Below are 46,508 nucleotides of genomic sequence, written 5' to 3' on the forward strand. Positions count from 1 at the left end.
ACGGCTTCCTGTTTTTAACTGTTTCCGAAACCCGGACACAGCTTGCCAATAAAAACAAATCGATTGAGAAAATTCTAGAAATCGTAAACCAGGCTATAATAATTCCGAAAAAGCGTTTGGCCACGAAGCCTTCCAGAAATCAGAAGCAGAAAAGACTGGATACCAAAAAGAAATTATCCGAGAAAAAAGAAAACCGGAAATTTAAGTATTAATAAATACCATTAAAAGAGACTGAACAACGATGTCATTTGATAGTCAGGACCATTAGTCATTATATTTACAGGAAAAACTCCCGGCATCCAGCTTCCTCTTCCGGCCTTTTCACCCATTTTAATTGTTAAATTTTATTCGCCTTTACCTTCAATTCACATATTCGTGTTATTTTTGCTGCAAATTTTAGACTAATGATCAAAAAACTTATCGCATTGAGCGTATTTTCCATTTCAGTGGCTTCTTTTGCCCAGAAAATTTCTATTTCTCCATCTGTAGGGTATGCCTGGAGACTTGCGAAAACATCAGCGAATCTCTCCAGAGATCAGAAAGAATATTTAAAAGGATTAAAAAGCGGGGTAAACTTCGATGTCGCCCTACGCTACGAAGTGAAAACCGGGCTTTTGATCGGATTTAAATATTCCAATTACAGCGCTTCTACAAGCGGCCGTTTCAGTGTAATGGATAATATGGGGAATGTGGTTTCCGCTAATGTCAGCACCAAGGATAACATCAATTTTTATGGTCCGGAAGTTACCTTAACCAACGATGCTCATGATACGAAGCATAAGCTTTTCATGTCTGCCGCTTTAGGTGCCATGACCTATACCTCCAAAACGGAAAACGTGAAAGGCAAAGGAACAACTTTTGGAGCGGAACTGGATTTTGCCTACCAGTATCAGATCAATAAGAATATTTTAATCGGGCCTAAACTGGGACTTTCCGGGGGAACTTTAAGCAAATTCAGCTACAACGGCCAGACGGTAGAGTTAGGAGATGATCAAAAAGAAAGCTTAACGAGACTTTCTTTAAGTGCAGCCGCTACATTCCGTTTTTAAGTTTTATCTTTGCACAAATTTAAAAAAATGAGCAAACCGATAACTGAATTCATAGAAAAGTATTACCTGCACTTCAACGCAGCGGCTCTGGTGGATGCTTCCAAAGGATATGTAGCCCACCTTAAAGATGGGGGTAAAATGATGATCACTTTGGCAGGGGCCATGTCTACTGCAGAGCTGGGGAAAATACTTGCCGAGATGATCCGTCAGGATAAAGTGGATTTCATTTCCTGTACGGGAGCCAATCTTGAAGAAGATCTGATGAACCTTGTAGCGCACTCTCATTACGAAAGAGTTCCTCATTACCGGGATCTTACGGCTCAGGACGAGTGGGACCTTCTGGAAAGAGGGCTGAACCGGGTTACCGATACCTGTATTCCTGAAGAAGAAGCATTCAGAAGATTACAGAAACATATCGTTGAAATCTGGAAAGATGCTGAAGCAAAAGGTGAAAGGTATTTCCCGCATGAATTTATGTACAAAATGATTCTTTCAGGGGTTCTGGAACAGTATTACGAAATCCCGAGAGAAAATTCATGGATGATCGCAGCAGCAGAGAAAAACCTTCCGATTGTTGTACCGGGATGGGAAGATTCCACCATGGGTAACATCTTCGCATCTTACTGTATTAAAGGAGAGCTTAAGGCGACCACGATGAAGTCCGGAATCGAATATATGACTTACCTTGCCGACTGGTACACGAAAAACTCTGCCGGAAAAGGTGTAGGCTTCTTCCAGATCGGAGGAGGGATTGCCGGGGATTTCCCGATCTGTGTAGTACCGATGCTGTATCAGGATATGGAAATGCACGACATTCCTTTCTGGTCGTATTTCTGTCAGATTTCAGATTCTACCACTTCTTACGGATCTTATTCCGGAGCTGTTCCGAATGAGAAAATTACCTGGGGGAAACTGGATATCACGACACCGAAATTTATCGTTGAAAGTGACGCTACCATCTGTGCACCATTGATGTTTTCTTATATCTTAGAAAATTCTTAATCGAAGATCTTATAAAATCTACATAAAAGGCTTATCCGTAAGCCTTTTATTTTTTTAGCCATTGGATACAACCGGTAAAAATAAATTTGATGCGCTGACAGGGATGCGTGCCGTTGCCGCGATTATGGTATTCGCTTACCATAACCGGAAATACTGGCGTACAGACCTACTCTTTGAAATCATGCGTTTCATCAGCGAGTGGCACATTGGCGTTACTGTTTTTTTTGTGCTGAGCGGCTTTTTACTGGCTTACCGGTATGAAGATGCGCCTCTGCAATCCGGAAAATCGTACCTGAAATATATATTGCTCCGTATCGCAAGAATCTTTCCGCTGTACTGGATCCTGCTGACTGCCTTTTTTCTGGATGCAAAATATTCCAACGATGTAGATACGTATTTCCTTCAGTATTCGCTTTTATATTCTTTGTTTGAAAAATATTCCGTTTCGGGGATCGTGCAGGCTTGGTCGCTCACCGTAGAGTTTTTCTTTTACCTGCTGGCACCGCTTTTATTCTTTCTGCTTAAAAAAAACTGGAAATACTGCCTTTTGTTCTTGTCGGGACTTTTCCTTGTGGGATGGGGCTCAGGATACGGTTTACATGAATACAACGGTAATCCTGAGGGTTTCCTGTATCCGTTACAGTTCATGACGGGAAGTACCTTTTTCGGAAGAAGTACCGAGTTCTTTTTCGGAATGCTACTGGCTTATCTCATGAAACAGGAAAAAGGACTCGGGTTTTTAAAAAATCTGAAAAAACCGACACTGATCGGCGGTATCTCAATCTTGCTATTAAATGTTGCCATAACTTTTTTTGCCCGTAATAATTTCGTTCACGGTGTGGAACGATGGGAAGGAAGACTGATCCATGAATTTCTTTTACCGGTAGCGATTGCCCTTTTCTTCTGGGGATTGATGACCGAAAGAACGTGGATCTCTAAAATTCTTTCTTCAAAAACAATTGTTTTATTGGGGAATGCGTCATTCGTTTTTTACCTGATTCACCTCAGCTACTTCAACATGAAGCTGAAATCGTACATTTACCTGCCGGACCGCAACTTTGTACTCTTGTGGACCTGTTCCGTCATCATCTATCTCCTTATCGAAAAGCCTTTGTACAGTAGTTGCAGGAAACTAATTTCAAAAATTAAATAATATTTTAAGCTAAAGAATTGACCAGGACAAAATAGCGATAGGCCAGGATCCCTTTCTGAAATTTTGTCAGGCTATTGGGATCTTTATCACTTAATTTCGGAAGTACGGCTTTGTTGATCTTATTCAAAAAGCTGAAGAATGACTTTTTCATGATAGAATATTTTAATTCCTTAAATCTTATCCAAAAAGTATGCGGTTTTTAAAATGTTTACAATCAATAACTAAAGACTTTTCTTGATTTTTATTTGAAAGTTTAAATAGGATTTTTGTTAAATGCCATGAGGGATAAACACAACGTTTGTCATCCCATCGGGATCTAAACATAATATTAAAGTAACGGGCGGAGGATTTACAGTAAGCTAACCCAATCATCTGCAAAATCTGCCAGATCAGCGTGAGACTTTTAGGCCGGTTTAGATAAAAAATCCAACTCAATTTTTTATATTTGAATACAACAATCAGCAATGAACGAAATATTCAAACAACAGGTCTGGGAAATCACCAGGTTCGTTCCCAAAGGCCGTGTAACAAGTTATGGCGCTATTGCCAAAGCCGTCGGTTTTCCCAATCATTCCCGCCACGTCGGAAAAGCTATGGGCGGCTGTCCGGAGGATGTACCGGCGCACCGGGTCATTTCAGCTTCGGGTACGCTTTCCGTCCCGGAATTCCAGGAAAGACTTGAAGCGGAAGGCATCATAGTGGAAAACGGAAGGATTAAAAATTTTAAAAACCTGTTCTGGAATCCGTTGGAGGAATTATAAGTAACAGATTATTATGGGTATCAATTTGAATGGGAACCTATGCTGGTATTTTTCATTTACTAAAAAAGTAAAGCAGAAAAATAGTCAGGATTATTTGATAGAGTTTACTCTTCATAAAAATGGAAACGGAATCATTGATATGTAAAGATGTTGGTAGTACGTTGACTGAAGAAACTTTCAGCATCCAGCTTCCTTCTTCCACCCAACTGGTTTGCAGTTTGAGTTCATGTTAATATAAGTTTTAATCTATAATAAAAAACCCTGCGGAGCTTTGCTCCGCAGGGTTTTTTATAAATAGTCAATTTATTTTTCCAGTTGCTTATAACTTCTCTGGATGAAGTCCGTCAGCTCTTTTCCTTTCAGTAAATTCTGGGAAAGTTTGGCAAGATCAAGCGCGTGCTTGATGAGACCTGCTTTTTGTTCTGCATCTTCCGTTTTCAGGATCTGCCCGGCAAATTCGCTGTTGGAGTTTACCACCAGGTTGTACATTTCCGGGAAACCGCCCATGCCGAACATTCCGCCGCCACCGGTTGCCTGCATATCTTTCATTCTTCTCATAAATTCAGGCTGGGTAATTGTGAACGGCGCATCGCTGCTGTCCAGGTCTTCAATCTGAACTGTAAATTTACCGTCACCGATAGATTCTTCCACATTTTTCTTCAGCGATTCTTTTTCCGTTTCATTTAATTTGGAAATAACAGGCTCGTCTTTCTTGATCAGGTTGTTGATATGATCGGCATCCACTCTGGCAAAAGAGATTTTGTCTTTTGACGTTTCCAGTTTTTGGATTACGTGAGGGATGATCGGCGAATCCAGCAGAAGCACTTCATAGCCTTTGTCTTTCGCAGCCTGGATGTAAGAATGCTGTTCATCGGCATTGGAAGCATACAGTACAACGAGTTTTCCGTCTTTATCCGTCTGGTTCGGCTTGATTTTTTCTTCCAGTTCATTCCAAAGGAAATATTTTCCGTCGGTTGTCGGATAGAGCGTAAACTTATCTGCTTTTTCAGCGAATTTTTCTTCCGTTACGATTCCGTACTCGATCACCACTTTAATGTCGTTCCACTTTTTCTCGTAATCTTCACGGTTTTCGTTGATCAAGGAAGCCATTTTGTCGGCCACTTTTTTCGTGATATAGGATGAAATTTTCTTCACGGCACCGTCAGCCTGCAGGTAAGAACGGGAGACGTTCAATGGGATATCCGGAGAGTCGATCACCCCGCGAAGCAGCATCAGGAAATCCGGAACAATGCCCTTCACTTCATCCGTTACGAAAACCTGGTTTTGGTACAGCTGGATCTTGTCTTTTTCAATATTTAAATTGTTGCTCAGTTTCGGGAAGAATAAAACCCCGGTTAAATTGAATGGATAATCAACATTTAAATGGATATTGAAAAGAGGCTCTTCAAACTGCATCGGATACAGCTCGTGGTAGAACTTCATATAGTCCTCGTTCGTAAGCTCGCTTGGTGCAATGGTCCAGGCCGGAGTAGGGTTGTTGATGATGTTGTCTACTTCTTCCGTTTCAGCTACGGCATCTTCAGGGGCATCTTCCGGTAAAGGTAACGTATGCGTTTTCGTTCCGAATTTAATCGGCACCGGCATGAACTTGTTGTATTTCAGCAACAGTTCACGGATCTTGCTTTCTTCAAGGAATTCCGTGGAATCTTCTGCGATGTGGAGGATGATTTCTGTTCCTCTTTCAGACTTATCCGCTGTCTCTTCTAAAGTGAATTCCGGGCTGCCGTCGCAGATCCATCTTACTGCTGGCTCGTCTTTGTAGGATTTCGTTACGATTTCCACTTTCTCAGCCACCATGAAGGCGGAGTAGAACCCCAGCCCGAAATGCCCGATGATCCCTGAATCTTTCGCTGTATCTTTATATTTCTCCAAAAACTCTTCAGCTCCTGAGAAAGCAACCTGGTTGATGTATTTTTCAACCTCTTCACCGGTCATTCCGATTCCCTGGTCGATAATCGTCAGCGTCTTGTTTTCTTTATCGATTTTCACTTCAATCTTAGGATTTCCGTACTCAACTTTGGCCTCGCCAATGCTTGTTAAATGCTTTAATTTTAAAGTAGCATCCGTTGCATTGGAAATTAATTCTCTTAAAAAGATTTCGTGGTCGCTGTAAAGAAATTTTTTAATAAGCGGAAAAATATTTTCCACCGATACATTAATATTTCCTTTAGTCATAATAATTTTTGTTTTTTAATTTCCTTTGGTTTCTCAAAAAAAATACCGTTTCCCATAAACTGACATTTTGGCATTGTTTCATATCGGGCCATTAGCTTCTATGGATTTATCAGTGAAATAGCTTACTTTTAATTTTTAAAATTACTTATCATAATGAATTTGAAATATTCAGTTTTTATGCTCCTGCTTATGAGCTGTTTTATGTACGGGCAGAAAAAGCCGCTGGACCATTCGGTCTACGACAGTTGGCAGAATATCGGAACAAGGAAAATTTCCAATAACGGAAAGTGGATTGCCTATTCGGTGGATGTTCAGGAAGGAGATTCCAACCTCTTTTTATATTCGGTAAAAGACAGGAACACTAAAAAGTTTCCGCGAGGAGTTAAACCCGAATTTACCGGTGATTCTAGGTTTGCTATTTTCCAGATCCGGCCGTTTTATAAAGATATCAAAGCCGTAAAAGATAAAAAGCTTAAGCAGAATAAGCTTACGAAAGATACTTTGGCGATTGTCGATTTTGCAGGCGGTAAAACAGAAAAAATTCCGAATGTAAAAGGATTTAAGATTCCTGAGAAAGCAGGTTCTCATATCGCTTATCTGTTGGAAAATATGAATGATAAATCTTCGGATGATTCTGAAAAGGAGGGCGATGATAAAAATGAAGAGGATAAAAATACCAAGCCCTTGCAGCTGGCGGTACGCAACCTGATGGATGGAAAAACAACGGTTTATGATGATGTGATCCGTTACGAATTCAGCAAGAACGGAAAGCGGCTGGTTTTCGTTACCAAAAAGCAGGAGGAGAAAACCGTTAAAAATAAAGAAGAGAAAAAAGATTCTGCCGCAGTAAAAAATGAAGATAAAAAAGTAACGGATAAATCCAAGCCGAAGAAATACCCTTTGGAAACCGTACAGGTCGTTGACCTTGAAACAGGAGCCGTGAGCAAAATCTCGGAAGTGGAAGGCGATTTCTCCCAATTGGCTTTTGATGAAGCAGGCAGTCAGTTGGCATTTGTGGGAACTTCCTCTGCACAGAATGATCTTGTAAAACTCTATCATCTGTATTATTTTAATGTTAAACAAAAAAAGCAGGAAGCTATTACCAATAGTCATTCTCAGATGAAAAAGAACTGGGTGGTTTCCGAAAACCGCTTACCGGTATTCAGCAAAAACGGAAAACAGCTTTACTTTGGAGTGGCCCCGAAACCTGTGGCAAAAGATACGGCGATGATTGCCAACGACCATGCTGTGGTGGATATCTGGAATTACAAAGACGATTATCTGCAGACCGTACAGCTGAAGGAATTGAAAAACGACCTCAAAAAATCTTATGCGGCAGTTTTGCAGACGGAGAAGCCGGATTTCTTCGTGAATATCGATGGCGAAGATCTGGATACTTTACGGTTGGTGAATGAAGGCAACGCAGAATTCGTTTTGGGGAGTACCAGTATAAACAACAGGATCGCCTCGCAGTGGGAAGGTTCAACAAAAAAGACGTATTATATTATTGATACCAAAACAGGAGAAAGAACGGAAATTGTGAGAAATCTGAACGGTTCGGCAGCGACATCTCCTCTTGGAAAGTTCGTTGTGATTTTCGACCGGGAAAAAGGGCAGTGGCTGAGTTACAATGTGAAAACAAAACAGACCACACCATTGACCAACGGTTTATCCGTTTCCTTTGTCGATGAAGAATTCGATATGCCCGACTTTCCGGTGGCGTATGGCATTGCATCCTGGACGGACAATGATGAATCGGTCATCATCCGCGACCGCTACGACCTTTGGGAGTTTTTCCTCAGCGGTTCAAAGAAACCCAGGAATATCACCAATGGCTTCGGACGTAAAAATAAAATTACTTTTGAAACCTACGATTTAGACAAAGACATTAAAAGCCTGAACCGGAAATCGACGATCTATCTGTCGGCGTTCGATAATACAACGAAAGCCAACGGCATTTTCAAAACTTCAATCAGTTCAAATGCTGATCCTGTAAAAATTAAAATGGAAGAGGTCTGGGGATACCGCAGCCTTCAGAAAGCTAAAAATGCCGATGAATATATTCTGGTAAAAGAATCTTATACAGAATCGCCGGATATTTACGCCACCACTGATTTTTCGGTGCAGCAGAAACTAAGCAGTACCAATCCGCAGCAGTCCCTTTATAATTGGGGAACGGGCGAACTGGTTCACTGGACCACGCCGAAAAAAAACGAATCCGAAGGGCTTCTCTATAAACCGGAAAATTTCGATCCCGCTAAAAAATACCCGATGATCGTTTATTTTTATGAAAAACTTTCAGATAACCTGAACCGTTATGTGGCACCGGCTCCGACGCCTTCGAGATTGAACATCTCGTATTTTGTAAGCAACGGCTATCTGGTTTTCACTCCGGATATTTCATATACCGATGGTCAGCCGGGAGAATCTGCGATGGAATACATCAATTCCGGAGTGGAAAAGCTGAAACAAAACCCATGGGTAGACGGGACGAAAATCGGAATCCAGGGGCAAAGCTGGGGCGGTTACCAGGTTGCCTATCTGATTGCTCATACCGATATGTATGCAGCGGCCTGGGCGGGTGCACCGGTGGTCAATATGACTTCCGCTTACGGGGGAATCCGCTGGTCTTCCGGAATGAACCGCCAGTTTCAGTACGAAAAGTCACAAAGCCGGTTAGGAAAAACCTTGTGGGAAGCACCGGATCTGTATATTAAAAATTCACCGTTGTTTGCGATGGACCAGGTGAAAACCCCGGTGGTGATTATGAGCAACGATAAAGATGGTGCTGTGCCTTGGTATCAGGGAATTGAAATGTTCACTGCCTTACGTCGTCTCGGAAAGCCGGCCTGGCTCCTGAATTACAACGGCGACGATCATAATCTCATCAAACGCCAGAACCGGAAAGACATCCAGATCCGTGAACAGCAGTTCTTCGATTATTATCTGAAAGGAGCCAAAGCTCCGGTTTGGATGACGAAAGGTGTTCCGGCTACCCAAAAAGGAAAAGACTGGGGATTTGAATTAACAGACGATAAACCCTAGTCAATAATGTATAAAACAAACCCGGCGGAGCTTTGCTCCGCCGGGTTTCTATTTAGTAAATATCAGAAATTACGACTTTTTATTCGCGATTTCTTCCTTGATTTTATTTTCCAGTTCCTCGGAAAGTTCAGGATTGTCTTTTAAGACATCTTTTACGGCATCACGGCCTTGTCCAAGCTTTGTTTCTTCGTAGCTGAACCAAGAACCGCTTTTCTTCACGATCCCCTGTTCTACCGCCTGATCCAGGATTTCTCCGGTTTTGGATACCCCTTCACCGTACATAATATCGAATTCTGCCTGCTTGAAAGGAGGAGCCACCTTGTTTTTTACGATCTTTACCTTCACACGGCTACCGATTGCCTCGTCACCGTTCTTGATAGGGGCACTCGCTTTTCTGATGTCTACTCTTACCGAAGCATAGAATTTCAAAGCGTTACCACCGGTGGTGGTCTCCGGGTTTCCGAACATCACCCCGATTTTTTCTCTCAGCTGATTGATGAAGATCACCGTACATTTGGTTCTGTTAATCGTAGCGGTAAGTTTTCTTAACGCCTGAGACATCAGTCTCGCGTGAAGACCCATTTTGGAATCTCCCATTTCCCCTTCGATTTCCGCTTTTGGTGTAAGAGCCGCTACGGAGTCGATTACCACGATGTCGATTGCTCCAGAACGAATCAGGTTATCGGCGATTTCCAGTGCCTGTTCCCCGTTGTCCGGCTGCGAAATAATCAGGTTTTCCAGATCGATACCCAGTTTTCCGGCATATCCTCTGTCAAAGGCATGCTCCGCATCAATGAAGGCCGCGATTCCGCCGGCTTTCTGAGCTTCGGCAATCGCATGAAGCGTTAAAGTTGTTTTACCGGAAGATTCAGGCCCGTAGATCTCAATTATTCTTCCTCTCGGATAACCACCTACTCCAAGAGCGATGTCTAATCCTAAAGATCCTGAAGGAATTACTTCGATGTTCGTATCAATGGCACTGTCACCCAATGTCATTACCGTCCCTTTTCCGTATGTTTTATCTAATTTGTCAAGCACCAGCGCGAGTGCTTTTTTCTTGTCGTCTATATTACTCATCTGTTGTTTAAATAATTGATCAAAAATACGAAAATTTAACGTCAAAAACGAATAATATCTACCACGCGGGCCTGTTTTTATAGTTAAAAAAAATATAAAATTCTATGATTTTTTAATACCGTTTCAGATTGATTTTTTCAGGAGCTTTTTCGCGCTTTCCGCTGCAAAATTTTTTTTCAAAAAAGGATTTCCGCTGCAATCCCGGCTAGGGCATTCGCTGGTAAATGATAAGGCATGCATGCGTTGTATACCATTTTAACTACTTCTATTTAATGGCAAATGTTGTAATTCAGCCGGAGTATCAGACATCGGATTTTGATGGATGTCCCTTCAATTAGATTTTTGAAAAAAATCAGATCGAGAAGTTGGTGATTAAAAACCAATGTTGACCATTTGTCACTTCTGCATTTTAATAAATCCTTTTCGTCACTTCGGGTAAATTTTCGAAAAAAATCATACCGAGAAGTTATTGGTCAAAAAACAAATTTGATCTGCCTGATGTGGTTGACTGGATCCATAACAAATTTTCAGTGTCCGGTTTAAATAATAAATTGTATAAACTTGGATTGTAAAATGGAATAATAAAAGGTAAGGGCTTAAACTAATGAAAGTTAGAATGCTGCACAATGGTATGATAATCACCTAATACCTTCATTTGTGATGCATTTCCTTTCCTGATCCTCGCTTCCCGGCTTACCAATCGGTCGTATATTTTATTAAGTGCGCGCTTCACCAGCGGAAATGCTTTTCTGTTGGCAACTTCCGGAATCCGGAGCCTCCTGCAAACCTCATCGTCCAGTAAAAACCAGGTACAGCAGATATGGAGGTAACGCAGGTTTCTTCGCTGGAACTTATATTTCAAGGCCGGGTTTTCCATCGACTCATTAAGCAGCGAATGCGCCAGCAGAACGGAATCATCATCCGCTGGAGGCTGAATGGAAGTCCACAGATAAAAATATTCGGTTGCCTGTTTTTTGTCATTGGGTAAAAGGTTTTCAGGAATTCCCAACAAATAACCGACATATTTCCAGAGGTGGAAGAGTCCTTTTTCTTCTTCCTCAGAGATTGTATTTCCCAGTTTATGCAAGCTGTGCATAAACACCAGGCTGAAACCGATGTACGTCGCCATCATGTCCCAGGAGTTGATGGGCTCACCCCAGTTTTCGGTATCCCAATCCTTATAATATTTTCTGACCGACAGCCTGGCGTAAGAATGGATCAGCCTGGTCTTGATCGCAAATTCGTAGCCTTTCTGATGAATTTTCAGTGCATCATACCGTGTTACATTGATCCAGAAATCCAGTGTTTCGGAAAGCCTTTTAACCGCGCCCTTTTTCAGGGCTTCGGTAGCAATCAGCGGTTTATTGAGGTAAGCGTAATCGTAGCCGCCCATCAGGCAGTAATCCCGTAATGAAATCAGAGAGTCGAGGTTACACCGCATACAAAGTTCTGCTCCACTTTTAATCAGTTGATAATCCAGCCATTCCGGAATGGTCTGGACCTGCAGGAAAAGCTGTCGTACACTTTCAGGGGTGTCGTCTCCCTCGGAGATACCATTACGGATGTAGCCTTCTATTTCCTTTGAAGCTTGGTGAAAGTTCTGGGTGAAATAAATATCTTTTACTACCTGATCCCCGGTTTCATCAACATGATCGTAATACGGGACAAATTTCTCAAAATCCCGAAAGCTGACTTCCGCTCCGGAAAACTCCAGCAGCTGTCTGCCGTTGCCATTTGTCCAGAAATCTTTGAAATGCTCCGAATCTTTAAAACGTGGCTGTAACATTATCCTTTCCATTGAAATAAATGTACAAGTTTTACACCGGAATTCCCAGCTGAGATTTGTCAGGGATAACTAACTGACGGTGAGTGAGTGGGCGATGGTGAATGGTTAATTTACTTCGCAGTGAATAGCGAATTTTTCACTGGAGGCATATGAGATGTATTCCTTTTAATTAAAATAATTTGAATCCGACACAAATTAAGATCTTCGATATAATGACAGTTATGAATATTAACAGGAATAGAGCTTCAGCCTGATGTTAGTGATATTCAAAAAAATTAAATAAAACACCATCAGGATTAAATGAATTTTTCTTAGCATGACAATAGGAAATACAGCGATATTAGGGACTGCTGCAGTACTATTTACCGAAAAAAAATTCCCGTATTCAGCTTATTAATGATGACAAGAATTTACTATTAACTGCAAAGCAAATTGACCATTCATTATTTGATCGTCCAGCTTCTAAATCAGTCCGCATTCGAAAGCTTTCGTTAACAGTTCCTTGCTGTTCCTGCACTTGGTTTTGGCTAAAATATTTTTGCGGTGCGTACGGATGGTATGCTCTGAAAGAATCAGCATCTTAGAGATCTCGGATCCGGAATATCCTTTGGCGATCAGTGCCAAAACCTCAGTTTCCCTTTTGGTAAGATGGATGTCCGAACTGTTTTCTGAAGGGTTTTCGATCTTTATCTGATAAAAATCGTTTCTTGGCCCGATTCCGGTAATCAGTACGGTGTTCGGATTTTTTTGGGTAATATGGTGGATGTTGGTGTGGATATTAACGGACTGGATCAGATTATGGTCTTCGTCTTCCATTGTAAGTACAGCCTGATGATGGAAGAGCTCATAATTCCCTCTGGCTGTTTTCATCCGGAAGCAGTAGCTGGATTTCAGGTAAAGGTGATTCTCTTTCCCCAACTCCATCATTTTCTGGATAACTTTTTCTTCTGCCTTCATGATGAAAGGAATATCGTCCGGATGGGTAAGGTCTATAATCTCCTTTAAATTCTGAGGGTATTCCGTTAATCCGTGAAGTTTCAGCAGGTTGGGATGATGATGTGAAAGTGTACTGTTGGTAAGATTAATCACGTAATAATAGAATTCTCCAATTGCAAACATTTCCCCGATAATACGTTCAATGGGAGGGATGTGGGCGATATGCTTTTTTTCTTTCCGTATACCGGAGTAAGAATTCCAGACTTCAACCAGTGGATGTTTTTTCTCAGAATGATCCATAAAAAATTAACATAACTAAATATAGTTAAATTTTTCTTAAAAAATACCACAAAAGGGGGATTTTTTTATAAAGATAAAATGCTAACATTTGTATACACCAATAACCATGAAAGCTCATTGTAAACAATACCTCATTCTGAGCAGGTTTTTCCCATATCATAAAACACAACTTTATATAAACATATTCATCATATGTTAGACAAAGTTTAGAATTTTCTGTTAGCTGTTTGAAAAGGATAAACTGGGATCCTCTGCATTTTTGTGGAGGATTCTTCGTTATTTAATGCCTGTTGTTTTCCGGCGAATGCTGCTTATTGTACTTTAAATTCTATTTTATTATCTGCATTTTTGCCTTGGATATTGGTGTAAATGAAGTTTCTGTTACATTTGTCTGATCCTAAAAAATCAACCCTGTCATCTGCAAATAATGAATAATTTCCTGTTTTGTTCAGTTTAACTTTTATTTCAAGCTCATAATTACCACTGGCTGAATTATAAGTCACATTGTGCCAGTTTTCTGCCCCATTCCTTTTGCTTCCTTTCACGTAAGTAACGTTGTTGCCGTCAAAAAGCTGAGTAGTGCTTGCAATATACCAGCCATCGGTTGTTCCTGTTTTTTGATAAAGATTGACAGGATCTCCAAAATAATTATTTTCCGAAGGAATTATCAATTGATAAGTAATTTCTTCTCCTTGGCTGTATACCTGCTTTAGCGGGGTTATTGTAATGAGGTTGGGAATGTTTGCGGAAGCTTCTTTACCGTCACAAACTTCCTCTCCGGTATTCGGGCAACTTTGCAGCACTGATAAAATCAGTACTGCAAAGAAGATTTTGAAGTATTTAGTACCCATAATTTTGGAAAAGGGTGTTAATCTTAGATGATTGCGCAGGATAAGCAGACATTAAAGGATTTTTTAAGTCGGCCGCACTATTTACTGATGAGGTAAGCCTGCTGAATACCGGCCCTAGGTTATAGATACTTCCACTCTGTATACTTACCTCGTCAAGCACAGTATTTAAGAAAGCTCCACTACCATTTCTGTGGACAGACTGATCAGCTGTGCCATTATTCCTCCCGGTGTCTAAAATGTCAACAATTAATCCATGAGAGAACCAGCTCCATTCATCAGTTCGGGTTGCGTTCATCGGTCTGTCGATTATATTAAATCCTTCTAATATGCCGTTTACATTACTCATATGCTGTCGCGATGAGCCTGTATTGCTTCTTATAATGCTGCTGTTGTAATAAGAATTACTTACATAGAATTCGGTTACGGTAGCCCAGCCTTCTGCCAATCCTATCCGTGCACCCGCCTGTAAGGACGGAGAAGTACCATCGTAGTACGGATCACCACCATGAAGATGGATATTGCTTATTTCTGATGCAAATAGCTGTGCCCAGTATGAAGCACCTACTTTAGAAGCATGAGAGTAATGTCCCGATTCATGGAAAATAAGCTGATGTATTCTTCGGCTGTCACTTATGGTTTCATTACTTCTTGGATTCAGTCCTGTATAAATTTGGTCCGGTCTTAAATGTTTAGGAACAAGATTAATAGTAAATCCTGACAGGATATTCGTTAAATTATGCCAGAAATTTGCCTGGCCGATATTTGCGAAAGAAGACATCAACGGCAATTGCTGATATTTATAAAGCATCGGAGTAGCCCCTGTCTGTTTATTTCCTTCCCATGCCCATACATTTGCATGGCTGATGGTGTTCGTAATACCGTTTGCATTACAATAGTCAACATACTTTCTAAGGCCATTATTAACGGTTCCTTTAGACCAGAGATGATTTCCGCCATTTGAAAAAGATGTATAGTCTATGTATTTATTCTGGCCGTTATTGTTTTTATTCAGGGTCATCAGGTAATCCGAAACGAAAAATCCTAATACTTCATTCCAGGTCTTTCTGATGGTAGCCGTTTCTCCTCTCCATTTTGCACGGATCTGTACATTTCCTCTGTATTTTTTTGCTGTACCGTTAAAGTTTCCCGCATTATCTGTATATGTATAATGCCACCAAAATATTCTTCCGTATGAAATTTCTGCTTTCATAAGCCCTTCAATATTTCCTGTTCCCGTATTTTTAATCGTAATGCTTCCGGCAGGATAAAATTTGTTGCTTGATTTCTGAGCATTTGTCAGCAGCAGGTATTTTTTTAGCTCATCTTCATTTCCTATTGAGATTCCATCGGCTTCAAGATCGTCTTTCCAGTCAGCAAAATAGAGAGAGACTGTTTCCACATTATATTCTTCTTCAGAAGGCTCATAGAGTGCATCTAGAATTTCATATTTTATTCCATCAGGAAGTTTATAATCTACAGGAATAGTAGTATATACAGGATGATAAAGATCTTCCTCATTTTGAGGATTTACATAATAATCTCCTTCTTCAATTACTTCATAATCTAATGGGTGATCTTGGAGAACGGGAGTTTCTATAGAAGATTCGTCATCCAGATTATTTAATACTTCAAGTTCGCTTTCTGATCCGGGGGTGATCTTGATGTAATAATGGGAAGCTCCTACTTTTTTGCCCGAAAACCCAGAATTAGCCACATTTTTATTATAATAATCAAAAGCCTTCTGCATATTTTCTACAGAATAGGGATTTATCAATTTTTTTCCCAGTACAATCTGAGTGTGGACATCGGGTTTGTTGTTTTCATTTGAGGCTTTTGCAGACAAAAGATTGTTTTGTGACGATAATGATTCATCTTTTTCTTGGAGAATATCATTCTGGCATCCGACAAGGGCCAGTGAAAAAAGAAAAATACTGATTGTTTTTTTCATGGTTGAAACTATATTTAAATTGGTAGTATTCAGGTTATGTATTTTAGTCGGGGCTAATATAGATAATTTTAACTAATAAAAAATTAAATTACGATTAATTATTTCTTCTGTTGAGGAAATAAAAAAAACCTTCCCGGAGGAAGGTTCTATGATGTATTGCTGATGATTGATTATCAATTACAAAGAAGCGGCATGTACCAGCATATCCACTAATTTGTTGGAATAACCCATTTCATTGTCATACCATGAAACAAGTTTTACGAAGTTAGGGGAAAGCATGATCCCTGCGTCTTTATCGAAGATAGAAGTTCTCTTATCTCCAACGAAGTCCTGAGAAACCACGGCATCTTCAGTATATCCTAAGATACCTTTCAGTTCACCTTCGGAAGCTGCTTTAATTACGGCACAGATTTCTTCGTAAGAAGCTGCCTTTTCGATTCTTACCGTTAAATCCACTACGGAAACGTCAACAGTCGGTACTCTGAAAGACATACCCGTTAATTTTCCGTTCAGGGCGGGAATTACTTTTCCTACTGCTTTTGCAGCACCTGTAGAAGAAGGGATGATATTGTTTAATGCCGCTCTACCTCCTCTCCAGTCTTTCATGGAAGGACCGTCAACCGTTTTCTGGGTTGCGGTGGTAGCGTGTACTGTTGTCATCAGACCTTCTACGATTCCGAAGTTATCGTGGATTACTTTAGCCAAAGGTGCTAAACAGTTGGTTGTACAAGAAGCGTTTGATAAAATTTTGATATCGTCTGTAAGTTCATTGTGGTTTACCCCCATTACGAACATCGGCGTATCATCTTTGGAAGGTGCGGAAAGGATTACTTTTTTAGCCCCTGCATTGATGTGCTTTGCAGCATTGTCTTTATCTAAGAATAAACCTGTAGATTCAACGATATAGTCAGCTCCGATTTCGTTCCACTTCAGGTTGTTCGGATCTTTCTCAGCGGTTACCCTGATTTTTTTTCCGTTTACCACAAGGTCATTTCCTTCTACGGAAACTTCACCCGGGAAAACACCGTGTACAGAATCATATTTAAGCATATAAGCCATGTATTCCGCATTGATCAGGTCATTGATACCTACCACTTCGATGTTATCTCTTTCAGTCATTGCTCTGAAAACAAGACGTCCGATTCTACCAAACCCGTTGATACCTACTTTAATTGTTGACATAATAGTTTGTTTTAAATTATATAAAAAAATATTAAATTGCTAAAATTTCCGAAATCAGCAGAAGGTCCTGGTTGATTTCATTGTGTTTTTTAATGGCATCCTCAATCGGTGTGTAGACCAATTCATTGGAACGCATTCCGGCCATCACATTGGTTTGTCCTTCCATGAGTCCTGTTACGGCTCCATAGCCCAGCCTGCTTGCCAGAACCCGGTCGGCACAGCTTGGAGATCCGCCCCGTTGCATATGTCCCAAAACCGCGACACGAATGTCGTAATCCGGGAATTCCTGCTTGGTTTTTTCTGCCAGTTCGTAAACGTTGGCTAATTTTTCTCCTTCCGCTACCACCACGATGCTTGAAGCTTTTCCTGTTTTTTCCGCATTTCTGAAGTTATTAAAAAGCTCATCGATGCTGTCTTTGGTTTCAGGGATTAGAATATCAAGTGCTCCGGTAGCCAGTCCGCTGTTTAAAGCAATAAAGCCTGCATCACGGCCCATTACCTCCACAAAGAAAACCCTGTTGTGGGAGGTTGCCGTATCACGGATCTTGTCGATGGCATCCATCGCTGTATTCAATGCGGTGTCGTAACCGATGGTATTATCAGTCCCGAAAATATCATTATCGATGGTTCCCGGTACACCGATTACCCGGATGCCGAATTCTTCATTGAAGATCTTTGCTCCGGTAAACGTTCCGTCTCCTCCGATGCATACCAATCCTTCAATGCCGTGTTTTACGCAATTGTCGTAGGCTTTCTGACGGCCTTCTTCGGTTCTAAATTCCTGGGATCTGGCAGATTTCAGAATCGTTCCGCCCTGGTTGATTATATTTTTTACGGAACGAGGTCCCATTTTCAGGAAATCATTGTTGATCAGGCCATTGTAGCCTTCTCTTACTCCGTAACACTCTATGTTGTAATAATTTGCGGTTCGTACTACCGCCCGTAACGCTGCATTCATCCCCGGAGAATCGCCCCCTGAGGTAAGAACTGCAATTTTTTTTACAGCACTATCTTTCATCTGGTAAAAAATTTCGAACACAAATTTACAAAAACAAGTTCAGATAAACGCAGTAACTTGATAAGAGATTTGAATATAAAGAATTAAAAACTTCTAAAGTTTGTGATTTTAAAAATAAGGCTGGCCATTTTATACTGTTTATTACATTTAAGTTAATACTGCTCCTCGGAAATCAGTTGTTTACCCCAATTGTTTAGAAGCCAGAGAATCTCAACCAGCCGTTCTCCCAATTCGGTTAAACGGTATTCCACTCTCGGAGGCAGTTCATGAAAAGATTCTTTCGTTAAAATTCTGTCGGCAACCATTTCGCTGAGCTGTTGGTTCAAAACCCTGCGGTCTACTTTGGCTATTCCCCGCAGAAATTCACTTGGTCTTTTTTTACCGGCGTGGATCTGCCAGACAATGGGGATTTTCCATTTTCCGCTGATGGTATTGACTGCAACTTCCAACGGACAGATTTTATTTTCTTCAGAATTTTTTTTTAGATTCATAATGTTGACATTTTTATCACTATGGGCGAAAAATATGCGGTATTGTTTATGTCATGTCACTTTCGGACTTTTGTAAAGATAAGCAAACGATCATGAATGAAAAACGAAAAGGAGCACGCTCCGCTAAAGATATTCCGGAAGAAATTTTAGCACAGCTGAACCAGGGAACTCTGGAAACCGTAAATCTTACTGAATGGCTGGCGGTGGACCAGAAAGTATTGCTTGCAAACCTGTTGAAACAAACCGGCCGGTCAGCCTATCTGCCGCCTGTACTGGAAAACATAGATGCTTTAAAAAAACAGACGGTCAACACCATCAGCGAAGCTGTGGGAATGGGAATTCTCCATCAGGTATTGCAAAATAACGATGAAGGTTTTTTACAGATTATTTCGGGACATCCGTCGGATATGGTACGGTGTTGGGCTGCTTACACGATCGGAAGAAACCGGGAACTTAATATTACGGAAAAATTAGATAAGATAAAGATCTTTGCGGCAGATGCCCATTTCGGAGTCCGTGAAATTTCCTGGATGGCGGTAAGGCCTGATATTTCCGCTCACCTGGACGAAAGTCTGTTGGTTTTATCAGCCTGGACGAAAAATGAAAATGAGAACATCAGACGTTTTGCCAGCGAATCTACAAGGCCCAGAGGAGTCTGGTGTGCCCATATTGATGTATTGAAACAGAATCCTGAATTAGGCCTGGTCATTGTGGAACCTTTAAAATCAGATCCTGCAAAATATGTTCAGGATAGTGTGGGAAACTGGCTGAATGATGCCGGAAAATCAAAGCCTGACTTCGTGAGAGCTCTTTGTGAAAAGTGGCAGAAAGAAAACTCCGCGAAACAGACGGTTTACATTGTTAAAAAAGCGATGCGAAATATAATCAGGTAATTTCCATTACCATTTTTCCGTCAGATATTTCCAATATCTTCTGGGCACATGCTGAATATGCAATTTCAGATTCTTCCTTTCCACAATATTGGTTCTTGTAAAATACCGCTGCCAAAGCGTCTGATATCTTTTTTCCTCATCATGGAACTTCTGATGGTACTGATGGAGGTCTATTTTTTCATCCGGATAGAAAAAGTCGCAGGTTTCCAGGTCGTATAAAATGCCGTAATGTCTCCGCAGGTCGTAGATCATCCATTTCTGATCCTGGTAGCGGTCTTTAAAGTGCTTCCGGATCAGCGGAAGTACATTGAAATCGGGATCAATTTTGGCAAAGAAAACTCCGTCCTGCATTTTTTCAAAACGGACGAATGCCGTCATACGGTGCCGCTCCCGGTTCACCGATTTGCAGATCTTCGAGATTTTTAAAATAGCATCATCGGCATAATTCTGAAGGATATTTTCATCCGGATGCTTTACGGATTGCCTGATGGCCGATAAAATCAGCTGTTCCATTTCCGGATCTTCCGAAAGATACACTTTCAGCAGCTCATTAATCCCCTGTTTCCCGATATTCTGTTCTAATTTATGTAAAACCCTTTCTGCTTTCTCAGTCTGCGTGATTACTTTATGGATTTCCGCAAAGATATTTTCCTGATGAAACCTCTCCCGGCTCACGATTTCCACGTCTTTATACTTATATTCGAAAACCTCAAATACAGATGTTAAAAGTCCGTCGAAACTGCTGTCGTAGAGTAGGGTGGTCATGGATTGGATGAATGAAACAGTGTAGCAATTAGGAAATTAAAAATAATTCGGGATATCTCTGCTTCCGTGAAGTACTCTTACGATGCGGATATGATCGTCCAGTATTCTGTAAAAGATTACATGATGATCTTTCGGAAAACTGTATAAACCAGATTTAACTTCATTACGTTTTTTCCCCGAATAAGGATTCATAACCAGAGCTTGAAAAACTTATTCGGGCTCCAGAAGATATTTTCCGGCTTGTTCAAATCCTGAATGATACAGTGACGATAAAACTCATGGAGACGGAGTGCATCACGTACAACTTCGCTCGCATTTTGGAAGTCACCCGATTCAACCTGCTCAGAGATATATTGTTCCTGTTTTTTTGGTGAAACTGACATTCATTGTAAATTGCTTTTTCCAAAATTATAAATTATATCCAGATTTAGCAAATATAGATAGGATTAAAACAAAGTCAGCTGCTGTGAAAACTGATTGTGAAATTTGGAAGAGCTTCCACCGATCAACAATTTCTTTAAGTTGTGATCGGTTAAATATTTCAGGAAAACATTTCCCGCATTAAAATCAATAAAATACTTAGCCCGGTTGACAGCAGCACCCAGCTTTTTAAGATGATCGATATTCAGAACCTGAAAACGGCGGGCATTTACGATTTTTTTTGCTGTCTTTACGCCAATGCCGGGAATCCTCAGGATCATCTGATAATCGGCGGTCTGTAAATTCACCGGAAACTGGTCAAGGTGACGCAAGGCCCAGCTCAGTTTCGGGTCGACCTCCAGATCAAGGAACGGCATATTGGGGTCCAAGATCTCTTCAGCTTTAAAACCGTAAAAACGCATCAGCCAATCCGACTGGTACAGCCGGTTCTCCCGGAGCATCGGAACTTCGGTTGTTAGAGAAGGCAGCCGCTTGTCTTCCAGTACCGGAACATATCCGGAATAATATACCCTTTTCAGGCTGAAATTTTTATAGAAATGATCCGCTACTTTGATGATTTGCAGGTCATTTTCGTTCGTTGCACCTACGATCATCTGCGTAGACTGGCCAGCCGGAGCAAACTTTGGTGTTTTCCTGAAAATTTTCTTTTCGTCTTTATATTGTGCAATCCCATTCTGGATATATTTCATCGGATTCAGCATATCCTGGCGGTTTTTTTCGGGAGCCAACAGTTTCAGTCCGCTTTCGGTCGGGATTTCAAGGTTGATGGACAGACGGTCGGCATACAAAGCGGCCTCCTGCATCAGTTCGTCACTTGCTCCGGGAATCGATTTCAAATGGATATAGCCGTTGAAGTTTTCTTCCAGGCGCAGTTTTTTGGCAACCCGTACCAGACGTTCCATCGTAGTATCTGCGTTTTTGAAGATCCCTGAACTTAAAAACAGGCCTTCTATATAATTTCTGCGATAAAAATTGATGGTTAAATCAACTACTTCTTCTACCGTAAAAGCAGCTCTCTTTATATCATTTGAACTTCTGGATACACAATAGGCACAGTCATAAATGCAATGATTGGTCAGAAGAATCTTGAGAAGGGAAACACACCGGCCGTCTTCAGTATATGTATGACAGATACCACTTGCGGAACTGTTTCCCAAAGCGCCTTTTTTATTTTTTCGCGACCCTCCGCTGGATGAGCACGAAACATCATACTTTGCCGCATCGGCCAGTATTTCAAGTTTTTCCTTAAGACGGTCAAAATTCATAGATATTATTGAAAATAATTATTTTAAACCTTATTTACTGTTCAAAGATAGTTCCTAAATTGACAAAAATCAACCTTTTTTCATTGATGTTATCAACAGTTTAAAGTGACAAATTAGTATATTTACGCTCATCAAATGAGCTGTGAAATCGCAGATATCCGATTTCGCCCGGCAATCAAAGAAATAAACACACCCACTATGAATCATACACCCGTTGAAGGTTTTTCCAAATTAACGAAACAGGGAAAAATCGATTGGCTTGTTAACGAATATCTTGAAGGAAACGAAGAATATCAGAATATATTGCAGCAATACTGGAACGAAAATCCTGATCTGCAGAAGCTTCACGATGAGTTCTCCGAAAATACGATTTCCAATTTTTATATGCCGTACGGGATTTCCCCGAATTTCCTGATCGACGGGAAGCTGTTTGCCCTTCCGATGGCGGTTGAAGAAAGCTCCGTTGTAGCGGCAGCTTCAAAGGCGGCCAAATTCTGGCTTGATAAAGGCGGTTTCAAAACGACTATCATCAATAATGAAAAGCTGGGACATACCCATTTCATCTTTAATGTCGAATCCCACAAGCTGCTGCATTTTTTCAATTTTAACCTGAAGAAAAAATTGCTGGAAGCTACAGAGGAGATTACGGCCAATATGAGAAAGAGGGGCGGTGGTATTTTAGACATCAAGCTGGTGGATAAAACTTCCGAAATGCCGAATTATTACCAGCTGAAAGCGAGTTTTGATACGGTGGATTCCATGGGCGCGAACTTTATCAACTCCTGCCTGGAGCAGTTCGGAAAAACCCTGAAGCAGGAAGTGGCCATAAGCGAAGATTTCACCCAGGAAGAAAAAAGCTCCTTACAGATCGTTATGAATATTCTGTCGAATTTCACACCGGATTGCCTGGTAAGGGCTGAGGTCTCCTGTAAAATTGAAGACCTGAAAGACGACAGCGGAATTTCCAATGAAGAATTTGCCTGGAAATTCAAACAGGCCGTTACCATTGCTGAAATCGAGCCTTTCCGTGCCACGACCCACAACAAAGGAATTATGAACGGAGTGGATGCCGTGGTGATCGCTACCGGAAACGATTTCAGAGCTACCGAAGCCTGTGCCCATGCGTATGCCGCAAGAAACGGGAAATATTCTTCTTTAACGCACTGTACTACGGACAACGGTATTTTCAGATTCTGGATCGATCTTCCTATTTCAGTGGGAGTTGTGGGAGGTTTAACGAATCTGCATCCTTTGGTTAAATTTTCTTTAGCACTCTTAGGAAAACCGTCGGCACAAGAACTGATGAGCATCCTGGCGGTTTCGGGGCTGGCCCAGAATTTCGGGGCACTCCGTTCGTTGGTAACCACAGGAATCCAGAAAGGGCATATGAAGATGCATTTGCTGAATATTTTAAACCAGATGGGCGCTACCGAAGAGGAAAAGCAACACTTTGTGACGTATTTCAAAGATAAAACGGTAAGCCATCACGAGGTGATTAATGAATTTAACCGATTGAGAGAAAAATAATGTTTGGAATAATAGTCTCCGCGCTGATGCTCGCTTTTGGGATTTTCCTGAAGCTGACCAAAGATCCTGGGTTTGCAAGGAATAAAAAATTTGCCTGGATGTTTATCGTAATCGGATTGGTGGCCTTGGCCTTTAAAATTTATATGTTCAATGAAAATAAATAACCTATTTTCTATGGTTGTTCACGAAATGTTTTCTACAATGTGGAAAATATTTCATGTGTGTGCCCCTACAAAAATTTTGTTATTGTTATTCATTCCCGCAATGAGCTTCTCCCAGCAGAAGAACGTAACGATTACCGATCTGCCGCCCAAATCAGAAGATTTTGTTTTTCCCGTAGTTTCTTACCCGCAGGCCTCAAAAATTGCAGACAAGATCAATACTTATCTGCAGGTGGATCAGCTGGAATATATCCCCGGTTCGGCAGGAAAGCCGTCTGGCCGGGTTTCTTCCGGTAAAACATCATTCTCCAACTACATTTATTTTTATAGCTGGAAGAAAATGGAGACACCGGAAAATATTTTAAGTATCGCTTTGGAAGGAGAAGCTTCAGGTGCTTATCCCGAAGGTTTCAGCATATGGAAAAATTTTGATCTCAGAACCGGAAATCTGATTAATGCAGAAGACCTTTTTCAGCCTCAGGCTGTTCAAATAATAGAAGGCATCATTCGCAAGAAGGTCCGAAAAAGAATCAATGATTTTCTCACGGATTTAAAATCGCAGAAAAACCCTTCTGAAGAAGTGCAGGACCAGATTGCTATGTACGAAGGCTGTTCTACGGAATATACCCTGGAAAGCATTAAGTATTATTTTGCAAAGGATACAATAAAATTCATTGCGGAAAGATGTTTCAACCATGCAATGAGGGCTCTGGACGAACTGGGCAGTCATGAGGTAGAGTTTACCTTTAAAGAACTTGAAAAATACTGGAGTTCTTATGCGAAAAATTTGCTGTCCGGCTCAAAGCAGGTAAATCAGACCGGTTTCAGAAATAAGCTGTACCACGGCAAAATCGACGGTAAATATCCGGTAACGGTTTTAATGGGCGACGTGTATGAAGATGGTTCCTTCTCCGCAAAATACTGGTACGAGAGCAGTAAAAAACTGATCGAATGGCACGGCAGAGTAAAGGGGAACCATATGTCTCTGGTAGAGAGCGGTGAATACAGTGAAGAGGCAAAGCAGTGGATGGTACAAGCTTTGATCGATGCCGATCTGAAAGGCAATAAAGTCACCGGAACCTGGCGGGATGAGAAAACAGGAAAATATTTAAAACTGGAATTAGAAGAATTATAATATGAAAACAATTACCTTGGTTTTTGGTGCTGTTTACGGAATGCTTTCCGTGATTTTAGGTGCGTTCGGCGCGCATGCCTTGAAGAAAATTTTATCGGTGGAAAGGCTGGAAAGCTTTGAAACAGGAGTGCGCTATCAGATGTATGCCGCATTTTTCCTACTGATTGTAGGCTACATTTTAAAGTTCGACACTTCGTCGCAGAAATGGATTTCCATTCTGATGATCGCAGGGACGATGTTGTTCTCGTTCAGCATCTATGCCTTAAGCATGCAGGATTATCTTGGGATGAACCTGAAATTTTTAGGACCGATCACTCCGCTGGGTGGGTTGATGATGATTATAAGCTGGCTGATGCTGATTTTTTACTTTGCCAAAAACAGAATTTAGTCTTTAGCGCAGAAGCGGGAAAATCATCTCCCACGATTGCACGGATTTTCACGGGTGACAATGCTTTTTTTTGACACATGAGTCACGGAGAGAATTTTGATGGTTTGAAAATATTTTTAAACACTTTTGTGATAGAATTTCTTTTACAGATTTTCACATATTAGAGTTTGGTTTCGGCTATGCTCAAGCACCTGCAGACTGTTTCTTATGAATCTTCTATGATAATTTTTCACGTACAGTTTGTGATCCCGGTAGGGATCTCAATAGAGTATTAGAGAAGCAATGAAAGGATTCTTGTTCGGATACCTGCGGAAATCGAAGATTCGACGGAGTCAATGACAAAATGCTGTAAAATGACTGTAAAAATTTCAACGCTTTATCCGTCATCACTTTAAATGGGGATCGTTTAAACATTTCAGTGAAAATCTTTGATTTTCTCTGATGTGCTCTAAAAATATACGCAAAGCATGAGACTAAAATCTTATGAGACTGATGTGTAAAAGCTTTAGTAGCGATCACAATAAGACACCAATTAAAAAACAAATGATGATCGTAATTTTAAATTTTACATTAAAATGAAAATCAACAGAAGACGGCGGATCATCAGAACCTTTAATTTGCTGGATCAGCCGATCCGGTTCAATCCTTTTGTATTCAGCCGTACTTTCTTTATGTGGGCCATTACGGGGCTGGTAGGTGGGACCATCGCCGGTTGCTACTGGATCATCCTTGAACATTTCACCGAATTTTTGGCGGAGTTCCAGGGATGGATGGTGATTCCTACGATGGCAGTCTGTGGATTGCTGGCAGGGCTGGTCATCCATTTTATAGGTGATCCTGGAGAGATCCATCTGATCGTTAACAATATCCGTTTCAACAAAGGGAAGCTGGATCCTAAGAACAATCCTTCAATGATCTTATCTTCGCTTTTTTGCGTGGCATCCGGGGGAAGTCTAGGTCCGGAAGCACCTCTGGTACAGGTCACCGGCTCTACGGGAACCTGGCTGGGGAAAATGTTCAGATTGAAAGGGGAGGAGCTGCGTTCTCTGAGCATTGCCGGCATGGCATCAGGATTTACCGCGCTTTTCGGTGCACCACTCGGGGGAAGCCTTTTTTCGCTGGAAATCCTGCACTACAAGCATGCGGTGGAATATTACAAAGCCATCATTCCGGCATTGGTGGCTAGCTGTTTCAGTTACCTGATGTTTGCACTTATTATCCATTTGGGAATCGGCGCCACATGGGATCTGAAAGCCTATCATTACAACGGAGTGTACGATTTTTTATATGCTTCCTTGTTCGGGACTGTAGGAACTTTATTCGGCTGGATCTTTATTTTCATAGTTAAATTTTTCAAGAAACTTTTTGAATACAGAACGTTCCCGATTTATATTAAAACCTTGGCAGGGGGTGTCGTTTTAGGTTTGATTGCCTTTTACTTTCCCATAACCCGGTATTTCGGGCATAACGAGATCAATCAGCTGATCAATGGGGACTATGCACTGAACTTTCTGATTATTGTCCTGATCTTTAAAATTATTGCAATAGCTGTTACCGTAACTTCCGGCTGGAGAGGCGGTTTCATCATTCCGTTGTTTTTTGTAGGAACAACCTTAGGGCTGATTATCCACCAGTTGTTTCCAACGGTTGATACGACGCTGGCCATTGTGAGCTGCATGGCCGCTATCAATTCCTGTGTCACCAGAACGCCGATGAGCACCACGATCATTCTCGGGACCTTAACGGGGTTCACCTATTTCGTGCCGATTCTTTTTGCGAGTTTAACCGGCTATTTCCTCGCTCCGAAAATTCCGTTTATCGGTTCGCAGGCTCATCAGTTATCAGAAGAATAAAATATAAAAAGTTCAGGTTTTTCCCGAACTTTTTTATAATGTAAATTTGATAATAAGTGGATTGGCGATATATTGACACGAAAACTTCCAGCCTCCAGCACCACTTTTCCCGTTTGTTACCTGATTTCTACTTTGAGTTTCCATTATTGTAGAGGAAATTCTCCCTCATCCACTTCAGCTTATTGTAGCTTTTCAGGAATTTATTATTCAGCAGGATGAATTTTTCCTGGGCATCGATCATTTTATTTTCCCTGGAATTGATCAGGAACAAAGAGCTTTCTCCGTTGCTGTAACGGGTTTCTTCCGCCTGAAGCAGCCGCTGGTAATTGGTAAGATTTTCCCGTGCGATATCGATCTGTGTATGATAGTTTAAAATCTCATTTTTATAGGTCTGGATTTTGGTTTCAAGCTCCCTTCTTTTAATCTGGGTATCCAGGGTATTCTGTGCCAGTTTAAGCGTGGCAACTTCATAATTGGCCCTGGCTTCCCGTTGAAAAATAGGAATCTCCAGTTTCAGCCCATACTGGAAATTATTATCAAAAAGCGGGAGATAATCGGCCCGGTAATTTTCTTTATTGAAAAAATTATAGGTGAAATCCAGCTTGGGAAGAAAGCTCTGCCATTTAAGCCTCCGCTCGCTTTCCAGGATATTTTCTTTCTGAAAGTAATACAGCAGGGAAAAATGCTGATCAAGGTTTTGCTCCTCCACATTCTGAACCAACATCTCAAAATTACTGAAAGCCTCACTGTTTCCTGTGGAATCGGAAGGATAGATCATGGCGGTGAGATCATACAATTCCCGGTTGTCTTTCCATAAGAACAGCTGAAGTTCCTGGGTGCTTTTTACGAAATTCAGAAAAGCATCCCTTTCCTGCAGTTGAAAGCTTTGAAGCTGTGAAGCCGCTTCTACCGTGTCTATAGCGGGACGTTCCCCGAACTGGTAAGTCTTTTTTGTAAGTTCAAGCCTGTTTTTATTAATGGCGACAGCTCTCCGCTGAAGCTGGTAAAGCTCAAAATTTTTCACCCATTCCCAATAGGTATTTTCGGCTTCAAGAAGCAGGTCGTTGGTAAGGACAGCCTGTTCCGCTTCTGTCATTTTCAGGGCATACCGCGATTGTTCCAGCATGGCCCTTCTTTTATCATATAAAAGATTCTTTGCCAGTGGAACCGTTACGCCAAACTGATACAGTCCGCCTTTCGTATCGCTGTTATTGAGCTTTTCACCTTCCAGGTAATTATAGCTTCCCGTAATATCGATTCCGTACCAGGTGGGAATACCAAGTTCCAGATTTTTCTGCCGGTAATATTGCACGCCGTCGATGTTTTTTTCGCCGAGCTTTCCGCTGAGTACAGGATCAAAATTTCCCCGTGCCCGCGTAATTTCTGAAGCGGCAATTTTATTCTGAAGCTGATATTTTACGGCTAAAGGATGATAGATCTTCACAATCGAAATAAATTCCTTTGCAGAGATCTTCAACGAATCCTGTGCTGAAAACAAGGTACAAAACAGCAGTGCCAAAAGCGATGTTATTTTACTTCTGCTTTTCATTCTGACTGGCTTTTTCGGTTTTCACTTCGTAATAATCCGGCGGGAATCCATTGATATTCCGCCACAGTTCATACCATACCGGAACATCATTCAGGATGGCAATCCCCTGAACGCCGGTACCCATTTTAATTTTGGGCGGCCATCTTTTTTCCTTTTTATCTTCTACTACCAATGCTTTGAAAAGACCGTTCGCACTGATGTTGCTTTCTACGGCAATTACTTTCCCGGCAAAGATGCCATAACTCGAATCCGGCCATCCGGAGAATACGATCGCCGGGAAACCGTCGAAAATACACATCACCCGCTGGCCTTCTTTGATGAGCGGAAGGTCTACCGGCTTAATGTAAATTTCTACAGCATAATCGGTTGTTTTAGGGACGATGGTTCCGATGCTTTCGGTTTCTTTCAGGATTTCCCCGATCCCTGCTTTATTCAGCTGCACGATCTGCCCGTCCTGGGAAGCAACAATATAATATAATCCCTGACGGAATTTGTAGTTGGCCACCTGGTTTTCCAGCTTTGCAATATCTCCTTCGCTGCCCTCGATCTGTCCCATGCTCTGGAACCGTTCTCCTTCAGTTTTGCTGAGTTTCTCGGTGTAATCCTGGATCACAGCATTCTGCTCGATCCCGGTATTCACGATCTCCTGCCGGGTCTGGGCAACTTTATTTTCGGATGAAGTTTTTTTAGCCATTGCATTCTGGTAAGAAATGCTGCGCTGCTGAAACTGGGTTAGGGAAACCAAACCTTCGTCATACATTTTTTTCTGACGGGCATACTGGTCTTCGGAAAGTCTCAGTTCGTTGATCGCTGCTGCCAGTTCGGCTTCTTCTCCCGCAAGTTTATTCTTGAGCTGGCTGATTTTAATCTGAAGCTGATTCAGTTTAAGATCTTTCGCTGTAGCAAGGGCCTGAAGCTGGTTGTTGGTAGTTCCCACTTTCGCTTCATAATAATCCCGCACCCCTTTTTTAGCTTCCACCTGTTGCTGGGTCCTTTGTACCAGAAGCGGATCAAAATAATCGTCCTTCACTTCGGAAAGCTGCAGGATGGTATCTCCCTCTTTTATATAATCTCCATTTTTTACATACCATTTGATAATCTTTCCGGGAATAGGAGAGTTGAGCTGCTGCGGGCGTTGCTCCTGGTACAGCGAGGTCACATTTCCCATGACCTTAATGTTTTGGGTCCAGGGAAGAAACAAAACGATAACCGCCGCCATAAGGATAAAGAAGAACCATCTTTTTACCCGCGATTTTTTATGGATGTTGTATATTTTATCGAATGACTGAATTTTCATACCTGTATTTTTAAGATAAATATTTAATACTTCCGTTTTCTACATGAATGTGCTGGTCTGCGTAATGCAAAATTTCGGAATTCTGTGAAACAATAACAATTGTCGTCTTGTGCTTGATCTCCTCAAGATACTGCAGCATTTTATATTTAAAGGTGTCATTCATCCCGTCAATAGGATCTTCAAGGAGCAACAGTTTTTTGTTGCCGGCCATAGCCCGGAGCAACAGAATTTTTTTCTTGGAGCTGAATGAAATTTCGGGATCTGTCTCGCTTATGTTGGTAAAAAATCCGCTGGTAAACTGGCTTGAAATATTTTCAGCTCCTATTTTTTCCGAAAGTTCCAGTACTTCTTCGGTATTTATGTTTTCATTACCTAGAAGGATATTGTCCTGAACCGTCCCCTGAATGATCCGCATGTCTTCCAGATAAACCCCCATTTCCATTCTGAGCTTGTCTTTATCAATGTTTTTCAGCGGGATTTTATTAATCAGGATGCTTCCTGCCGTGGGAGGATAAAATCCGGCCATCATGTTGAGCAGGAGGGATTTGCCGGACCCAAGCTCACCGGTAATAACGGTAAGCGTATTTTCTTTGATCGTGAAATTAATATCCTGGAGGATATGGATATTATTGTTGAAATTGAAATCCACATTCTTAAACTCTACTTCCATACCTTCTTCTTTCTGGGCCGGAACGATTTCTCCGTTTTTCTCTTCTTCCAGTTCCGTTACTTTGGTCAGTTTTGCCAGGGAAGCAATCACGTCGTAATAGCTTTCAAGGCTGACAATCAGTTTTTCGACTGCCGACATGATACTTAAAACAACGATTTCGGTAGCGATGAACGCCCCGATGTTTAGTTTCTGATTCACCAGGAGATAGGTTCCGATGGCAAGCATTGCCAAAGTAATAATCACTTTGAAAGCGATAATGGTTTTATACTGGATGACCAATACCCTGAAATGGGAGGTCCGGTGATCCAGATAGCCTAGCACACGTTCATCAGCTCCTTTCAGGTGGGTTTCGCTTTCGGAATTGATTTTAAAAGTTTTTACCGACGCGGCAATATCTTCGATCCATGAGGCTGTTTCATACTTTTTGTCGCTTTCTTCAAGGCTGGATTTGATTCCGCTCTCCAGGGTAAAATTAAAAATGATCACGACACAAAGGATAACCAGAGCTCCAAAAGACAGGAACCATGGATGGTAAAAAGAAAGAAGGACGATGCCGAAAACGATCTGTATAATGGCTGCCGGAATTTCCAGCAGGATCTTCGAGATTCCTTTCTGTAGGTTCTGTGTATCGAAAAAACGGTTGACCAACTCAGGAAGATAATATTTCCTCGTACCGGATAGATTCACCTTCGGCAGCTTTTCGGCAAAGGCTATGGAAAATTCCACAAAGATCTTCTGCTGGATTTTCTCAATAATCTGCATGACCTTCAACCGGAAATATCCGACGAGCCATGTCCCTAAAACGACAAAAATAATCAGAATATAAATGGAGGTTGCCATGGTTGCTCCCATTACAAAGCTTACGATAGACTGTATCCCTAACGGTACGCTAAGCTGCACCAGACCGTTGAGAATCGCATAAAAATAAATGTTGGTAACATCTTTTTTTTCTTTGGTGATGTACTTAAAAAGTTTATATCCCTGTTCCTTAGGTGTTGCTTCCATATAAAAATTTATAAAAGATTAAAGGTAATATGCCTCAGGTATTCCAGGACGTATTGCTGATGTTTATTTTTTATGCCGTTATCGGTAAGTTTCGGAAGGTGCTCGCTGAAAAACTGCTGGTCGTGCGCGGTTTCAAGTAAGGTGCTGGCAAAGGAACGCGGGTAGGGAAAATCGGGCTTTACATCCGAAATAATCCCTGAAATAAATCCGCACAGGCTCTTCAGCGGATTGAAGACCATTTCTTTGTTGATTTCATCTACTTCCTTTACATGGTATGATTTGCTGCTCTCCGAGATCACGATGGCATGGAGTTTTGCCAGGTCATAATCTTCGATTTTGTTATCCGTGTGATCATTATGCGTAATGATTTCCAGGATCTTTTCCATTTTCTGAATCGGGTCTTTAATTTCCATAAGTCTTAATTTTAAGGTAAATTCGATATAAGACCAGTACCAGTTCAGAATATAGGTCAGCAGTTTGTGCTTGGACGAAAAGTACCGGTAAACGGTAGCTTCCGTAGAACTGATCTTTTGGGAAAGTTTCTTAAACGTAAACTGTTCAAAACCGGTTTCATAAATCAGATCAATGGAATTTTTTACAATAGATTTTCCGATTTCACTGGATTCCGGATCCCTTAGATACAAATATTCATTTACTTTAAATTTTACCTGATATTCCATGTGTATAAATAGCTGTAATTTAGAATAGCAAAATCTATACCTATGATACATTTATTATAATAAAAGATAGTAATACTATTATTTTGTTTCGGTTAAACGATCGCATTGTTATTTATTGGTAAAAATGATAACGGGCGTTTATGCAGAGACTATTAAAAGATAGATAAAATTCTTTCCCGCCTTATTCATTTTTATTAAATTTGTCAACCTTTAACTATTAAAATAAAATAATAAAAATAATATGAATCTTCACGAGTATCAATCAAAAGAGATTTTATCAAAGTATGGAGTGGCTATCCAACGTGGTTTCGTTGCAAACAACGTAGAAGAAGCTGTAGCAGCTGCTGAAAAACTGACTGCTGAAACCGGAGCTCAGGCCTGGGTGGTAAAAGCACAGATTCACGCAGGAGGCCGTGGTAAAGGTGGAGGTGTTAAGTTCTCTCCGAACATGGATAAGCTTAAAGAGAACGCTCAGAACATCATCGGAATGCAGCTTATTACTCCACAGACTTCTGCTGAAGGTAAAAAAGTACACTCTGTTTTGATTGCAGAAGATGTTTATTATCCGGGAGAATCTGAAACTAAGGAATTTTATGTTTCTATTCTTTTAGACAGAGCTGAAGGTAAAAATACGATTGTATATTCTACTGAAGGAGGAATGGACATCGAGCACGTTGCGGAAGTAACGCCTCATTTAATCCATAATGAACTGATTGATCCGGCTATCGGTCTTCAGGGATTCCAGGCAAGAAAGATCGCTTTCAACCTTGGTCTTGAAGGGAACGCTTTCAAAGAATTCACAAAATTCATCACGTCTTTATATAACGCTTACACAGGTATCGATGCTTCTCTTTTCGAGATCAACCCGGTATTGAAAACTTCCGATAACAAGATTATCGCAGTAGATGCTAAAGTAACACTGGACGACAATTCATTGTTCCGTCACAAAGACATGGCTGAACTGAGAGATACGAGAGAAGAAGATCCGATGGATGTTGAAGCCGGTGAAGCCGGTCTTAACTTCGTGAAACTTGACGGTAACGTAGCCTGTATGGTAAACGGCGCCGGTCTTGCGATGGCAACGATGGACATCATCAAATTATCAGGCGGTAACCCGGCCAACTTCCTTGATGTGGGCGGAACTGCAGATGCACAGAGAGTACAGACGGCCTTCGGAATTATCCTGAGAGATCCTAATGTAAAAGCGATCCTGATCAACATCTTCGGAGGTATCGTAAGATGTGACAGAGTTGCACAGGGAGTAGTGGATGCTTACAAAGCAATGGGCAGCCTTCCGGTTCCGTTGATCGTAAGACTTCAGGGGACCAACGCTGTGGAAGCTAAACAATTAATCGACGATTCAGGTCTTCCTGTACATTCAGCGATTACTTTGGAAGAAGCAGCTAACAAAGTAAAAGAAGTTTTGGCATAAGCCTGAAACTTTCATATATCTAAACCGTTTCATTTTTGAAGCGGTTTTTTTATGTCCTGACTTCAAGTATCCTGATTTTTTAAATTTTAAGGTTGAGAAAGATGAGTCAATACTTATAATTTTTGTATTTTTAGAAAAACATATACCATGGAAAAAATAAACATCCCGAATCCCTGTTCAGAAAACTGGGATCTTATGTCTCCTGATGAAAAAGGCAGGTTCTGTTCGGTCTGCTGCAAGTGTGTGATTGATTTTACGCAAATGAAACGGGAGGAAATCAAACAGATTATAGAAGAAAAATATGAAGAGCGGATTTGCGGAAGATTCTATAATCATCAATTGGATCAGCCCGGCAGGAAAGATTGGTTAAAAGATAAATTTTTTAATTATATTCCATTAAATTTCCAACAGAATAAAATTCTACTTTCAGTTTTTTCCATGCTCTTATTTCTAGCGGGCTGTTCAAAACAGAAACCTTATTACGGAAGAACTAGTGGAATCGTAGTTTCAGATAATAAAACGGATACGATTCAAAATAAGCACTCTGTGATCGGAGAAGCTAAAATACCTGAAGAACAGGATGCTTCCATAAGAAACAGGCCTGACAGTATTTCAACAAAAAAACAAAACCGTTAAGTTGAATTTTTCAGATTTAAATTTTTAGTTAAAATGTAATTTACTCATTTTAAAAGTATTATATTTACATTAAAGGATTCTAAAATGAGATTGTTTTTGTATTTTTTTCTCTTTTTATTTCTGAATTGTCAATCACAGATTGCCGGGAGTAATCCGGTGCCTGGAGGAAAACAGATTGCTTACGAGGACAAAAACCATTATCCTTTCTCCCTGACTTCAAAAGATTTTCTCATGATCGATTCCCAGGAAAAGATGGATGAGGTCTTCAGGATCATTCATCAGCATACGAACGGAAAACGGTTTTCGCCCATTCCCGCAGTGATGGAAAATGAGACCTATCTGGTTATAAAACCCGATCTTAAAAACAGCAACGATATCTCTGTGGAATCTGTTGTATTAAATAAAGATATTCTGTACGTACAGGTAAAAGCGTTTGAAAATCCCGATTTCAGAAAGGAAAGCCGTTTTTCACCTAACATTCTGCTGAAGCTGAAAGGCAAGGTCTCATTTAAAAAAATTACCATTAAATAATAATATATACATCATCCACATGAAAGCAAAAACTTTTATTCTCTCGTGCCTGCTGATGGCTATGCAGGGTTTTGGCCAGCAAAACTACTGGACCAAAATACAGAACAGCAAAATAGACAGGGAAAATCTCAGTCCGAGATGGACCACTCCGAATATCTTTTCCCTGTACCATCTTGATCTTGAAAAAATTAAAGCAGATCTTAAAAAAGCACCACAGCGTTTTTCCGGAAATGAAAGCCTGGTTATTAAATTTCCGGATGCTGATGGAAATATCAGGGATTACATCGTACAGGAAGCTTCTGTGATGGAGCCTCAATTGCAGGATAAATTTCCGGACATGCGCGCTTACACCGGATGGCAGAAGAATCATCCTGAAAATACGATCCGTTTCAGTGTGACCCCTTTTACGGGAATCAGTGTGATGTATTTCGACAACTGGGAAGTCAGCTATCTCGACAGCTATACAAAAGACCTTTCGTCTTTTATTATTTATAAAAGAAAAGATCTGCCGAAAAACGACAGGCTGTTTGAATGTCATGTAGAAAGCGATCTGGATCAGCTGAAAAATAACGGTTCAACAAATAAAGCACCGTTGGTTTCGGATGGGCAGTTCAGAACATACAGACTGGCACTTGCGGCGACCGGAGAATATACCACTTTCCATGGAGGAACGCTTCAGCAAGCCATGGCGGCTATGGTAACCACGATGAACAGGGTAAACGGCATTTATGAAAAGACCATTTCAGCAACCATGGTCATGGTTGCCAATAATAATTTACTCATCTATACCAATGCTTCTACCGACCCTTATACGAACGGTAATCCCGGTACTATGATTACGGAGAACCAAACCAATACGAACAACGTTATCGGATCGGCCAATTACGACATCGGCCATGTATTCGGGACCAACAGCGGCGGCCTTGCCGGGCTGGGTGTGGTCTGTGTAGCCAATAATAAAGCAAGAGGGGTCACAGGGTCCGGAGCACCGGTGGGAGATCCTTTTGATATTGATTATGTAGCCCATGAAATCGGCCACCAGTTTGGAGCCAACCACACATTCCGGGCAGCGACAAACTCGTGTGCAGGGAATTTCAATAACAATACGGCTTACGAGCCCGGAAGCGGAAGCACGATTATGGCCTATGCAGGAATCTGCGGGGCAAGCAATAATGTACAGAATAACAGCGATGCGTATTTCCATGTAGCCAGTGTTATAGAGATGTACAATGTCCTTCAGCGTTCAACCGACTGCGCATCGAAAGTCTCTAATAACAACAGTGTTCCTACGGCTGATGCCGGTGCAGACTATAGTATTCCGAACGGAACAGCTTTCGTACTTACCGGAACAGGGACGGATCCTAACGGCGATCCGCTGACGTATCTTTGGGAGCAGTATGATAATACGAATAATACTCAGCCACCGGTATCTACTGCTACGGCAGGTCCGGTATACCGTTCAAGAATTCCGGTAACCTCACCTTCAAGATATTTTCCGGTGCTGAGTTCCGTGGTAGCAAATAATCTGGTTCCGAAATGGGAAGTAACACCAAGCGTGGCAAGAACCCTTAATTTTTCACTACTTGTTAACGACAATAAAGCTAGCGGAAATCAGGCAGCCAGAGATGCGATGGTAGTAACGGTAACCAATGACGGGCCATTCACCGTGACTTCACAGGCAACATCAGGAACCAGTTACACCGGGAATACAAGCATTCCGGTAACCTGGAATGTGGCAGGAACAAACACGGGATCCATCAGTACGCAGAATGTAAGCATTATTTTATCCAAAGACGGCGGACAGACTTTCAGTACCGTATTGGCGGCAAGTGTTCCCAATAACGGATCGGCCAATGTAATGCTGCCAAATGAAACTGTAGCTTCGGCAAGGATTATGGTAAAAGCCGTAAACAATATTTACTACGCCCTGAATACATCCGCATTTTCCATTACGCAGAGTACATTGTCGACTTCGGAAACTTCGGTAAAAAGCTTCTCTTTATACCCGAATCCGTCTCATGATGTCGTAAATATTATGTTGAAAAATGCTTCACAAAAAGCAGATTACCAACTGTTTGATGCTTCCGGCAGACTGGTGAAAAACGGAAGCTTTAAAGGCGAGACCAAAATAAATGTGAGTGATCTGATTAACGGAAATTATGTAATCTCTATTATTCAGGAGAACGCAGATAAAATGACTGAAAAATTAATTATTAAAAAATAGGTTCAGTATAAACCAAAAAATTTAAAGCAGCCTTTTGGCTGCTTTTTTCGTGCGTTAAGTTTAAGAATAGATAGAAGTATCAATAGGAACGGGTTTTAACCCGTTCAAGAGATTAAATGCTCCACCGGCTTCAGCCGAAATTTAAAATGGGACGCTGTTACCATTTGGTCTGCTGCTTAATTACAGGTCTGAAACCTGATTCAATTAATGTAATTCGCTAGTTTTTATTTTTTTTTCAGTGATTTAAATAAACTTTGCCTTCATAAACAAACACCATCATTTGATCTTAAAGGCTGTTAGCGGTGATTTTAATTGAAAAAACTTCTGACATCCAGCTTCCTCTTACAAGCTTTTAAGTTTGTGTTTTTATTTATCAGAATTTCCGGTAAGATTGTTCGGGTCTCCGGCAGTAATGCTGATGCTGGTAGGAGTTACCAACTGGATACCGCTTTGATCCAACTTTTCCTTGATTTTGAGAAATGCTTTGCTTTTCAGGATACCCATATTGGCCCCGACAGCCATCCAGAATTTAACCTGTAATGTAAAAATACCCTGTTTAAGGTCCGTAAAAATAACTTCAGCTGCTTCAGGACGGTCAATGTCGGTAAGTTCCTGAAGAATTTCGGAAGCGATCAAGCGTGCTTTGTTGATATCCTGATCTGCCGGAATTTCAAAATTAAGAATGATTTTCCGTTGAGGCGATGCACTGATATTGGAAAAAGGCGCATTGAAAATTACCTGATTCGGTATATAGACTTTTTTTCCGTCGTCACTGATGATTTTCGTAGTCAGGAAACCGATTTCCAGTACGGTTCCTGAATTATTCCCGATGCTGATATAATCTCCTATTTTAAACGCTTTATCGATTCCGATCAGCATTCCAGAAAATATACTGGAAACAAGATCTTTCAGGGCAACCCCGGCAATAACCCCGGCTACTCCTAAACTTCCGATAAATTTCCAGAGAAATCCACTGAATCCCATGATCTCCAGCGCAATAAATGTTCCCATGATCATGATCAGAAACCTGAAGACACTGATGGTAGTAACCAGAGAGCTTTCTCTTTTGCTTTTCGGGAAAAATTTATGGAAAAGCTTTACGGCAGCTTTACTCAGATACTTGCTGGTAATAAGAAATAAAGAAAACACCAGAATTCCGACTACAAGTTTAGGGGTAAGTTCCGCAAATTTCAAATACCAGTTTTCCAAAACCCGGTATACCACATCAACATATCCAAGAGTGCCTTTCTCCATTTCAAAAAATATTTAATTAAAGATACAATTTTTCAACAAAAATTTTGCCAGTTTCAAAAACTCTACTAAATTTGTAGACTAATAAGAACAAAATATTATGTCAATCAAACTAGGAGATACCGCACCCGATTTTCAGGCAGAAACTTCTGCGGGTGATCTTAATTTTTACGAATATCTGGGAGATTCCTGGGGGATTCTGTTTTCGCATCCCGCAGATTACACACCGGTCTGCACCACCGAGTTGGGTTACACCTCGAAACTGAAGGAAGAATTTGATAAACGGGGAACTAAGGTTATTGCGCTAAGTGTAGATGGGGTAGAAGATCATCAGAACTGGATCAGAGACATCAACGAAACACAGGAAACCGATGTGCAATTCCCAATCATTGCCGATAAAGACCGGAAAATTTCGGAATTGTATGATTTTATTCATCCGAATGCCTCCGCAACGGCGACGGTACGTTCTTTATTAATTATCGATCCTGAAAAGAAAGTAAGATTGATTATTACCTACCCTGCATCTACAGGAAGGAATTTCAATGAAATCCTAAGGGTATTGGATTCCCTGCAGTTGGTTGATTCCCATAAAATCGCCACGCCGGTAAACTGGCAGAACGGAGATGATGTAATTGTTCCGCCTTCGGTTTCCACGGAAGATGCCAGAAAAATCTTCCCGAAAGGAGTGACTGAAGTAAAGCCGTATCTGAGATACACGCCCCAACCGAATACATGATTTATTTGATTTTTTATAGTTTAGTTTTAATTTGTACGAAAATCGTCCCGGAAATTTCTTCCCGGGACGATTTCATTGTTAAGTATATAGTGAGTGTGAAGTGATTGCTTCTTTTTATTTTACGTCGTTGATTACTTGCTTAGCTTTGGAAGTTGGCAGATAAATCTGGAATCCTAAGCCAAACATAATTCTGTGGGTATATCCTCCGTTACCAAAACCAGCGTTAGCATCGTATTTTACTAAACCTTCCAAACCGATGTTCGGCGTGATGAAGTAAGAATAACCAGGACCGAATCCGAAGTTAAGACCGTTAGAAGAAGACCCTCCTTTTGAGATTGAAGTTCCCCCAACACCTAAATTACCTTCGAAAAACCATCTTCCGTGATTTAGTAAATTGTCTACTCCCTGTTCTCCCGGAGAAAGATAATAACGTCCTAATGCTCCTACATTATAAGTAAAAGTTGTCGGAGAATCTTTAGCACCACTGAAACCAAGATCTACATAACCCCCTACTGCGATGTTATCTTCTACGAAGTAAGCACCTTTAGGCTGAATGGCGAAGTTATAACCTCCTCCTTTGTTCAATCCGAAATCTGCTCCTACTAGGTTTCCTCCTACCATCCAGTTACCTTTCTGGATCTGAGCATTCATGGTTGTAGCCAAACCTGCTACAGCTAGTATCCCTGATAAAATTAACTTTTTCATAATTTATTATTTTAATGTTTAATATTGATCATTTGTGGTTTCAGAAAAACAATAAATGTGCCATACTACTCCTAGATTCAGGAATTAAAAATAACTAAAACTGATTTAAACCGCGCTGTTACGGGAATATCGCAGGTTTAGCAGCAGGGTTTTACACTAATAAGAGAATTATGGAAACAACCAACCCGGCAACGGTAAAAATCATTCCCCTCTTGAACGCTTTTGTTTTAGGGTTGAACATCCAGAAACTAGAGATCACAAAAAAGAATAATGAAATCCCGAAAAAAGTATTTAGCGGAGACAATGTATCCTTAGACTGCGATTTGTGAAGTTTTGTCATTTTATCCAATAGAAAAGGCAACTCTTTTTTAGCGTATTTTGCCTGCCCTGTTGCCTGGTCGTACGTTCCCTGTTTGAATTTTAAAATTGTACCTTCCGTTTTCTGTACTTCCAGGTTTTTGATTTTCAATTCTTTGCCTAATGCTTTCTCATCAAGGTTCTTCTCAATCATTTTGTCGTACTTCTTTTCCTTTTTCAGGAAATCCGTGTCACGGTATACCAGCATTACCCCGCTTATGGCATATACAGCCATAATTCCGGCAAGGAAATATCCCAGATAGCGGTGGGTAATTCTCATAAAACTTCTTGTGTCTTTAATCTTATCCATATCTTATTGTTTGTTTTTAAATTCAAAAGTGGAAACTGCAAAAATGCAACTCCCACTTTACATGAAGAAATTATTTTTATACTATTTTACAGTTTATACGTAAGGGTGAAGTAATAGTTTCTCGGGGTAATCGGATTCACGGAATAATTCTCATGAACATTGTAATTTACCACATCGAAAAGGTTTCCGACTTTTGCCTGGATTATGAATTTTTTCCATTCATATCCGGCTGATAAAGAAACCGTTGTGTAGTCTTTTAGTTCGAAGATTCTGCTGGTGCCGTTTCTTAGCTGTAAGCTGTTTGATCCTGTTTTCGTATCGTTCCATCCCGCCAGTCTGTCACCGATGTAATAAACTCCGACTCCGATTTTCAATCCAGGGACAACTTTGGTGAACTTATAGAATACCGATGCACTGGCTGTAGTGGCAGGAGTTCTTACTAATCTTTGATTTTCAACATACCCGAAAATCTCCGGAGTGTCCAGATACACTGAATTATTGTAAGAGAATCCTCCGATAATGGATAAGTTTTCAGTAGGATTTCCCGTAATGTCCAGCTCAACACCGCGGCTTCTCATTTTTCCTGCAAAATCTTTGGTAAGACCTGTCGGATCGACAGGATTACCTTTGTCATCCAGCGCAGCCTGATAATAATTTCTGTATAAAATCTGGTACACTGTCAGATTGATTGCCAAGGCATTGTTCCAGATATTCTTTTTTGCCCCTACTTCGTACTGATCGATATTAGTTGGAGTTAAGGCTTCTCCGTCTCTTAATTTCCCGACATTCGCGACAAATGAATTGGTGTAGGTTGCAAATGCTGAAAAATTATCATTAGGCATATACACAAATCCTATTTTTGGAGAAATGGCCTGATCTGATGACGACGAATTATCGACCAATTTTTTACCTGGTGCAGAATTCAGGTCGACCAAACCGTTTGTACTGGTCTTGAATTTTGTATTGATGGTCGGCATGTTTTCAATATAGGACCAGCGTAATCCTGCGATCATTTTAAACTCTTTGGTAAGGCTGATGAAATCCTGGGCATATACTCCGATTCTTCGGGTATTGATTCTGTTCTTTTCAAGCTTTTCAGCGTTTGGAACGTCACCGCTGGCCCATGATGCAGGGCTGTCAAGGTAAAGCAGGTCATTGCTGTTACCATTTGTCCCATACAGATAATTGTTTCCATAGGGAAGCCTGTTGGCCGGGTTGTAATAAGAATAAGAATCTGCCACTCCGTAATCTGCATCCGCTCCGAACAGAACTTTATGGCTGATCTTTCCCGTATTGAACTCACCGTTGAGATTTACCTGTGCCGATGCATAGTTCTGTTCGTTATAGGTTTTGTTTAAAGGTCTTTTCCAGACAAGTCTGTCGGTTGATTTCTCATATCCCCACTGGACCCTTTCCGTAGAAAAATAGTCCTTGGTGTAATTCTGATAAGAGGAAGTTGCATTTAAAGACCATTTATCATTAAACTGGTGATTAAAAGTTACGTTCGTAGAAACCTGTTCCACATTTTGGTACTGCCAGTCGGTTCCGAAGAAAACGTTTCTGGAAACAAGGTCATTCAGCCGATAGCTCTGATCTTTATTGGTAATGGAGCCGATCCCGAAATCAGGAATGAAATCATTTTTGAGATAATCTGCTTCAACAATCAGCTGTGATCTGTCGTTTAGATTAAATAAGAATGAAGGATTAAAATAATATTTTTCCGACTTCACCACATCTCTGAAACTTTCTGCATATTCATACGCTCCATTTACCCGGAACGCTATATTTTTTGATAAAGGCCCGTAAAGATCGACCACCGGTTTGTAAGAATTCCAGCTTCCGGCATTTATCCCGATATTTCCTCCGAAATTAAATTTAGGCTTTTTCGTGATCATGTTGATGATACCACCTGCTGCCGTATTTCCGTACAGCATGGCGTTGGCTCCTTTCAACACCTCAACTCTTTCCAGTCCTGTTACTTCAGGGAATACACCGCTGTTGATTCTTGAGCCATTCTTAAAAATATTATCATTTCCCAAGATGAAACCGCGTCCGCCGAAACTGTCCTGTGAATTTCCCCTGGAAGATGTTACATAAATACCGTTTACATTCTGCAGTACGTCGCTCAGCTGCTTGGCCTGTTGCTGCTCTATAATTTCATGCGTCACAATGGCAATAGGCTGAGGCGTTTCCATCATCGTAAGATTCGATTTGGTAGATAATGGCCTCGCTTTATTCGGATTTCCGGTTTTGTGAAGATTGACGTCTTCGATCGTCTGGATCCTCACGGTATCCGCTTCGGTATTTTTCATTTGTGCACCTAAGGATACGGCTGTGAATAATAATCCCAAAGTCACCAGCTGCTGTTTCATATAAGTTTATTATTTAGAGTGGTTTTAAATAAGGCGCAAATGTATGTTTTATTTAGATTTATTCAAAATAAAAATAGTGACTTTTGTCAGTTCTTTCTGATACATGATGAGCGTTCAGAATCTGGGTGTCATGGGAAATGAAAATTTTATAAATATATTTGTTAAAAATAATAAGATGCAATTAGTAAAAGTTGGGCTTTGTGCCTTCGGGATGAGCGGAAAAGTATTCCATGCCCCGTTCCTGAAAGAACATCCCGGATTTTCTTTATCAGCCATTGTAGAGCGGAGCAGGGAAGATTCCAGAGAGAAGTATCCTGATGCCATCATTTATCGGTCGGTAGAGGAGATGCTGCAAAATGCGGATATTGAACTGGTTGTTGTTAATACCCCAGTGCAGACCCATTTCGAATATGTAAAAAAAGCTTTGGAAGCCGGGAAAAATGTAGTGGTAGAAAAACCTTTTACCGTGAATGTAGCGGAAGCCGAGCAACTGGTGCAGCTGGCCGAGGAGAAAGGGCTGTTTCTGAGTGTTTACCAGAACCGGAGATTCGACCGCGATTACCTTCAGGTGCAGAAGATCATAAGCGAAGGAAAGCTTGGTATCATTAAAGAAGCGGAGATCCGTTTCGACAGGTTCCGTACCGATCCGAGTGGGAAAGCGCATAAAGAAAATCCTGAAGCAACAGGTTCCGGTTCGTTGCACGATCTGGGATCCCATCTGGTAGATCAGGCGGTACAATATTTCGGTTTCCCTGAAAAGCTTTTTGCCGATGTGTTCTCAATGAAAGGGAAAGAATTCGCCAATGATTATTTTGAAATTATTCTGTTCTATCAAAATGATCTTCGAGTAAGGCTGAAATCTTCCGTATTTACAAAAGAAGCGCATTATGCTTATGCCATCCATGGTGAAAAAGGAAGCTTCTTACAGGAAAGATCCGATGACCAGGAAAATGAACTGGTTGGAGGTGCAGTTCCTAAATACGGTGAAGACTGGACCAAACCGTTAAAGGAATCAGACGGAATTCTGAATTTTTTAAATGAAAATAAAGAAACTGAAAGAATATGGACCTTCAGCGAACCTGGAAATTATATGAATTATTACCAGCAGATTTACGAATTTATTGTTTTCGGTTATGCTTTGCCTTCACCCGCTGAAGAAATCATCAGAAATATGAAAATCATCGATGCTGCGCTGGAAAGTGCCGCCGGGGAGAGGGTGGTTTACCTGTAGAGTCTTAGAGTGTGAGGGTCTTAGTGCTAGAGGGTGTGAGTGTTTTAGAGTAATTGAATGTGTTTAAAAATGAATGATTAATCCTAAAACTCTCATGCTCTAATAACTCTCTTATTCTCTAACCCTCAAACGTCCCGACACCCCCACTCATTAAGCTTCTCCCAGCATTTCCTGAAGCTCCAGCCAGCGCATTTCGTGGTCTTCAAGTTTTCCGGAAATATTTTCCAGATCGGCGGATAATTTGGAGATCTTTTCATAATCGCTTTCATTATTCAGCTGATCGAAGATTTTTGCGCGCTGTTCTTCCAGTTCGGGCATTTCTTTTTCGATGGTTTCCAGTTCACGCTGCTCTTTGAAGGAAAGCCTTTTCTTTTTGGAATTGCTTGGGGTGTTTGAAGCCTGCACAGCTTCTTTTACAGGCTCCGGTTTTACTGCGGCCGATTTTTCCAGTGTTTCTTCCTTGCTTTTTGCTTCGCGGTATTCGGAGAAATTACCGGTAAAATCACGGATCTTTCCTTCTCCTTCAAAGGCCAGAATATGATCGACGATCCGGTCCATAAAATAACGGTCGTGGGAAACAATAATCAGTGAACCCTGGAACTGCTGCAGGAAATTTTCCAGCACCGTTAATGTCGGAAGATCCAGGTCGTTGGTAGGTTCATCGAAAATTAAGAAATTCGGGTTCTGATAAAGGATATACATGAGGTGCAGCCTTCTTTTTTCCCCGCCCGAAAGCTTGGAAATAGGAGAGTACTGGGTCTGGTCATCAAATAAAAACAGCCTCAGGAACTGCGACGCCGAAAGGCTTTTCCCATTGGCCAAAGGATAATGTTCCGCCACTTCTTTAATAAAATCAATTACCCTTTCGTCTTCTTTATAGGTAAGTCCTTTCTGCGAAAAATATCCGAAATGGATGGTTTCTCCCGTTTCGATTTCACCATTGTCTGCCTTCTCCAATCCCTGTATAATATTAAGTAAGGTTGATTTTCCGGCTCCGTTTTTTCCGACGATTCCTACTTTTTCGCCACGTTGAAACTGATAACTGAAATCTTTTAGCAAAACCTTGTTTCCGAAACTTTTATCGATATGATGAAGCTCAAGAATTTTACTGCCCAGCCTTTTCATTTCGAAATCAAGTTCCAGCCCCTGTTTCCGGGTATCGGTTTTGGCTACCTTTTCGGTGTCATAGAAAGCATCGATTCTCGATTTGGATTTTGTAGTCCTTGCTTTTGGCTGTCTGCGCATCCATTCCAGCTCCTTACGGTAGAGATTATTGGCTTTATCGATCGTTGCGTTGAGGTTGTCTTCACGGATCATTTTATTTTCCAGATAGGTAGCATAAGAACCATTATGCATATAAAGATTCCCGTCTTCCATTTCCCAGATCGTATCGCAGACGCTGTCGAGAAAGTACCGGTCGTGGGTCACCAGCAGCAGGGTGATTTTTGCTTTGCCTAAATAATTTTCGAGCCATTCTACCATTTCTACATCAAGGTGATTGGTTGGCTCATCCATTATCAGTAAGGTGTGGCGGTGTTCCGCACGGGTTTCCGTAAGCAGTTTTGCCAAGGCTACCCTTTTGATCTGCCCTCCCGACAGCGTTCCCATCTTTGTATCAAGATCCGTAATTTTCAGCTGGGAAAGGATCTGTTTCATTTCGTTTTCAAGATCCCATGCTTTATGGGCTTCCATATCCAACAACGCTTTTTCAATAAAATCGTTATCGGTAGAATGAAGGGATTTATGGTAATTCTTCAGGGCCATGATCGGCGCCGAATCCAGGGTCATCATAAACTCATCGATCGTGAGTGAAGAATCAAAATCAATCTCCTGATCAAACAGGACCACCTGGATATCTTTGTTGATATTTACCGTTCCGCTGTCGGCAATCTCTTTACCCATGAGGATTTTCAGCAGGGTGGATTTTCCGCTTCCGTTTTTGGCAACAATGGCAATTTTATCACCTTCATTCACATGACAGGTAATATTTTCAAACAAAACTTTAATGCCGTAAGATTTGGTAAGGTTTTCAACGGAAACGTAATTCATGGGAAACTGATGGTTTGGTTTATAACTTCAACTGAGCGGCAAAAGTACGAAAATGTAATAAGAAAACGGCCGCCGTTATCTTCACCGGATTAATTTCTTATGAAGGACAGGTGATTGATCAATGTATGTGTGATATTTCGAATGATGGCTAAAAATTAATTTTAACAGTTTAAAAGATAAAGCTACTTTTGCGCAGCCTTTTATGTCATACTATTTAACGTGAACTCGGGTAAAAACCATGAGGTGATTA

At 41.0% G+C, this 46,508-nt stretch carries 41 protein-coding genes (1 of these 41 only partly in view); 18 read left to right on the forward strand and 23 right to left on the reverse strand.

Annotated elements, in window-relative coordinates:
- The 4 genes from arfB to ACED20_RS17350 all read left to right on the forward strand — a co-directional run.
- Window positions 1-212, forward strand: partial view of an alternative ribosome rescue aminoacyl-tRNA hydrolase ArfB gene (gene arfB, locus ACED20_RS17335; protein ID WP_294240471.1) — the 3' portion only. 181 nt of this gene lie to the left of the window's left edge; 212 of the gene's 393 nt are visible here — the last part of the coding sequence; the start codon falls outside the window, past its left edge; it ends in the stop codon at window positions 210-212.
- A 192-nt stretch (window positions 213-404) separates the two neighbouring features.
- Complete coding sequence (locus tag ACED20_RS17340; protein WP_294230096.1) at window positions 405-1,049, forward strand: hypothetical protein; 645 nt, start codon at window positions 405-407, stop codon at window positions 1,047-1,049.
- Between the two features lie 27 nt (window positions 1,050-1,076).
- Complete coding sequence (locus ACED20_RS17345) at window positions 1,077-2,051, forward strand: deoxyhypusine synthase family protein (RefSeq protein ID WP_294202391.1); 975 nt, start codon at window positions 1,077-1,079, stop codon at window positions 2,049-2,051.
- A gap of 61 nt (window positions 2,052-2,112) precedes the next feature.
- Window positions 2,113-3,204, forward strand: coding sequence for an acyltransferase family protein (locus tag ACED20_RS17350; protein WP_378105998.1), 1,092 nt, complete (start codon window positions 2,113-2,115; stop codon window positions 3,202-3,204).
- Between the two features lie 4 nt (window positions 3,205-3,208).
- On the opposite strand, the gene ACED20_RS17355 is transcribed toward ACED20_RS17350, so the two are convergent.
- Window positions 3,209-3,355 (reverse strand): hypothetical protein, encoded by a 147-nt coding sequence (locus ACED20_RS17355; protein WP_294240460.1) that lies wholly within the window; start codon window positions 3,353-3,355, stop codon window positions 3,209-3,211.
- A gap of 313 nt (window positions 3,356-3,668) precedes the next feature.
- On the opposite strand from ACED20_RS17355, the gene ACED20_RS17360 reads away from it, so the two are divergent.
- Window positions 3,669-3,965 (forward strand): MGMT family protein, encoded by a 297-nt coding sequence (locus ACED20_RS17360; protein ID WP_294219827.1) that lies wholly within the window; start codon window positions 3,669-3,671, stop codon window positions 3,963-3,965.
- 303 nt (window positions 3,966-4,268) lie between these two features.
- Here ACED20_RS17360 and htpG read toward each other — a convergent pair whose 3' ends face one another.
- The gene (gene htpG / locus ACED20_RS17365) at window positions 4,269-6,161 is read right to left on the reverse strand and encodes a molecular chaperone HtpG (RefSeq protein WP_378106003.1); all 1,893 of its coding nucleotides are present in this window, start codon (window positions 6,159-6,161) and stop codon (window positions 4,269-4,271) included.
- Window positions 6,162-6,314: 153 nt separating this feature from the next.
- Here htpG and ACED20_RS17370 point away from each other — a divergent pair, with 153 nt between their 5' ends.
- Window positions 6,315-9,206 carry a prolyl oligopeptidase family serine peptidase gene (locus tag ACED20_RS17370; protein WP_378106006.1) on the forward strand — a complete coding sequence of 964 codons (2,892 nt, stop codon included), beginning with the start codon at window positions 6,315-6,317 and terminating at the stop codon, window positions 9,204-9,206.
- 69 nt (window positions 9,207-9,275) lie between these two features.
- Here ACED20_RS17370 and recA read toward each other — a convergent pair whose 3' ends face one another.
- The 8 genes from recA to ACED20_RS17410 form a co-directional block, all read right to left on the reverse strand.
- On the reverse strand, window positions 9,276-10,283 hold the full coding sequence (gene recA / locus ACED20_RS17375; protein WP_294201118.1) for a recombinase RecA: 1,008 nt from the start codon (window positions 10,281-10,283) through the stop codon (window positions 9,276-9,278).
- A gap of 601 nt (window positions 10,284-10,884) precedes the next feature.
- Window positions 10,885-12,081 carry an oxygenase MpaB family protein gene (locus ACED20_RS17380; protein WP_294201120.1) on the reverse strand — a complete coding sequence of 399 codons (1,197 nt, stop codon included), beginning with the start codon at window positions 12,079-12,081 and terminating at the stop codon, window positions 10,885-10,887.
- A 450-nt stretch (window positions 12,082-12,531) separates the two neighbouring features.
- Window positions 12,532-13,305, reverse strand: a complete 774-nt coding sequence (locus ACED20_RS17385; RefSeq protein ID WP_294240451.1) for a response regulator transcription factor — start codon at window positions 13,303-13,305, stop codon at window positions 12,532-12,534.
- Window positions 13,306-13,616: 311 nt separating this feature from the next.
- A complete protein-coding gene (locus ACED20_RS17390) occupies window positions 13,617-14,156 on the reverse strand; it encodes a hypothetical protein (RefSeq protein ID WP_294219832.1) in 540 nt (179 codons plus the stop codon).
- Window positions 14,146-16,104 (reverse strand): hypothetical protein, encoded by a 1,959-nt coding sequence (locus tag ACED20_RS17395; protein WP_378106011.1) that lies wholly within the window; start codon window positions 16,102-16,104, stop codon window positions 14,146-14,148. The genes ACED20_RS17390 and ACED20_RS17395 overlap by 11 nt, the downstream gene beginning before the upstream one ends.
- A 177-nt stretch (window positions 16,105-16,281) precedes the next feature.
- A complete protein-coding gene (gap, locus tag ACED20_RS17400) occupies window positions 16,282-17,286 on the reverse strand; it encodes a type I glyceraldehyde-3-phosphate dehydrogenase (RefSeq protein ID WP_294219834.1) in 1,005 nt (334 codons plus the stop codon).
- A gap of 31 nt (window positions 17,287-17,317) precedes the next feature.
- On the reverse strand, window positions 17,318-18,304 hold the full coding sequence (gene pfkA, locus ACED20_RS17405) for a 6-phosphofructokinase (RefSeq protein WP_294201128.1): 987 nt from the start codon (window positions 18,302-18,304) through the stop codon (window positions 17,318-17,320).
- A gap of 152 nt (window positions 18,305-18,456) precedes the next feature.
- The gene (locus ACED20_RS17410) at window positions 18,457-18,795 is read right to left on the reverse strand and encodes a helix-turn-helix domain-containing protein (protein WP_294219835.1); all 339 of its coding nucleotides are present in this window, start codon (window positions 18,793-18,795) and stop codon (window positions 18,457-18,459) included.
- A 92-nt stretch (window positions 18,796-18,887) separates the two neighbouring features.
- On the opposite strand from ACED20_RS17410, the gene ACED20_RS17415 reads away from it, so the two are divergent.
- Complete coding sequence (locus tag ACED20_RS17415) at window positions 18,888-19,688, forward strand: DNA alkylation repair protein (RefSeq protein WP_294201131.1); 801 nt, start codon at window positions 18,888-18,890, stop codon at window positions 19,686-19,688.
- A 6-nt stretch (window positions 19,689-19,694) separates the two neighbouring features.
- Here ACED20_RS17415 and ACED20_RS17420 read toward each other — a convergent pair whose 3' ends face one another.
- From ACED20_RS17420 to ACED20_RS17435, 4 genes are all read right to left on the reverse strand, one after another.
- Window positions 19,695-20,453 carry a TIGR03915 family putative DNA repair protein gene (locus tag ACED20_RS17420; RefSeq protein WP_294201133.1) on the reverse strand — a complete coding sequence of 253 codons (759 nt, stop codon included), beginning with the start codon at window positions 20,451-20,453 and terminating at the stop codon, window positions 19,695-19,697.
- 36 nt (window positions 20,454-20,489) lie between these two features.
- The gene (locus ACED20_RS17425) at window positions 20,490-20,651 is read right to left on the reverse strand and encodes a type II toxin-antitoxin system RelE/ParE family toxin (RefSeq protein ID WP_363315644.1); all 162 of its coding nucleotides are present in this window, start codon (window positions 20,649-20,651) and stop codon (window positions 20,490-20,492) included.
- Complete coding sequence (locus ACED20_RS17430) at window positions 20,642-20,836, reverse strand: type II toxin-antitoxin system ParD family antitoxin (protein ID WP_294201134.1); 195 nt, start codon at window positions 20,834-20,836, stop codon at window positions 20,642-20,644. The genes ACED20_RS17425 and ACED20_RS17430 overlap by 10 nt, the downstream gene beginning before the upstream one ends.
- Before the next feature lie 63 nt (window positions 20,837-20,899).
- Window positions 20,900-22,159, reverse strand: a complete 1,260-nt coding sequence (locus tag ACED20_RS17435) for a putative DNA modification/repair radical SAM protein (RefSeq protein ID WP_294240448.1) — start codon at window positions 22,157-22,159, stop codon at window positions 20,900-20,902.
- Between the two features lie 198 nt (window positions 22,160-22,357).
- Between ACED20_RS17435 and ACED20_RS17440 the strand changes: the two genes are divergently transcribed.
- From ACED20_RS17440 to ACED20_RS17460, 5 genes are all read left to right on the forward strand, one after another.
- Window positions 22,358-23,686, forward strand: a complete 1,329-nt coding sequence (locus tag ACED20_RS17440) for a hydroxymethylglutaryl-CoA reductase, degradative (protein ID WP_294240446.1) — start codon at window positions 22,358-22,360, stop codon at window positions 23,684-23,686.
- Window positions 23,686-23,850: a hypothetical protein gene (locus ACED20_RS17445; protein WP_294201140.1), complete on the forward strand. Its 165-nt coding sequence runs from the start codon at window positions 23,686-23,688 to the stop codon at window positions 23,848-23,850. Before ACED20_RS17440 ends, ACED20_RS17445 begins: the two co-directional genes overlap by 1 nt.
- Before the next feature lie 76 nt (window positions 23,851-23,926).
- Window positions 23,927-24,982, forward strand: a complete 1,056-nt coding sequence (locus tag ACED20_RS17450; protein ID WP_378106018.1) for a hypothetical protein — start codon at window positions 23,927-23,929, stop codon at window positions 24,980-24,982.
- Window position 24,983: 1 nt separating this feature from the next.
- Entirely contained in the window at window positions 24,984-25,370 is a 387-nt protein-coding gene (locus ACED20_RS17455) for a DUF423 domain-containing protein (RefSeq protein WP_294219838.1), read from the forward strand.
- 575 nt (window positions 25,371-25,945) lie between these two features.
- Window positions 25,946-27,223: a chloride channel protein gene (locus ACED20_RS17460; RefSeq protein WP_378106021.1), complete on the forward strand. Its 1,278-nt coding sequence runs from the start codon at window positions 25,946-25,948 to the stop codon at window positions 27,221-27,223.
- Window positions 27,224-27,350: 127 nt separating this feature from the next.
- Here the strand turns inward: ACED20_RS17460 and ACED20_RS17465 are convergent, their stop codons facing one another.
- The 4 genes from ACED20_RS17465 to ACED20_RS17480 are packed head-to-tail and all read right to left on the reverse strand — an operon-like array spanning window position 27,351 to window position 32,424.
- On the reverse strand, window positions 27,351-28,772 hold the full coding sequence (locus tag ACED20_RS17465; protein WP_378106024.1) for a TolC family protein: 1,422 nt from the start codon (window positions 28,770-28,772) through the stop codon (window positions 27,351-27,353).
- Window positions 28,756-30,069, reverse strand: a complete 1,314-nt coding sequence (locus ACED20_RS17470) for an HlyD family secretion protein (protein WP_378106026.1) — start codon at window positions 30,067-30,069, stop codon at window positions 28,756-28,758. Before ACED20_RS17470 ends, ACED20_RS17465 begins: the two co-directional genes overlap by 17 nt.
- Before the next feature lie 10 nt (window positions 30,070-30,079).
- The gene (locus tag ACED20_RS17475; RefSeq protein WP_378106028.1) at window positions 30,080-31,744 is read right to left on the reverse strand and encodes a peptidase domain-containing ABC transporter; all 1,665 of its coding nucleotides are present in this window, start codon (window positions 31,742-31,744) and stop codon (window positions 30,080-30,082) included.
- A gap of 8 nt (window positions 31,745-31,752) precedes the next feature.
- Window positions 31,753-32,424: a TetR/AcrR family transcriptional regulator gene (locus tag ACED20_RS17480; protein WP_294201253.1), complete on the reverse strand. Its 672-nt coding sequence runs from the start codon at window positions 32,422-32,424 to the stop codon at window positions 31,753-31,755.
- 241 nt (window positions 32,425-32,665) lie between these two features.
- On the opposite strand from ACED20_RS17480, the gene sucC reads away from it, so the two are divergent.
- From sucC to ACED20_RS17500, 4 genes are all read left to right on the forward strand, one after another.
- A complete protein-coding gene (sucC, locus tag ACED20_RS17485) occupies window positions 32,666-33,856 on the forward strand; it encodes an ADP-forming succinate--CoA ligase subunit beta (RefSeq protein WP_378106032.1) in 1,191 nt (396 codons plus the stop codon).
- A 147-nt stretch (window positions 33,857-34,003) separates the two neighbouring features.
- Window positions 34,004-34,492, forward strand: coding sequence for a hypothetical protein (locus ACED20_RS17490; RefSeq protein ID WP_345766481.1), 489 nt, complete (start codon window positions 34,004-34,006; stop codon window positions 34,490-34,492).
- A 156-nt stretch (window positions 34,493-34,648) separates the two neighbouring features.
- On the forward strand, window positions 34,649-35,023 hold the full coding sequence (locus ACED20_RS17495; RefSeq protein WP_378106036.1) for a hypothetical protein: 375 nt from the start codon (window positions 34,649-34,651) through the stop codon (window positions 35,021-35,023).
- A gap of 19 nt (window positions 35,024-35,042) precedes the next feature.
- Window positions 35,043-37,247, forward strand: a complete 2,205-nt coding sequence (locus tag ACED20_RS17500) for a reprolysin-like metallopeptidase (RefSeq protein WP_378106039.1) — start codon at window positions 35,043-35,045, stop codon at window positions 37,245-37,247.
- Window positions 37,248-37,613: 366 nt separating this feature from the next.
- On the opposite strand, the gene ACED20_RS17505 is transcribed toward ACED20_RS17500, so the two are convergent.
- Complete coding sequence (locus tag ACED20_RS17505) at window positions 37,614-38,501, reverse strand: mechanosensitive ion channel family protein (protein ID WP_294219846.1); 888 nt, start codon at window positions 38,499-38,501, stop codon at window positions 37,614-37,616.
- A 97-nt stretch (window positions 38,502-38,598) separates the two neighbouring features.
- Here ACED20_RS17505 and ACED20_RS17510 point away from each other — a divergent pair, with 97 nt between their 5' ends.
- Complete coding sequence (locus ACED20_RS17510) at window positions 38,599-39,234, forward strand: peroxiredoxin (RefSeq protein ID WP_294201243.1); 636 nt, start codon at window positions 38,599-38,601, stop codon at window positions 39,232-39,234.
- Between the two features lie 114 nt (window positions 39,235-39,348).
- Here ACED20_RS17510 and ACED20_RS17515 read toward each other — a convergent pair whose 3' ends face one another.
- From ACED20_RS17515 to ACED20_RS17525, 3 genes are all read right to left on the reverse strand, one after another.
- Window positions 39,349-39,939 carry a hypothetical protein gene (locus ACED20_RS17515; RefSeq protein WP_294201241.1) on the reverse strand — a complete coding sequence of 197 codons (591 nt, stop codon included), beginning with the start codon at window positions 39,937-39,939 and terminating at the stop codon, window positions 39,349-39,351.
- A gap of 151 nt (window positions 39,940-40,090) precedes the next feature.
- Complete coding sequence (locus ACED20_RS17520; protein ID WP_294201240.1) at window positions 40,091-40,606, reverse strand: hypothetical protein; 516 nt, start codon at window positions 40,604-40,606, stop codon at window positions 40,091-40,093.
- Window positions 40,607-40,692: 86 nt separating this feature from the next.
- A complete protein-coding gene (locus ACED20_RS17525) occupies window positions 40,693-42,978 on the reverse strand; it encodes a TonB-dependent siderophore receptor (RefSeq protein ID WP_294240427.1) in 2,286 nt (761 codons plus the stop codon).
- Window positions 42,979-43,153: 175 nt separating this feature from the next.
- On the opposite strand from ACED20_RS17525, the gene ACED20_RS17530 reads away from it, so the two are divergent.
- Window positions 43,154-44,209, forward strand: coding sequence for a Gfo/Idh/MocA family oxidoreductase (locus ACED20_RS17530; RefSeq protein ID WP_378106045.1), 1,056 nt, complete (start codon window positions 43,154-43,156; stop codon window positions 44,207-44,209).
- A gap of 150 nt (window positions 44,210-44,359) precedes the next feature.
- Here the strand turns inward: ACED20_RS17530 and ACED20_RS17535 are convergent, their stop codons facing one another.
- Window positions 44,360-46,258 (reverse strand): ABC-F family ATP-binding cassette domain-containing protein, encoded by a 1,899-nt coding sequence (locus ACED20_RS17535; protein WP_294240422.1) that lies wholly within the window; start codon window positions 46,256-46,258, stop codon window positions 44,360-44,362.
- Window positions 46,259-46,508 lie beyond the last annotated feature (250 nt).

Origin of the sequence: Chryseobacterium sp. sg2396, from assembly GCF_042610505.1 — a bacterium.
Taxonomy (GTDB): Bacteria; Bacteroidota; Bacteroidia; order Flavobacteriales; family Weeksellaceae; genus Chryseobacterium.

Excerpts from the sequence above, each read along its gene's own strand:
- ACED20_RS17530 (WP_378106045.1), top strand. The coding sequence starts at position 43,154 with ATGCAATTAGTAAAAGTTGGGCTTTGTGCCTTCGGGATGAGCGGAAAA.
- gap (WP_294219834.1), bottom strand. The coding sequence starts at position 17,286 with ATGTCAACAATTAAAGTAGGTATCAACGGGTTTGGTAGAATCGGACGT.
- ACED20_RS17460 (WP_378106021.1), top strand. The coding sequence starts at position 25,946 with ATGAAAATCAACAGAAGACGGCGGATCATCAGAACCTTTAATTTGCTG.
- ACED20_RS17370 (WP_378106006.1), top strand. The coding sequence starts at position 6,315 with ATGAATTTGAAATATTCAGTTTTTATGCTCCTGCTTATGAGCTGTTTT.
- ACED20_RS17435 (WP_294240448.1), bottom strand. The coding sequence starts at position 22,159 with ATGAATTTTGACCGTCTTAAGGAAAAACTTGAAATACTGGCCGATGCG.
- recA (WP_294201118.1), bottom strand. The coding sequence starts at position 10,283 with ATGAGTAATATAGACGACAAGAAAAAAGCACTCGCGCTGGTGCTTGAC.
- ACED20_RS17510 (WP_294201243.1), top strand. The coding sequence starts at position 38,599 with ATGTCAATCAAACTAGGAGATACCGCACCCGATTTTCAGGCAGAAACT.
- ACED20_RS17380 (WP_294201120.1), bottom strand. The coding sequence starts at position 12,081 with ATGGAAAGGATAATGTTACAGCCACGTTTTAAAGATTCGGAGCATTTC.
- ACED20_RS17490 (WP_345766481.1), top strand. The coding sequence starts at position 34,004 with ATGGAAAAAATAAACATCCCGAATCCCTGTTCAGAAAACTGGGATCTT.
- ACED20_RS17480 (WP_294201253.1), bottom strand. The coding sequence starts at position 32,424 with ATGGAATATCAGGTAAAATTTAAAGTAAATGAATATTTGTATCTAAGG.
- ACED20_RS17385 (WP_294240451.1), bottom strand. The coding sequence starts at position 13,305 with ATGGATCATTCTGAGAAAAAACATCCACTGGTTGAAGTCTGGAATTCT.
- ACED20_RS17465 (WP_378106024.1), bottom strand. The coding sequence starts at position 28,772 with ATGAAAAGCAGAAGTAAAATAACATCGCTTTTGGCACTGCTGTTTTGT.
- sucC (WP_378106032.1), top strand. The coding sequence starts at position 32,666 with ATGAATCTTCACGAGTATCAATCAAAAGAGATTTTATCAAAGTATGGA.
- ACED20_RS17470 (WP_378106026.1), bottom strand. The coding sequence starts at position 30,069 with ATGAAAATTCAGTCATTCGATAAAATATACAACATCCATAAAAAATCG.
- ACED20_RS17505 (WP_294219846.1), bottom strand. The coding sequence starts at position 38,501 with ATGGAGAAAGGCACTCTTGGATATGTTGATGTGGTATACCGGGTTTTG.
- ACED20_RS17415 (WP_294201131.1), top strand. The coding sequence starts at position 18,888 with ATGAATGAAAAACGAAAAGGAGCACGCTCCGCTAAAGATATTCCGGAA.
- ACED20_RS17410 (WP_294219835.1), bottom strand. The coding sequence starts at position 18,795 with ATGAATCTAAAAAAAAATTCTGAAGAAAATAAAATCTGTCCGTTGGAA.
- ACED20_RS17440 (WP_294240446.1), top strand. The coding sequence starts at position 22,358 with ATGAATCATACACCCGTTGAAGGTTTTTCCAAATTAACGAAACAGGGA.
- ACED20_RS17445 (WP_294201140.1), top strand. The coding sequence starts at position 23,686 with ATGTTTGGAATAATAGTCTCCGCGCTGATGCTCGCTTTTGGGATTTTC.
- ACED20_RS17475 (WP_378106028.1), bottom strand. The coding sequence starts at position 31,744 with ATGGAAGCAACACCTAAGGAACAGGGATATAAACTTTTTAAGTACATC.
- pfkA (WP_294201128.1), bottom strand. The coding sequence starts at position 18,304 with ATGAAAGATAGTGCTGTAAAAAAAATTGCAGTTCTTACCTCAGGGGGC.
- ACED20_RS17430 (WP_294201134.1), bottom strand. The coding sequence starts at position 20,836 with ATGTCAGTTTCACCAAAAAAACAGGAACAATATATCTCTGAGCAGGTT.
- ACED20_RS17390 (WP_294219832.1), bottom strand. The coding sequence starts at position 14,156 with ATGGGTACTAAATACTTCAAAATCTTCTTTGCAGTACTGATTTTATCA.
- ACED20_RS17420 (WP_294201133.1), bottom strand. The coding sequence starts at position 20,453 with ATGACCACCCTACTCTACGACAGCAGTTTCGACGGACTTTTAACATCT.
- ACED20_RS17520 (WP_294201240.1), bottom strand. The coding sequence starts at position 40,606 with ATGGATAAGATTAAAGACACAAGAAGTTTTATGAGAATTACCCACCGC.
- ACED20_RS17500 (WP_378106039.1), top strand. The coding sequence starts at position 35,043 with ATGAAAGCAAAAACTTTTATTCTCTCGTGCCTGCTGATGGCTATGCAG.
- htpG (WP_378106003.1), bottom strand. The coding sequence starts at position 6,161 with ATGACTAAAGGAAATATTAATGTATCGGTGGAAAATATTTTTCCGCTT.
- ACED20_RS17535 (WP_294240422.1), bottom strand. The coding sequence starts at position 46,258 with ATGAATTACGTTTCCGTTGAAAACCTTACCAAATCTTACGGCATTAAA.
- ACED20_RS17355 (WP_294240460.1), bottom strand. The coding sequence starts at position 3,355 with ATGAAAAAGTCATTCTTCAGCTTTTTGAATAAGATCAACAAAGCCGTA.
- ACED20_RS17515 (WP_294201241.1), bottom strand. The coding sequence starts at position 39,939 with ATGAAAAAGTTAATTTTATCAGGGATACTAGCTGTAGCAGGTTTGGCT.
- ACED20_RS17340 (WP_294230096.1), top strand. The coding sequence starts at position 405 with ATGATCAAAAAACTTATCGCATTGAGCGTATTTTCCATTTCAGTGGCT.
- ACED20_RS17345 (WP_294202391.1), top strand. The coding sequence starts at position 1,077 with ATGAGCAAACCGATAACTGAATTCATAGAAAAGTATTACCTGCACTTC.
- ACED20_RS17455 (WP_294219838.1), top strand. The coding sequence starts at position 24,984 with ATGAAAACAATTACCTTGGTTTTTGGTGCTGTTTACGGAATGCTTTCC.
- ACED20_RS17360 (WP_294219827.1), top strand. The coding sequence starts at position 3,669 with ATGAACGAAATATTCAAACAACAGGTCTGGGAAATCACCAGGTTCGTT.
- ACED20_RS17395 (WP_378106011.1), bottom strand. The coding sequence starts at position 16,104 with ATGAAAAAAACAATCAGTATTTTTCTTTTTTCACTGGCCCTTGTCGGA.
- ACED20_RS17525 (WP_294240427.1), bottom strand. The coding sequence starts at position 42,978 with ATGAAACAGCAGCTGGTGACTTTGGGATTATTATTCACAGCCGTATCC.